This is a genomic window from Bradyrhizobium sp. Cp5.3 (assembly GCF_000426265.1).
Classification (GTDB): Bacteria; Pseudomonadota; Alphaproteobacteria; order Rhizobiales; family Xanthobacteraceae; genus Bradyrhizobium; species Bradyrhizobium neotropicale.
Map to the genome: position 1 here is coordinate 169,260 of NZ_AUFA01000003.1, position 56,636 is coordinate 225,895.

At 64.6% G+C, this 56,636-nt stretch carries 53 protein-coding genes and 1 pseudogene (2 of these 54 cut by a window edge); 29 read left to right on the forward strand and 25 right to left on the reverse strand.

The window, feature by feature from the left end; genetic code table 11:
* The 16 genes from K289_RS0106085 to K289_RS0106160 all read left to right on the forward strand — a co-directional run.
* Positions 1–833: the 3' end of a caspase domain-containing protein gene (locus K289_RS0106085; RefSeq protein ID WP_027550677.1), read on the forward strand. Its footprint begins 1,837 nt before the window's first position; 833 of the gene's 2,670 nt are visible here — the last part of the coding sequence; its start codon lies off the left edge, out of view; the stop codon is at positions 831–833.
* Between the two features lie 209 nt (positions 834–1,042).
* On the forward strand, positions 1,043–2,032 hold the full coding sequence (locus tag K289_RS0106090) for a 30S ribosomal protein S2 (RefSeq protein ID WP_027550678.1): 990 nt from the start codon (positions 1,043–1,045) through the stop codon (positions 2,030–2,032).
* Between the two features lie 134 nt (positions 2,033–2,166).
* Positions 2,167–3,090 (forward strand): translation elongation factor Ts, encoded by a 924-nt coding sequence (gene tsf, locus K289_RS0106095; RefSeq protein WP_027550679.1) that lies wholly within the window; start codon positions 2,167–2,169, stop codon positions 3,088–3,090.
* Positions 3,091–3,150: 60 nt separating this feature from the next.
* Positions 3,151–3,867, forward strand: coding sequence for a UMP kinase (pyrH, locus tag K289_RS0106100; protein WP_027550680.1), 717 nt, complete (start codon positions 3,151–3,153; stop codon positions 3,865–3,867).
* Positions 3,868–3,932: 65 nt separating this feature from the next.
* Complete coding sequence (gene frr, locus K289_RS0106105) at positions 3,933–4,496, forward strand: ribosome recycling factor (RefSeq protein ID WP_027550681.1); 564 nt, start codon at positions 3,933–3,935, stop codon at positions 4,494–4,496.
* A 10-nt stretch (positions 4,497–4,506) separates the two neighbouring features.
* Positions 4,507–5,265 (forward strand): isoprenyl transferase, encoded by a 759-nt coding sequence (locus tag K289_RS0106110; protein ID WP_027550682.1) that lies wholly within the window; start codon positions 4,507–4,509, stop codon positions 5,263–5,265.
* Positions 5,262–6,104 carry a phosphatidate cytidylyltransferase gene (locus K289_RS0106115; RefSeq protein ID WP_027550683.1) on the forward strand — a complete coding sequence of 281 codons (843 nt, stop codon included), beginning with the start codon at positions 5,262–5,264 and terminating at the stop codon, positions 6,102–6,104. The genes K289_RS0106110 and K289_RS0106115 overlap by 4 nt, the downstream gene beginning before the upstream one ends.
* A 4-nt stretch (positions 6,105–6,108) precedes the next feature.
* A complete protein-coding gene (gene dxr, locus K289_RS0106120) occupies positions 6,109–7,332 on the forward strand; it encodes a 1-deoxy-D-xylulose-5-phosphate reductoisomerase (RefSeq protein ID WP_027550684.1) in 1,224 nt (407 codons plus the stop codon).
* 43 nt (positions 7,333–7,375) lie between these two features.
* Positions 7,376–8,527 carry an RIP metalloprotease RseP gene (gene rseP, locus K289_RS0106125; protein ID WP_027550685.1) on the forward strand — a complete coding sequence of 384 codons (1,152 nt, stop codon included), beginning with the start codon at positions 7,376–7,378 and terminating at the stop codon, positions 8,525–8,527.
* Positions 8,528–8,703: 176 nt separating this feature from the next.
* A complete protein-coding gene (gene bamA / locus K289_RS0106130; protein WP_027550686.1) occupies positions 8,704–11,244 on the forward strand; it encodes an outer membrane protein assembly factor BamA in 2,541 nt (846 codons plus the stop codon).
* A 126-nt stretch (positions 11,245–11,370) separates the two neighbouring features.
* Positions 11,371–12,438 carry a UDP-3-O-(3-hydroxymyristoyl)glucosamine N-acyltransferase gene (gene lpxD, locus K289_RS0106135; protein ID WP_027550687.1) on the forward strand — a complete coding sequence of 356 codons (1,068 nt, stop codon included), beginning with the start codon at positions 11,371–11,373 and terminating at the stop codon, positions 12,436–12,438.
* A complete protein-coding gene (gene fabZ, locus K289_RS0106140; RefSeq protein ID WP_027550688.1) occupies positions 12,435–12,896 on the forward strand; it encodes a 3-hydroxyacyl-ACP dehydratase FabZ in 462 nt (153 codons plus the stop codon). Before lpxD ends, fabZ begins: the two co-directional genes overlap by 4 nt.
* Positions 12,897–13,081: 185 nt before the next feature.
* Entirely contained in the window at positions 13,082–13,873 is a 792-nt protein-coding gene (lpxA, locus tag K289_RS0106145) for an acyl-ACP--UDP-N-acetylglucosamine O-acyltransferase (protein WP_027550689.1), read from the forward strand.
* 19 nt (positions 13,874–13,892) lie between these two features.
* Positions 13,893–14,750 carry an LpxI family protein gene (locus K289_RS0106150; RefSeq protein ID WP_035684124.1) on the forward strand — a complete coding sequence of 286 codons (858 nt, stop codon included), beginning with the start codon at positions 13,893–13,895 and terminating at the stop codon, positions 14,748–14,750.
* Positions 14,747–15,931 (forward strand): lipid-A-disaccharide synthase, encoded by a 1,185-nt coding sequence (gene lpxB, locus K289_RS0106155; protein ID WP_156917819.1) that lies wholly within the window; start codon positions 14,747–14,749, stop codon positions 15,929–15,931. Before K289_RS0106150 ends, lpxB begins: the two co-directional genes overlap by 4 nt.
* Before the next feature lie 179 nt (positions 15,932–16,110).
* Complete coding sequence (locus K289_RS0106160; protein ID WP_027550692.1) at positions 16,111–16,785, forward strand: glutathione S-transferase family protein; 675 nt, start codon at positions 16,111–16,113, stop codon at positions 16,783–16,785.
* Positions 16,786–16,881: 96 nt separating this feature from the next.
* Here the strand turns inward: K289_RS0106160 and gltA are convergent, their stop codons facing one another.
* Positions 16,882–18,186 carry a citrate synthase gene (gene gltA / locus K289_RS0106165; RefSeq protein ID WP_027550693.1) on the reverse strand — a complete coding sequence of 435 codons (1,305 nt, stop codon included), beginning with the start codon at positions 18,184–18,186 and terminating at the stop codon, positions 16,882–16,884.
* 142 nt (positions 18,187–18,328) lie between these two features.
* Positions 18,329–19,756, reverse strand: a complete 1,428-nt coding sequence (gene gltX, locus K289_RS0106170; RefSeq protein WP_027550694.1) for a glutamate--tRNA ligase — start codon at positions 19,754–19,756, stop codon at positions 18,329–18,331.
* Between the two features lie 67 nt (positions 19,757–19,823).
* On the opposite strand from gltX, the gene K289_RS0106175 reads away from it, so the two are divergent.
* The 3 genes from K289_RS0106175 to K289_RS0106185 all read left to right on the forward strand — a co-directional run bounded on the left by K289_RS0106175 (position 19,824) and on the right by K289_RS0106185 (position 22,565).
* Entirely contained in the window at positions 19,824–20,411 is a 588-nt protein-coding gene (locus tag K289_RS0106175) for an NAD(P)H-dependent oxidoreductase (RefSeq protein WP_027550695.1), read from the forward strand.
* A 78-nt stretch (positions 20,412–20,489) separates the two neighbouring features.
* The gene (locus K289_RS0106180) at positions 20,490–22,169 is read left to right on the forward strand and encodes a glutamine--tRNA ligase/YqeY domain fusion protein (RefSeq protein WP_027550696.1); all 1,680 of its coding nucleotides are present in this window, start codon (positions 20,490–20,492) and stop codon (positions 22,167–22,169) included.
* A gap of 9 nt (positions 22,170–22,178) precedes the next feature.
* Positions 22,179–22,565 (forward strand): nuclear transport factor 2 family protein, encoded by a 387-nt coding sequence (locus K289_RS0106185; protein ID WP_027550697.1) that lies wholly within the window; start codon positions 22,179–22,181, stop codon positions 22,563–22,565.
* A gap of 253 nt (positions 22,566–22,818) precedes the next feature.
* On the opposite strand, the pseudogene K289_RS48470 reads toward K289_RS0106185, so the two are convergent.
* The 5 genes and pseudogenes from K289_RS48470 to K289_RS0106215 form a co-directional block, all read right to left on the reverse strand.
* Positions 22,819–22,950: pseudogene (locus K289_RS48470) on the reverse strand (adenosine-specific kinase); the annotation flags it as partial.
* 209 nt (positions 22,951–23,159) lie between these two features.
* The gene (locus K289_RS0106200) at positions 23,160–23,885 is read right to left on the reverse strand and encodes an S-adenosyl-l-methionine hydroxide adenosyltransferase family protein (RefSeq protein ID WP_027550698.1); all 726 of its coding nucleotides are present in this window, start codon (positions 23,883–23,885) and stop codon (positions 23,160–23,162) included.
* A gap of 46 nt (positions 23,886–23,931) precedes the next feature.
* Complete coding sequence (locus K289_RS47680; RefSeq protein ID WP_051310503.1) at positions 23,932–24,597, reverse strand: phosphoribosylanthranilate isomerase; 666 nt, start codon at positions 24,595–24,597, stop codon at positions 23,932–23,934.
* Positions 24,598–24,751: 154 nt separating this feature from the next.
* On the reverse strand, positions 24,752–25,105 hold the full coding sequence (locus K289_RS0106210; protein ID WP_198024665.1) for a hypothetical protein: 354 nt from the start codon (positions 25,103–25,105) through the stop codon (positions 24,752–24,754).
* Positions 25,106–25,264: 159 nt separating this feature from the next.
* Positions 25,265–26,413 carry a CapA family protein gene (locus K289_RS0106215; RefSeq protein ID WP_027550700.1) on the reverse strand — a complete coding sequence of 383 codons (1,149 nt, stop codon included), beginning with the start codon at positions 26,411–26,413 and terminating at the stop codon, positions 25,265–25,267.
* A gap of 398 nt (positions 26,414–26,811) precedes the next feature.
* Here K289_RS0106215 and K289_RS0106225 point away from each other — a divergent pair, with 398 nt between their 5' ends.
* Positions 26,812–27,261 (forward strand): YbhB/YbcL family Raf kinase inhibitor-like protein, encoded by a 450-nt coding sequence (locus K289_RS0106225; RefSeq protein ID WP_027550702.1) that lies wholly within the window; start codon positions 26,812–26,814, stop codon positions 27,259–27,261.
* 44 nt (positions 27,262–27,305) lie between these two features.
* Here the strand turns inward: K289_RS0106225 and glnA are convergent, their stop codons facing one another.
* Both glnA and K289_RS0106235 read right to left on the reverse strand, forming a co-directional pair.
* Complete coding sequence (gene glnA / locus K289_RS0106230; RefSeq protein ID WP_027550703.1) at positions 27,306–28,736, reverse strand: type I glutamate--ammonia ligase; 1,431 nt, start codon at positions 28,734–28,736, stop codon at positions 27,306–27,308.
* A 163-nt stretch (positions 28,737–28,899) separates the two neighbouring features.
* Positions 28,900–29,082: a hypothetical protein gene (locus K289_RS0106235; RefSeq protein ID WP_027550704.1), complete on the reverse strand. Its 183-nt coding sequence runs from the start codon at positions 29,080–29,082 to the stop codon at positions 28,900–28,902.
* A gap of 240 nt (positions 29,083–29,322) precedes the next feature.
* On the opposite strand from K289_RS0106235, the gene K289_RS0106240 reads away from it, so the two are divergent.
* Positions 29,323–29,685: an SPW repeat protein gene (locus K289_RS0106240; protein WP_027550705.1), complete on the forward strand. Its 363-nt coding sequence runs from the start codon at positions 29,323–29,325 to the stop codon at positions 29,683–29,685.
* Positions 29,686–29,842: 157 nt separating this feature from the next.
* Here K289_RS0106240 and K289_RS0106245 read toward each other — a convergent pair whose 3' ends face one another.
* Positions 29,843–31,165 carry an MFS transporter gene (locus tag K289_RS0106245; RefSeq protein ID WP_051310505.1) on the reverse strand — a complete coding sequence of 441 codons (1,323 nt, stop codon included), beginning with the start codon at positions 31,163–31,165 and terminating at the stop codon, positions 29,843–29,845.
* 384 nt (positions 31,166–31,549) lie between these two features.
* Here K289_RS0106245 and K289_RS0106250 point away from each other — a divergent pair, with 384 nt between their 5' ends.
* A complete protein-coding gene (locus tag K289_RS0106250; RefSeq protein ID WP_027550707.1) occupies positions 31,550–31,783 on the forward strand; it encodes a DUF2171 domain-containing protein in 234 nt (77 codons plus the stop codon).
* 93 nt (positions 31,784–31,876) lie between these two features.
* A complete protein-coding gene (locus tag K289_RS0106255) occupies positions 31,877–34,156 on the forward strand; it encodes a ComEC/Rec2 family competence protein (protein ID WP_027550708.1) in 2,280 nt (759 codons plus the stop codon).
* Positions 34,157–34,167: 11 nt separating this feature from the next.
* On the opposite strand, the gene K289_RS51420 is transcribed toward K289_RS0106255, so the two are convergent.
* The 4 genes from K289_RS51420 to K289_RS0106275 form a co-directional block, all read right to left on the reverse strand.
* Positions 34,168–34,599 (reverse strand): hypothetical protein, encoded by a 432-nt coding sequence (locus K289_RS51420; protein WP_027550709.1) that lies wholly within the window; start codon positions 34,597–34,599, stop codon positions 34,168–34,170.
* A gap of 295 nt (positions 34,600–34,894) precedes the next feature.
* Complete coding sequence (gene lexA / locus K289_RS0106265) at positions 34,895–35,593, reverse strand: transcriptional repressor LexA (protein WP_027550710.1); 699 nt, start codon at positions 35,591–35,593, stop codon at positions 34,895–34,897.
* Between the two features lie 175 nt (positions 35,594–35,768).
* On the reverse strand, positions 35,769–36,980 hold the full coding sequence (gene glp, locus K289_RS0106270) for a gephyrin-like molybdotransferase Glp (protein WP_027550711.1): 1,212 nt from the start codon (positions 36,978–36,980) through the stop codon (positions 35,769–35,771).
* 127 nt (positions 36,981–37,107) lie between these two features.
* Entirely contained in the window at positions 37,108–38,235 is a 1,128-nt protein-coding gene (locus tag K289_RS0106275) for a helix-turn-helix transcriptional regulator (protein ID WP_027550712.1), read from the reverse strand.
* A 220-nt stretch (positions 38,236–38,455) separates the two neighbouring features.
* Here K289_RS0106275 and K289_RS48475 point away from each other — a divergent pair, with 220 nt between their 5' ends.
* Both K289_RS48475 and K289_RS52185 read left to right on the forward strand, forming a co-directional pair.
* On the forward strand, positions 38,456–39,658 hold the full coding sequence (locus K289_RS48475; RefSeq protein WP_156917822.1) for a hypothetical protein: 1,203 nt from the start codon (positions 38,456–38,458) through the stop codon (positions 39,656–39,658).
* Between the two features lie 2 nt (positions 39,659–39,660).
* Positions 39,661–40,266, forward strand: a complete 606-nt coding sequence (locus K289_RS52185; protein WP_035684139.1) for a hypothetical protein — start codon at positions 39,661–39,663, stop codon at positions 40,264–40,266.
* A 118-nt stretch (positions 40,267–40,384) separates the two neighbouring features.
* Here K289_RS52185 and K289_RS0106295 read toward each other — a convergent pair whose 3' ends face one another.
* From K289_RS0106295 to K289_RS0106305, 3 genes are all read right to left on the reverse strand, one after another.
* Complete coding sequence (locus tag K289_RS0106295) at positions 40,385–40,594, reverse strand: hypothetical protein (protein ID WP_035683996.1); 210 nt, start codon at positions 40,592–40,594, stop codon at positions 40,385–40,387.
* Positions 40,595–40,762: 168 nt separating this feature from the next.
* Complete coding sequence (locus K289_RS0106300; protein ID WP_027550714.1) at positions 40,763–41,386, reverse strand: HAD-IA family hydrolase; 624 nt, start codon at positions 41,384–41,386, stop codon at positions 40,763–40,765.
* Positions 41,387–41,400: 14 nt separating this feature from the next.
* Entirely contained in the window at positions 41,401–42,534 is a 1,134-nt protein-coding gene (locus K289_RS0106305; RefSeq protein ID WP_027550715.1) for an alpha-hydroxy acid oxidase, read from the reverse strand.
* A 294-nt stretch (positions 42,535–42,828) separates the two neighbouring features.
* On the opposite strand from K289_RS0106305, the gene K289_RS0106310 reads away from it, so the two are divergent.
* The gene (locus K289_RS0106310; RefSeq protein WP_027550716.1) at positions 42,829–44,166 is read left to right on the forward strand and encodes a S41 family peptidase; all 1,338 of its coding nucleotides are present in this window, start codon (positions 42,829–42,831) and stop codon (positions 44,164–44,166) included.
* 78 nt (positions 44,167–44,244) lie between these two features.
* Here the strand turns inward: K289_RS0106310 and K289_RS0106315 are convergent, their stop codons facing one another.
* Both K289_RS0106315 and K289_RS0106320 read right to left on the reverse strand, forming a co-directional pair.
* The gene (locus tag K289_RS0106315; protein WP_027550717.1) at positions 44,245–45,000 is read right to left on the reverse strand and encodes an SDR family oxidoreductase; all 756 of its coding nucleotides are present in this window, start codon (positions 44,998–45,000) and stop codon (positions 44,245–44,247) included.
* A gap of 315 nt (positions 45,001–45,315) precedes the next feature.
* Positions 45,316–48,033 carry an EAL domain-containing protein gene (locus K289_RS0106320; protein ID WP_035684000.1) on the reverse strand — a complete coding sequence of 906 codons (2,718 nt, stop codon included), beginning with the start codon at positions 48,031–48,033 and terminating at the stop codon, positions 45,316–45,318.
* 315 nt (positions 48,034–48,348) lie between these two features.
* Here K289_RS0106320 and K289_RS0106325 point away from each other — a divergent pair, with 315 nt between their 5' ends.
* On the forward strand, positions 48,349–48,513 hold the full coding sequence (locus K289_RS0106325; RefSeq protein WP_027550719.1) for a Flp family type IVb pilin: 165 nt from the start codon (positions 48,349–48,351) through the stop codon (positions 48,511–48,513).
* Here the strand turns inward: K289_RS0106325 and K289_RS0106330 are convergent.
* Both K289_RS0106330 and K289_RS0106335 read right to left on the reverse strand, forming a co-directional pair.
* Positions 48,494–49,750 carry an MFS transporter gene (locus K289_RS0106330; RefSeq protein ID WP_027550720.1) on the reverse strand — a complete coding sequence of 419 codons (1,257 nt, stop codon included), beginning with the start codon at positions 49,748–49,750 and terminating at the stop codon, positions 48,494–48,496. The genes K289_RS0106325 and K289_RS0106330 overlap by 20 nt on opposite strands.
* A complete protein-coding gene (locus K289_RS0106335) occupies positions 49,747–51,162 on the reverse strand; it encodes an amidase (RefSeq protein ID WP_027550721.1) in 1,416 nt (471 codons plus the stop codon). Before K289_RS0106335 ends, K289_RS0106330 begins: the two co-directional genes overlap by 4 nt.
* Positions 51,163–51,295: 133 nt before the next feature.
* Between K289_RS0106335 and K289_RS0106340 the strand changes: the two genes are divergently transcribed.
* Positions 51,296–51,889, forward strand: coding sequence for a CGNR zinc finger domain-containing protein (locus K289_RS0106340; RefSeq protein ID WP_027550722.1), 594 nt, complete (start codon positions 51,296–51,298; stop codon positions 51,887–51,889).
* Between the two features lies 1 nt (position 51,890).
* Here the strand turns inward: K289_RS0106340 and moaC are convergent, their stop codons facing one another.
* From moaC to K289_RS0106360, 4 genes are read right to left on the reverse strand one after another with little or no spacing between them, the layout of a single operon-like run.
* Positions 51,891–52,430: a cyclic pyranopterin monophosphate synthase MoaC gene (gene moaC / locus K289_RS0106345; RefSeq protein WP_027550723.1), complete on the reverse strand. Its 540-nt coding sequence runs from the start codon at positions 52,428–52,430 to the stop codon at positions 51,891–51,893.
* 1 nt (position 52,431) lies between these two features.
* Positions 52,432–53,253 (reverse strand): indole-3-glycerol phosphate synthase TrpC, encoded by an 822-nt coding sequence (gene trpC / locus K289_RS0106350; protein WP_027550724.1) that lies wholly within the window; start codon positions 53,251–53,253, stop codon positions 52,432–52,434.
* 7 nt (positions 53,254–53,260) lie between these two features.
* Positions 53,261–54,274 carry an anthranilate phosphoribosyltransferase gene (gene trpD, locus K289_RS0106355; RefSeq protein ID WP_027550725.1) on the reverse strand — a complete coding sequence of 338 codons (1,014 nt, stop codon included), beginning with the start codon at positions 54,272–54,274 and terminating at the stop codon, positions 53,261–53,263.
* 16 nt (positions 54,275–54,290) lie between these two features.
* Positions 54,291–56,189 (reverse strand): SurA N-terminal domain-containing protein, encoded by a 1,899-nt coding sequence (locus K289_RS0106360; RefSeq protein ID WP_027550726.1) that lies wholly within the window; start codon positions 56,187–56,189, stop codon positions 54,291–54,293.
* Between the two features lie 212 nt (positions 56,190–56,401).
* Here K289_RS0106360 and tpiA point away from each other — a divergent pair, with 212 nt between their 5' ends.
* Positions 56,402–56,636, forward strand: partial view of a triose-phosphate isomerase gene (tpiA, locus tag K289_RS0106365; protein ID WP_027550727.1) — the beginning only. The gene runs 521 nt beyond the window's last position; 235 of the gene's 756 nt are visible here — the first part of the coding sequence; its start codon is at positions 56,402–56,404; its stop codon lies off the right edge, out of view.

The following is a 56,636-nucleotide window of genomic DNA, read 5'->3' on the forward strand; positions in this document are numbered from 1 at the left end:
CCGGTGCGCCGGTCACTGGCAACGCCACCGCGCCCACGGCCGGAGCCAAGGCCAATCCGGCGAATACTGCCACCGCGCCCAGCACGGCGGATGCGAAGGCCAGTCCGTCGTCCAGCCACACCTTGCCCGTGCCCGGCCAGACCGCGCCCGCGATCAAGGGCGCGCCGCAGACAGGAACGGCGGCCACGGGGACGTCTTCGTCGACATCCTCGACGAATCCCGCTGGTAGCTCTGGCGCCACCGCCAAACCCGGGAGTAGCTCGGAGCCTGCCAACGCCAAGCTCACGCCGCAGACGACGCCGTCAAACGCGGCCTCTACGGGAGGAGCGCATCCGAACGTCCAAGAGCGCGCCAATACGGTCAGTCCGGCGAATACGGCCAATACGCCGGCAAAGCCCGGAGAGACCAAGCTGACCCCGCCATCGCCGCCTGCGCACGCCAATGTGCAGCCGTTCGAGAAGCCGGCTCTGCGCGAGAAGCTGGTGCCGCCGCCGACGCAGGCCAAGCCGACCTCGCCGCCGCCCCCGGTGACCCATGTTGCGCCGCCGTCGCGGCCGGCCCCGCCGCCCCCCGTCGTGCGAACCCCGCCGCCGCAGGCCGTGGCGAGGCCAGCGCCCCCGCCGCCGCGCGTGGCATCGCCTCCGCCGCCACGGCCGGCGCCGCCACCGGTCGCAGCCGCTCGGCCCGCGCCGCCGCCCGTCGCCCGGCCGGCACCGCCTCCGCCGCCGCCAAGGGTCGCCGTGGCGCCGCCGCGTCCGGCGGCACCTCCGCCGCGCCCGGCAGCGCCGCCTCCGGCGGCCAAGAAATGCCCGCCCGACAAGCCGAAATGCTAGGGATCAGGGTGGTATTTGGGGAAGGGGCCTTTCGCGGACCGTAAACGTCCCGAAAGGCCCTTATTTCCTTGCTTCTGGCCGAAATGGCGCTATATAGCGCGCCATCTCACACGGAAACATGGCTCACAAGGCCGTCCGGTGGCAGCCGGGGCGAGAACGCTCCGTTTTGCTCACACGTTTCCGGAGGAACCAACCGGAGAATTAGAACTATGGCGCTACCCGATTTCACCATGCGTCAGCTGCTCGAAGCTGGCGTGCACTTTGGTCACCAGTCTCACCGCTGGAATCCGAAAATGGCACCGTTCATTTTCGGCACCCGCAACAACATCCACATCGTCGATCTCGCCCAGACCGTGCCGATGCTGCACCAGGCCCTCCAGGCCGTCAGCGACACGGTTGCCAAGGGCGGCCGCATCCTGTTCGTCGGCACTAAGCGCCAGGCGCAGGACGGCGTTGCCGATGCTGCCAAGCGCTGCGCGCAGTACTTCGTCAATTCGCGCTGGCTCGGCGGCACGCTGACCAACTGGAAGACGATCTCGGCCTCGATCAAGCGTCTGCGTCACCTCGACGAGGTGCTGGCCGGCGGCGAAGCCAACTCCTACACCAAGAAGGAGCGCCTGACGCTGCAGCGCGAGCGCGACAAGCTCGACCGTTCGCTCGGCGGCATCAAGGACATGGGCGGCCTGCCCGACATGATCTTCGTGATCGACACCAACAAGGAAGACATCGCGATCCAGGAAGCCCAGCGGCTCAACATCCCGGTCGCGGCGATCGTCGACACCAATTCGGATCCGAAGGGCATCACCTATGTGGTGCCGGGCAATGACGACGCGGGCCGTGCGATCTCGCTCTATTGCGATCTCATCGCGCGTGCGGCGATCGACGGCATCTCGCGGGCCCAGGGCGATTCCGGCATCGACATCGGTGCATCGGCCCAGCCGCTCGCCGAGGACCTGCCGTCCACCGGCGGCTTCCAGGGCCTTGCCGGTCCGCGCGGCACGGCCGACGACCTCAAGAAGCTCCCGGGCGTGTCGGGCGCGATCGAGAAGAAGTTCAACGACCTCGGCATCTTCCACTACTGGCAGCTCGCCGAGCTCGACCACGACACCGCGCACAAGATCGGCGAAGAAGTCGGTCTGCCCAGCCGTGCGGACGCCTGGGTGGCCAAGGCCAAGGCGCTGACCGCGGAAGCGGAATAATCAAAAAGAGCGATGGGTTGGCCGGTTATGTTCCGGCCACCATTTCAGTTGACGCGAATTCCTGAGATGGACCGCGGCGGGGCAATTTGAGTGCCACGCCGCGGCAAACCGGCAGGCAAGAAGGATTTTCAACGATGGCAACGATCACTGCTGCGATGGTCAAGGACCTGCGCGAGTCCACCGGCGCAGGCATGATGGACTGCAAGGCTGCGCTCACCGAGACCAGCGGCGACATGGAAGCGGCGCAGGACTGGCTGCGCAAGAAGGGCCTGTCCAAGGCCGCCAAGAAGTCCGGCCGCGTCGCGGCCGAGGGCCTGATCGGTGCGCTCACCAAGGGCCCCAAGGGCGTCGTGGTCGAGGTCAACTCCGAGACCGACTTCGTCGCGCGCAACGGCCAGTTCCAGGGCCTCGTCAAGATGATCGCCCAGGTCGCATTCGACGCGGGTGCGGACGTCGAGAAGATCAAGGCCGCCAAGGTCGGTGACGTCACGATCGAGGCTGCAATCAATGATGCGATCGCCACCATCGGCGAGAACATGACGCTGCGCCGCGCCGCCTCGCTCGAAGTGAGCCAGGGCGTGGTGTCGAGCTACGTCCATGGCGCGGTGATCGACGGCGCCGGCAAGATGGGCGTGATCGTGGCGCTGGAATCGCCTGGCAAGGCCGACGAGCTCGCCGCGCTCGGCCGCCAGATCGCGATGCATGTCGCGGCCGCCAATCCGCTCGCGCTCGAGCCGTCCGGCCTCGATCCGGCGGTTGTGAAGCGCGAGAAGGACGTCCTTGCCGACAAATATCGTCAGCAGGGCAAGCCCGAGAACGTGATCGAGAAGATCGTCGAGTCCGGCCTGAAGACCTACTACAAGGAAGTCTGCCTGCTCGAGCAGGCCTTCATCCACGACACCGGCAAGTCGGTGGCGCAGGCGGTGAAGGAAGCCGAGGGCAAGGTCGGCGGCCCCGTGAAAATCGCGGGCTTTGTGCGCTATGCTCTCGGCGAGGGAATCGAGAAGCAGGAAAGCGACTTCGCGGCTGAAGTCGCGGCGGCCAGCGGCAAGAAGTAAGCGCCGGAACGTTCCTTCCGGCGTGCCGCCGGAAGCGGCGGCCGGACGAGGAAAGTGCTCATGACTGATCCGGTCTACCGTCGCGTGGTGATCAAGCTGTCCGGCGAATACCTCGCTGGGCAGCAGGGGTTTGGCATCGATCAGCCGACCGTCGACCGGGTTGCCGATGACCTGATCGCTGCACGCCATCTTGGCACCGAGGTTGCGGTCGTGATCGGCGGCGGCAACATCGTGCGCGGCGTCGAGGTGTCCTCCCGTGGCGTGTCGCGGCCGACCGGCGACACCATGGGCATGCTTGCCACCATGATGAACTGCCTCGCGCTGGAGGCGGCAATCGAGCGCAAGGGCACGCCGGCGCGCACACTGTCGGCGTTCGTCATGCCCGAGATTTCCGAGCTGTTCACCCGCACTGCGGCGCACAAATATCTCGCCGAGGGTCGAATCGTGCTGCTCGGCGGCGGAACCGGCAATCCGTTCTTCACGACCGACACCACGGCAGTGCTGCGTGCCGCCGAGATCGGCGCGGAAGCGGTCCTGAAGGCGACCAATGTCGACGGCGTCTACTCGGCCGACCCGAAGAAGGATCCGACTGCCAAGCGATTCGACCGCCTGACGCATTCGCAGGCGATCGAGGGCGGCTACAAGGTGATGGATGCGACCGCCTTCGCCCTTGCCCGCGAGACGTCGCTGCCTATCATCGTGTTCTCGATCGCGGAGCCCGGTTCGATCGGCGCGATTCTGCGCGGCGTCGGCCACGGGACGATCGTCGCTGGCTGACGGCCCATCGGGCGTCCTCGGTGAGGGCGCGGGGCGCGGCGCCAGGTTTTTGAAGGAGAAGCGTGATGGCCACGGGTAATTTCGACCTCAACGAAGTGAAGCGCCGCATGCAGGGCGCCGTCCAGTCTCTCAAGCACGAGCTCGGTGGCTTGCGCACGGGGCGCGCCTCCGCCTCGATGCTCGATCCGGTCCAGGTCGAAGCCTATGGCAGCCACATGCCGCTCAACCAGCTTGCCACCGTCAGCGTGCCGGAGCCGCGGCTGATCTCGGTGCAGGTCTGGGACAAGTCCATGGTCAAGCCGGTCGAGAAGGCGATCGTCGATTCCAATCTCGGCCTGTCGCCCGCGACCGAAGGCCAGGTGCTGCGCCTGCGCATCCCCGAGTTGAACGAAGAGCGGCGCAAGGAATTGGTGAAGGTCGCGCATAAATATGCGGAAGCTGCCAAGGTCGCCGCACGCCACGTCCGTCGCGACGGCCTCGACGTCCTGAAGAAGCTCGAGAAGAATCACGAAATGTCGGAGGACGACCAGAAGCGTCACGCCGACGAGGTGCAGAAGGCGACCGACGGCACGATCACCGAGATCGACCAGTTGCTGGCGTCCAAGGAAAAAGAAATTCTCACCGTCTAGAGCAGCCTCTATGCCCAACGCCGCCGCGCCCGTCACGGAAGGACCCGACCGGTCCGAGGCGCCCGCGCATGTCGCCATCATCATGGATGGCAACGGGCGCTGGGCGGCTGCGCGCGGACTGCCGCGGGCCGAAGGCCATCGCCGTGGCGTGGAGGCGTTGCGCCGCGTCGTGCGTGCGTCGCACGAGCTTGGCATCCGCTATCTCACTATCTTCTCCTTCAGTTCGGAGAACTGGTCGCGCCCGGCGAGCGAGATCGGTGATCTCTTCGGCCTGTTGCGGCGCTTCATCCGCAATGATCTTGCGACCCTGCATCGCGATGGCGTCAAGGTGCGCATCATCGGCGAGCGGGAAGGGCTGGAAGGCGATATTTGCGCGCTGCTGAACGAGGCAGAGGAGCTAACGCGCGACAACACGCGGCTTACGCTCGTCGTCGCCTTCAACTACGGCTCGCGGCAGGAGATCGCGAAAGCTGCGCAGAAGCTCGCGCGCGAGGTTGCGGACGGCCGGCGCGATCCGGCCTCGATCGATGCCGAGGCGCTGGGCGCCCATCTGGATGCGCCTGACATTCCCGATCCCGACCTCATCATCCGCACCAGCGGCGAGCAGCGCCTGTCCAATTTCCTGATGTGGCAGGCCGCCTATAGCGAGCTCGTATTCGTGCCGATCCACTGGCCCGATTTCGACAAGGCCGCGCTCGAAAGCGCGATCGCCGAGTTTGCCAGGCGCGAGCGCCGTTTCGGCGGCCTGGTCGCGAAAACCGCCTCGTGAGCGAACCCGACGCCGCACCGGCCGGCTCGGCGCCGGCCTCCAGCAATCTCGTGATGCGGGTGGCCGCAGCCATCGTGCTGGCGCCGCTCGCCATTGCGCTGGCCTATGCCGGCGGCTGGCTGTGGGCGTTTCTTGTCACCCTGGTGTCGATCGGACTGTTCGCGGAATGGCTGATGGTGGTGGGAGCGACGGCGGTCGCTTTGACCGGGACTGGGACGATCGTCCTCGCCATCATGGGCTTCTGTGTCGCCTTCGGCGCGCTCAAGCTTGCCGTCATCATCGGCTGCATCGGGGGCGCTGTGATCGTGTTGCTCGCCGGGGGCAAGCGGGTCTGGGCCGCTTCCGGTTTTGCCTACGCAGCGGCGGCGCTGCTCGCCTCGATCCTGGTGCGGCAGGATCCGGTCAATGGCTTCGCCGCGTTGATGTTCGTGCTGCTCGTGGTCTGGGCGACCGACATCGGAGGCTATTTCGCCGGCCGCGGCATCGGCGGGCCGAAGCTGTGGCCGCGCGTGAGCCCCAAGAAGACATGGGCCGGGGCGCTCGGCGGCTTCGCGGCCAGCCTCGTGGTTGCGGCGGGCTTTGCGGCTGGCGGGCTCGGAAAGGCGGTTCCGCTACTGCTTGTCAGCGCCATCCTGTCGGTGGTCTCGCAGCTCGGCGATCTGTTCGAATCCGCGGTGAAACGGCGCTTCGGTGTCAAGGATTCCAGTCACTTAATTCCCGGCCATGGCGGACTTATGGACCGTCTGGACGGCTTTGTCGCTGCCATCCTGATGGCATGGATTATCGGCTTCCTACGCCATGGTGTGCATAGCGCTGGAAGCGGTCTTATGGTTTGGTGATCAGATGAGCGCAGTTCCTTTGCGTAACAACAAGGCTGCGGCGGCTGCCGCGCGCAGCGTGACCGTCCTTGGCGCCACCGGCTCGATCGGTGACAGCACGATGGACCTCATTCGCGCAGCGCCCGAGCGCTATCGCGTCGAGGCGCTGACGGCGAACGGCAACGTCGCGGCGCTGGCAAAGCTCGCCAAGGAGTTTTCCGCGCGCTTCGTCGCCATTGCCGACACCTCCAAGCTTGCCGAGCTCAAGGCCGCGCTGGCCGGGACCGGCACCGAATGCGGCGCAGGCGAAAGCGCGGTGATCGAGGCTGCCGCCCGTCCGGCCGATTGGGTGATGGCCGCGGTGAGCGGTGCGGCCGGACTGAAGCCGGCACTGGCTGCGGTCGATCGCGGCGCGCATGTCGCTCTCGCCAACAAGGAATGTCTGGTCTGCGCCGGCGATTTCTTCATGCAGCGCGCCGCCAAGGCAGGGGCCTGCATCCTGCCGGCCGATTCCGAGCACAACGCGCTGTTCCAGGCGCTGGGCTCGGGCAATCGCGACGAGCTCGTGCGCGTCATCATCACGGCCTCGGGCGGCCCGTTCCGGACCTGGAAGCCTGCCGATATCGAGCAGGCGACGCTCGAGCAGGCCTTGAAGCACCCGAACTGGAGCATGGGCCAGAAGATCACGATCGATTCCGCCTCGATGATGAACAAGGGGCTCGAGGTGATCGAGGCGTCCTATCTGTTCGCGCTGACGCCGGACGAGATCGATGTCCTCGTTCATCCGCAGTCGATCATCCACGGCATGGTTGAGTTTTCCGATCGCTCGGTCGTGGCCCAGCTCGGCGCGCCCGACATGCGCACCCCGATCGCCCACTGCCTCGGCTGGCCCGACCGGATCAAGGGACCGGCGGCCAAGCTCGATCTGGCCAAGATCGGCCAGCTCACCTTCGAGGCTCCGGATTTCGATCGCTTCCCCGGGCTTCGCCTGGCCTACGATTCGCTTCGGACAGGGAAGGGGGCGACCACGGTCTACAACGCCGCCAATGAGGTCGCGGTGGCGGCGTTCATCGCCGGAAAGATCAGGTTCGGCGCCATTGCGCGGCTGGTCGAAGCCACGCTGGACGACTGGATTCGGGGCGGCAACCAAGCCCCTCTGACGTCCGCCGACGATGCCATCTCCGTTGACCATGTTGCGCGAAATAGAGCCGCCGCCCTATTGCCTCAAATTGCCTTAAAGGCATCCTAGATGGCTTGGGGCCAGGGCCTTACGGCGCTGGGTGAGAGAATCGATGTCTGATTTTTTTCTGCATAGTTTCAATACGTTGAGCCATGGGCTCCTTGGCTACGCGGTCCCCTTCCTGTTCGTCCTGACGATCGTCGTGTTCTTCCATGAGCTCGGCCATTTCCTGGTCGCGCGCTGGGCCGGCGTTCGCGTGCTGACCTTCTCGCTTGGCTTCGGTCCCGAGCTGGTCGGCTTCAACGACCGCCACGGCACCCGTTGGAAGATTTCGGCGATCCCGCTCGGCGGCTATGTCAAATTCTTCGGCGATGAGAGCGAGGCCTCGACGCCGTCAGCCGCGACGCTCGAGGCCATGACCCCCGAAGAGCGCGCCGGTAGCTTCCATCACAAGAAGGTTGGTCCCCGCGCGGCCATCGTTGCGGCTGGACCGATCGCCAATTTCATCCTCGGCGCCCTGATTTTCGCGGGCATGGCCCTGTACTACGGCAAACCGAGCACGATCGCGCGTGTGGACGGTGTCGTGGCCGATGGCGTCGCCGCGGTAGCCGGTTTCAAAGTCGGCGACGTCGTCGTCCAGATCGATGGCAAGCCGATCGAGAGCTTTTCCGACATGCAGCGGATCGTTGCGATGAACGCGGGTTCCGCGCTGGCTTTCCAGGTCAAGCGGGACGGCGCCGTCGTGACGCTCAACGCGACGCCGGCGCTGCAGGAGCGCAAGGATCCCTTCGGCAACAAGCATCGCATCGGCGTGCTCGGCGTCGAGCACAAGTCGCAGGCCGGTGAAGTCTCGACCACGCCCGTCGGCTATGTCGAGGCCCTCAAGATCGGCGTCGAGCAGGTCTGGTTCATCATCTCCAGCACGTTCAAGTTCCTGGGCTCGCTGTTCGTGGGGACCGGCAATCCGGGCGAGGTGAGCGGTGTCATCGGCATCGCGAAGATGTCGGGGCAGGCGGCCAGCGCCGGGTTCCAGTTCGTCATCAACCTCTGTGCCGTGCTGTCGGTCTCGATCGGCCTTTTGAACCTGTTCCCGATTCCGCTGCTCGATGGCGGTCACCTTTTGTTCTATGTGGCGGAGGTGGTGCGTGGGCGGCCGCTTTCGGAGCGGACTCAGGAGATGGGGTTCCGAATCGGGCTGGGACTTGTGCTGATGTTGATGGTGTTTGCGACCTACAACGACATCCTTCGGATGGCGGCATCGTGATACGGGCTTTTTTGTGACGTTGTTTTTAAGCAACGTCTTGGAACGAAATTGAAATTGCGGCGCGCGCGGCCGTTTGCGACGTCGGGGAAATTAGCTACAAGCGGCGTGAACTTGGGGAATCTCCCAGACCGGCTTTGGGGTTGGGTCTGGTACGGAATGATAAGGCGGCGTTGCGCATGAAGTTTGGACTGCGACTCCGGGGGGGCTTGCTCGCAACCCTGATCATGTTCGGCGCGCCGGTGGTTGCCCCGGTTGGGGCTGTTTTCGTGTCTTCGTCTGCGCTTGCCCAGACCGTCCAGTCGATTTCCGTCGAAGGAAATCGCCGTGTCGAGGTGGAGACGATCCGTTCCTATTTCAAGCCGGGCCCTGGCGGCCGCCTGGATCAGGCCTCAATCGATGACGGCCTCAAGGCGCTGATCGAGACCGGCCTGTTCCAGGACGTGAAGATCAACCGCGGCCCCGGTGGCAACATCATCGTTTCCGTGGTCGAAAATCCCGTGATCGGCCGCATTGCCTTCGAGGGCAACAAGAAGATCAAGGACGAGCAGCTCACCGCCGAGGTCCAGTCCAAGGCGCGCGGCACGTTCTCCCGCGCCATGGTGCAGTCCGATACGCTGCGAATCGCCGAGATCTATCGCCGCTCGGGCCGTTATGACGTGCGCGTCACGCCCGAGATCATCGAGCAGCCCAACAATCGCGTCGACCTCATCTTCACGATCGATGAGGGCGCCAAGACCTCGGTCAAGTCGATTGAATTCATCGGCAACAACGCCTTTTCGTCCTATCGCTTGCGGGACGTCATCAAGACTCACGAATCGAATTTGCTGAGCTGGCTGAGCAGCGGTGACATCTACGATCCCGACCGCGTCGAGGCCGACCGCGACCTGATTCGCCGCTTTTATCTCAAGCACGGCTTCGCCGACGTGCAGGTCGTCGCCGCGCTCACCGAATACGATCCGGAGAAGAAGGGTTTCCTCGTCACCTTCAAGATCGACGAAGGCCAGCAGTACCGCGTCGGCTCGGTCGAGTTCCGCACCAGCATTGCCAATTTCGACGCGAATGTGATGCGTAGCTACTCGCGCGTGAGCGTCGGTTCGCTCTACAACGTCGAATCGGTCGAGAAATCGGTCGAGGAGATGCAGATCGAGGCGTCCCGTCGCGGCTACGCCTTCGCCGTGGTGCGTCCCGGCGGCGATCGCAATTTTGAAGCGCACTCCGTGTCCGTCGTCTTCAACATCGACGAGGGCCCGCGCACCTATATCGAGCGCATCAACATCCGCGGCAATACGCGTACGCGTGACTACGTGATCCGGCGCGAGTTCGACATCTCCGAGGGTGACGCCTACAACCGCGCGTTGGTCGACCGCGCCGAGCGCCGCCTAAAGAACCTCGACTACTTCAAGACCGTCAAGATCACCACGGAGCCCGGCTCCTCCAGCGATCGCGTGGTCCTGATCGTCGATCTCGAGGAGAAGTCGACCGGCGACTTCTCGGTGTCGGGTGGTTACTCGACCACCGACGGCGCGCTGGCCGAAGTCTCGATCTCCGAGCGCAACCTGCTGGGCCGCGGCCTGTACGCCAAGGCGGCGGTGACCTACGGCCAGTATGCGCGCGGCTACTCGCTGTCCTTCGTCGAGCCCTATCTGCTCGACTACCGCGTTGCGCTGGGTCTCGACCTCTATCAGCGCACCCAGCTGTCCAACAGCTTCATCTCCTACGGCACCAAGACGCTCGGCTTCAGCCCGCGCCTCGGCTTCAGCCTGCGGGAAGATCTGGCGCTGCAGGTGCGCTACTCGGTCTACCAGCAGGAGATCACGCTGCCGTCCTATCTGGCGGACTGTAACAACAACTTGGGATCATCGGCGTTCAACCCAAGCCCAGCGTTTGCCGCCTCCCAGACGCCGCCAATCGACCTGAGCTCGACCAACGGCCTCGGCTGCTACGCCAACGGCGAAGCCTCGCTGCCGGTTCGCAAGGAACTCGCGGGTGGCAAGACGCTGACCTCGGCGATCGGCTACTCGCTGAACTACAACACGCTGGACAACAACAAGAACCCGACCGACGGTCTGCTCGTCGACTTCCGGCAGGACTTCGCCGGCGTCGGCGGCGACGTCACCTACCTCAAGACCGCCGTCGATGCGAAGTACTACCAGTCGCTGGTGTCGGATCTCGTCGGTCTCGTCCATCTCCAGGGCGGCGTACTGACCAAGATCGGCAACAACGAGCTTCGCATGCTCGATCAATTCCAGATGGGCCCGAATCTGGTCCGCGGCTTTGCCCCGAACGGCATCGGTCCGCGCGATCTGAACCCCTTTGGTACGCAGGACGCGCTTGGCGGCACCAAATATTGGGGCGCTTCGCTCGAATTGCAGATGCCGTTCTGGTTCCTGCCCAAGGAAGTGGGTCTGAAGGGCGCGGTTTACGCCGATGCCGGCGGCCTCTACGACTACCAGGGCCCGACGACGTGGGCGCTGACGAACGAACTGACCACGACGAAGAACTCGAACTGCATCCCGTCGACCATCAATCCGTCCTCGGCCGGGACCTGTACCGGTCTGGTATTTGACAACGGCAACGTGGTGCGCTCGTCGGTCGGTGTCGGTCTGATCTGGGCCTCGCCGTTCGGACCGCTGCGCTTCGACTACGCGGTGCCGATCACCAAGGGCAAGTATGACCGTGTGCAGGAGTTCAGGTTCGGCGGCGGCACCTCGTTCTAATTCGAGCAGCAGGGCATGATCCGGATGAATTGATCCGGTTTGCGTGAGGATCGTGCCTGATCCATAAAATGAAGCATGATGCGGTGTTGACCGCATCATGCCCAAGCCGGACCGCGACGGAGTGGAATGGCGCAGCCGACCTTCTTCAGGAAGCCGCCTGCCTCAGCGCTGGCTGAAATTGCCACGCTGACGAAGGCGCAGCTGGTCGACCCCTCCCGGGGCGGCCACGTCATCACGGGTCTCGCTTCGCTCGACGAAGCCGGCCCGATGCATCTGACGTTCTTCGACAATCTGAAATATGCCGATCAGCTCAAGGCGACCAAGGCCGGCGCGTGCCTGGTGAGCCCGCGCTTCGAGGCGCAGGTGCCCGCGCATGTGGCCGTGCTGCGGGTGGCGCAGCCGTTCCGCGCCTTCGTCGGGATCGCGCGGGAATGGCACGGCGATGCGCTCAGGCCGCAATCCTGGGTCGGCAATGACGGCATCGCGCCGTCGGCCATCATCGATCCCACGGCGCGGCTCGAGGACGGCGTTATCGTCGATCCCCTGGCCGTCATCGGTCCGGACGTCGAGATCGGCAGCGGCACCGTGGTCGGCGTAGGGGCAGTGATCGGCCCCGGCGTCAAGATTGGCCGTGATTGCAATGTCGGCGCCCGCACCGCCATCCAGTGCGCCCTGATCGGCAACAACGTGCTGATCCATCCGGGCTGCTCGATTGGCCAGGACGGCTACGGCTTCATCTTCTTCGGTCCCGAGGGCCACCTGAAGGTGCCCCAGACCGGACGGGTGCTGATCCAGAACGATGTCGAGATCGGCGCTGGTACCACCATCGACCGCGGTAGCTTGCGCGACACCGTGATCGGCGAGGGCACCAAAATCGACAATCAGGTCCAGATCGGCCACAATGTCACCATCGGCCGACACTCCCTGCTGGCGGCCCAGATCGGGCTCGCCGGTAGCCTGACGATCGGAGACAACGTGGCGCTGGGAGCAAAGGTTGGCATCAACAATCACCTCAAAATCGGTGATGGGGCTCAGGTCACCGCGATGAGCGGCGTCAAGGACGATATCCCGGCAGGCGGACGTTGGGGCGGTTTCTTTGCCAAGCCGACCAAGCAGTGGTTCAAGGAGATCATCGCGGTGGAGCGTCTGGTGCGCGACAGCAAGGCCGATCCGAAGGACGAGGGGCGGGAATGACTGAGGAAGCACCGATCAGGTTCGAGCTGGTGGACATCAATGCGATTCTGCGCACGCTCCCACATCGCTTCCCGATGCTGCTGATCGACCGGGTGATCAACATCCGGACCGACTACAGCGGCATCGGCATCAAGAACGTCACCTTCAACGAGCCCGCCTTCCAGGGACACTTCCCGGAGCGGCCGGTTTACCCGGGCGTCATGATGATCGAAGCGATGGCGCAGACCGCGGGCGTGATCGGCATCACGTCGGTCGAGGGCACCGAGAAGCCGCGGGCGGTGTATTTCCTCACCATCGACAAGTGCAAATTCCGTAAGCCCGTGCTGCCGGGCGACACCATCGAGTATCACATGCGTTCGCTGGGGCGCCGCAAGACGATGTGGTGGTTTCACGGCGATGCCAAGGTCAACGGCCAGGTCGTCGCCGAGGCCGATGTCGGCGCCATGCTGACGGACTGAGCGCTGGGGCGCTATCACGCGCGTCACGCTTCTTAATGCACGAGATGAAGTCGTTCACGCGTCGGGGCGGCCGCTTCGGGCGACACTTGAAACACGCCGAGATGATACGTCACTGGACAGATCGGGCAAAGTCGCGCTAACCACCGGAAAACCCAGCGACTTCAACACATAATCAGACCTTCTTGATGAGTAAGATTGATCCCACCGCACGGGTGGAAGACGGCGCCGTGATCGGCGAAGGCACCGAGATCGGGCCCTATTGCATGATCGGCCCGAACGCCGTGATCGGGACGAACTGCAAGCTGATCGGGCAGGTCACTGTCATCGGCCACACCTCGATCGGGGACGGCTGCGTGATCTCGCCGTTCGCCGTGCTCGGCGGTGCACCACAGGATCTCAGCTACAAGGGCGAGCCGACGAAGCTCGAGATCGGTTCGGGCTGCACCATCCGCGAAGGCGCCACGATGAATGTCGGCACCATCAAGGGCGGCGGCCTGACGCGGGTCGGCAACGACGGCTACTTCATGAACAACAGCCATGTCGGCCATGACTGCATGGTCGGCAACAACGTGATCTTCGCGACCTCGGCGACGCTCGGCGGCCACTGCGAGATCGGCGACGCCGTCTATATCGGCGGCCTGTCCGCGGTGCATCAGTTCACGCGGATCGGTCCGCAGGTGATGGTCGGCGGCCTCTCGGGCGTGCGCGACGACGTCATTCCGTTCGGGCTGATCAACGGCCAGTACGCGGTGCTGGAAGGCCTCAACATCATCGGCATGAAACGGCGCAAGTTCACCAAGCAGCGCCTCGCGACCGTTCGCGCGTTCTATCAGCGGCTGTTCCATGGCCCCGGCATGTTCGCCGAGCGGCTCGAAGCGGTGCAGTCGCTCGCCGGCGCGGATCCCGCGATCGCCGAGATCCTCGGCTTCATCGGCAAGGGCAAACGCCCGCTCTGCCTTCCCGCCATCGCGAAATGACGCGAGGATGGCCGCCACCATGACGTCAGCGGCTCCCGAGATTGCCTCTCCCATCGGCGTCGTCGCAGGCGGCGGCGCCATGCCGTTCGCGGTCGCCGAGTCGCTCGCCGCGCGCGGCATCACGCCGGTATTGTTTCCGCTGCGCGGCGCTTGCGATCCGGCGCGGGTGGAGCAATTCCGCCATCGCTGGATCTCGGTCGGCCAGCTCGGCCGCGCGATGCGGTTGTTTCGCGAGGAGGGCTGCCGCGACCTCATCTTCATCGGCACATTGGTGCGGCCCTCGCTCTCCGAGATCCGGTTCGACATCAAGACGCTGCGGCTGCTCGGCAGCGTCATCCGGGCCTTTCGCGGTGGTGACGATCATCTGTTGTCCGGCGTCGGGCGCCTCCTCGAGCAGGACGGATTCCGCATGGTCGGCATCAAGGACGTCGCGCCCGACCTCCTGATGCCCGAGGGCTGCATTACGCGGGCGTGGCCGGCCGATAATGCCAAGGCCGACATCGAGCGCGGGCGCGCCGTGCTGGCCGCGCTCGGGCCGTTCGACATCGGTCAGGCCGCGGTGGTGATCGACGGCCATGTTGTTGCTGTCGAGGACATCGAGGGGACCGACGCGCTGCTCGCGCGTGTCGCGCGGTTGCGCGAGGAGGGGCGCATCCGTGCTGCCATCGGCCGCGGCGTGCTCGTGAAGGCGCCGAAGAGCGGGCAGGACCTGCGCTTCGACCTGCCGACGATCGGCCCGCGCACCATCGCGGGCATCGCCGCCGCAGGGCTCGCCGGCGTCGCCGTCATCGCCGGCAACACCATCGCCGCCGAGCCGCAGGCCATGATCGAGCTCGCCGACGCAAAATTTGTTTTCGTCATCGGCCTGTCCGCGTGATGCAGGGGCGGAATCCAGAACGAAAGATATTCCTGATCGCGACGGAGGAATCCGGCGACCGGCTCGGCAGCGCGCTGATGAAGGTGCTGCGCCAGCGGCTCGGCGATGGCGTGCAGTTCGAGGGCGTCGGCGGCCGCACCATGGCGCGCGAAGGCCTCAACTCGCTTTTTCCGATCGAGGAGCTGTCGATCGTCGGCTTCGCCGCCGTCGTGCAGCAATTGCCGAAGATTTTGCGGCTGATCCGCGAGACCGCAGATGCCGTGACGGAGGCCGCGCCCGACGCGCTCGTCATCATCGACAGCCCCGATTTCACGCATCGCGTCGCGCGCCGTGTCCGCGCGCGCAATCCCGCGATCCCGATCGTCAATTATGTGTCGCCATCGGTGTGGGCCTGGCGGCCGGGCAGGGCACGCGCCATGCTCCGCTATGTCGATCACGTGCTCGGCCTTCTGCCGTTCGAGCCGGAGGAGTACCGCAAGCTGCGCGGGCCGCCATGCAGCTATGTCGGCCATCCCCTGATCGAGCAGCTGCCGTCGCTGCGGCCGAATACGGAGGAGCAGAAGCGCCGCGATGGCGAGCCGCCGGTGCTCCTGGTGCTGCCCGGCAGCCGGCGCAGCGAGATCAGGCATCATCTCGAGGTGTTCGGCGCCGCGCTCGGCCGGTTGCAGGCCGAAGGGCGCGCGTTCGAATTGATGCTGCCGACCATGCCGCATCTGGAAGCGACGGTGCGCGAGGGCGTAGCGAACTGGCAAATCAAGCCGCAGATCGTGGTTGGTGAAGCCGAGAGGCGCGCCGCCTTCCGCATCGCCCGCGCGGCGTTGGCGAAATCCGGCACGGTGACGCTCGAGCTCGCGCTGTCGGGAATTCCGATGGTGACGGCCTATCGCGTCGGCGCGGTCGAGGCCTTCATCCTGCGCCGGGCGATCCAAGTCTCCTCGGTCATCCTCGCCAATCTCGTGATCGGCCGCGACGTGATCCCCGAATTCCTGCAGGAGAACTGCACGCCGGAAAAACTCGCGCAGGCGCTCGAAGAGGTTCTGACGGAGTCGCCGCTGCGGAGGCAGCAGGTCGAAGCCTTCGCGCAACTCGACACCATCATGTCGACCGGCAACAAATCGCCGAGTGTACTCGCCGCGGATATCGTGCTCGCGACGATGCGGAAGGGGCGGACGTCGCGCTAAGCGCCGGCTCTCAAATCGTAGGGTGGGCAAAGCGAAGCGTGCCCACCAATTTCGGATAGCTGTGTGGATCGATGGTGGGCACGGCGCTTCGCGCCTTTGCCCACCCTACTGACATGACGGTGTCAGCAGCCGGCGAGGATGATCACAACCGTAATCGAAACGCTGCGAGGGGCTTGCTGATGGCACGATACCGGCTGCATTGCGTGGGGGCGTCCGGCAATTCGTTCAAGGTCGCCCTGTTTCTCAACTGCGCCGGGATCGACTGGGAGCCGGTCGGCGTCGACTTTGCCGGCGGCGAGACCCGCGACGCGATTTGGCGTCATGAGACCAACCAGATGGGCGAGATCCCGGTGCTCGAGGTCGAGGGGCGGTATTTGAGCCAGTCGGGTGCGATCCTGCTGTGGCTCGCCGAGACCCATGGCGTGTTCGGTCCGTCGAGCGCGGAGGAGAGGTTCGAGACAGCGCGCTGGCTGCTGTTCGACAACCATAAGTTCACCGGCAATTTTGCTGCTCACCGGGTGCTGCAATCCATGACGCCGGCGCCGCTGCATCCGGACGTGCTGGCCTACATGAGAGCAAGGGTTCAGAGCGCCTTTTCGATCGTCGACGAGCATCTCGCCAACCGGCGTTTCATCCTGGGCGACCGGCCGACGATCGTCGATTTCTCGCTCGTTGGATATCTGTACTACCCGGTCGAGGAAACGGGCTTCGATCTTTGCACGGCTTTCCCGGCGATCGATGCGTGGCGCGCGCGCATCGCGGCCCTGCCGGGCTGGAGGCCGCCCTATGAGATGATGCCGGTGGGAAATTCATTGCCGGTGGTCCGGTCCGCGACCGCAACCTTACGCTCATAGGCGGGCGGACAGGCTCATCCGAACATACGCATGTGTGCAAAACGAAAACGGCGCCACCGCATGGTGACGCCGCTTCGTTTGGCCTTGAGGCTGATCTTACTTGCGATCGCCGATCGGCACGTAGTCGCGCTTGGGGACGCCAGTGTAGAGCTGGCGCGGACGGCCGATCTTCTGCTGCGGATCCTCGATCATCTCGCTCCACTGGCTGATCCAGCCGACGGTGCGGGCGACCGCGAACAGCACGGTGAACATCGAGACCGGGAAGCCCATCGCCTTCAGCGTGATGCCCGAATAGAAGTCGACGTTCGGGTAGAGCTTGCGGTCGATGAAGTACTGGTCGCTGAGCGCGATCTTTTCGAGCTCCAGCGCCACCTTCAGCATCGGATCGTCGCCATGGCCGGTCTCCTTGAGCACGGCGTGACACATCTTCTGCATGATCTTGGCGCGCGGATCGTAGTTCTTGTAGACGCGGTGGCCGAAGCCCATCAGGCGGACTTCGCTGTTCTTGTCCTTCACCTTGGCGATGAATTCCGGGATCTTGTCCACCGTGCCGATGCCGTAGAGCATGTTCAGCGCGGCCTCGTTGGCGCCGCCATGCGCCGGGCCCCAGAGGCAGGCGATGCCGGCCGCGATGCAGGCGAACGGGTTGGCGCCCGAGGAGCCGGCGATGCGCACCGTCGAGGTCGAGGCGTTCTGCTCGTGGTCGGCGTGCAGGATGAAGATCTTCTCCAGCGCGTCGGCGAGAACCGGGCTGACCTTGTAGTCCTCGCAGGGCACCGCGAAGCACATGTTGAGGAAGTTCTCGGCGAAGCCGAGCGAGTTCTTCGGATAGACGAAGGGCTGGCCGACGGTGTACTTGTAGGCCATTGCGGCCAGCGTCGGAATTTTCGCGATCATGCGCATCGAGGCGATCATGCGCTGCTTCGTATCGTTGATGTCGGTGGAGTCGTGGTAGAACGCGGCGAGCGCGCCGACGGCCGCCACCATGATCGCCATCGGATGGGCGTCGCGGCGGAAGCCCTGGAAGAAGCGGGCCATCTGCTCGTGCACCATCGTGTGATGGGTCACGCGGTAGTCGAAGTCCTTCTTCTGGGCCGCAGTCGGCAGGTTTCCGTAGAGCAGGAGATAGCAGGTCTCCAGGAAGTCGCCGTGCTCGGCGAGCTGCTCGATCGGATAGCCGCGGTATTCCAAGACGCCCGCGTCACCGTCGATATAGGTGATCTTGGACTGGCAGCTCGCGGTCGAGGTGAAGCCGGGGTCGTAGGTGAACAGGCCAGACTGGCCGTAGAGCTTGCCGATATCGACGACATCAGGCCCGACGCTGCCGCTAAGGATCGGGAGATCGTAATTCTTGTTTCCGACCGTCAGCGTAGCGGTCTTATTGCTTGGTTTTGCGTCCATCGTAGGTCCCCGATGTATGGTGAAACGGGCCGGACCCGGAGACCCCTGAGATGATGGGGCTGGCCGGATATTCCAGAAGGTACGGGTGAGATGGGTATATTATTGCTGTGTGCGCTGCAAGATCGCCGCGCACATGGTCGACTTACGTCGTAGCCTGATCCTTGAGCCGGCCGAGGCTCTCCTGGCATCCCAGGACGTCCAAAACCTCGAAAATTCCGGGCGAAGTCGTCCGTCCCGTCAGCGCCGCCCGGAGCGGCTGGGCGACTGCGCCGAGCTTGAGACTATTTTCCTCCGCGAAAATGCGCAGCGCAGCTTCAGTAGAGGCCGCGCTCCACGTCTCGACTTTTTCCAGCGCGGAATGAAGCAGGCCGATCAACTTGCGGTTTTCGCCCGTCAATAGCGCCGCCGCCTTGGCATCAAGCTCGAGCGGCCGGTCGGCGAAGATGAAATAGGCGCCATCGATCAGCTCGATCAGTGTCTTGGCGCGCTCCTTCAGCGCCGGCATGGCCTTGAGCAGCTGCGCGCGCGTGGTGTCGTTTAACTTGGCCTTAAGCTCGCCCCGACCGGGCACGTAATCCAGCACGTCCTCGAACATCTTCACGAGTGATTGATCGTCGGCGTTGCGGATGTAGTGGCCGTTGAGGTTCTCCAGCTTGGCGAAATCGAAGCGGGCGGCGGCGCGGCCGACGCCAGAGAGGTCGAACGCCGCGATCATCTCCTCGGTCGAGAAGATCTCCTGGTCGCCATGGCTCCAGCCAAGGCGGACGAGGTAATTGCGCAGCGCGGCGGGCAGATAGCCCATCGCACGGTAGGCGTCGACGCCGAGCGCGCCGTGGCGCTTGGACAGCTTTGAGCCGTCCGGGCCGTGGATGAGGGGGATGTGCGACATGCTCGGCAGCGCCCAGCGCATCGCATCGTAGATCTGCTTCTGGCGCGCGGCGTTGATCAGGTGATCGTCGCCGCGGATGACGTGGGTGACGCCCATGTCGTGGTCGTCGACCACCACCGCGAGCATGTAGGTCGGTGTGCCATCGCCGCGCAGCAGGACGAGGTCGTCGAGGTTCTCGTTCTGCCAGAGCACGCGGCCCTGGACCTGGTCCTCGATCACGGTCTCACCGGTCTGCGGCGCGCGCAGCCGGATCGTCGGCTTCACGTCGCTTGGCGCCGTCGCCGGATCACGGTCGCGCCACATGCCGTCATAGAGGCGGGTGCGGCCTTCCGCGCGCGCCTTCTCGCGCATCGCGGCGAGCTCCTCGGCCGTGGCGTAGCAGCGATAAGCCTTGCCGTCGGCGAGCAGCTGCTCGGCGACCTCGCGATGACGGGCGGCGCGGCTGAACTGGTAGATGACGTCGCCGTCCCAGCCAAGCTCCAGCCATTTAAGGCCGTCGAGGATGGCCTCGATCGCCTCCTTGGTGGAACGCTCCCTGTCGGTGTCCTCGATCCGGAGCAGCATCTTGCCGCCGTGCTTCTTCGCATAGAGCCAGTTGAATAGCGCCGTGCGGGCGCCTCCGATATGGAGGAAGCCGGTCGGCGAGGGGGCGAAGCGCGTGACGATTTGAGGTGTGGTCATTCGATAACGAGCTGGGACGGTAAAGTTGTGGGGCGACCGTGTATCATAGGGTTGGGAGATTTTGCCAATGCTAATCCAGGTCGTTCATAGCCATCCGCTCGCAGATAGCTACAATCATGCGTTGTTCCGGACCATCGTCGAGACGCTGAAGCGCCGGCACGAGGTGATCGCGACCGATCTTTACCGCGAGGGGTTTTCCCCGGCGATGACCGCGGCGGAGCGGCGCAGCTACTATGAGGGCTCCTATGCCGGCGACGCGGTCGCGCGCCTCATCGGGGACTTGCGGCGGGCCGATGGCATCATCTTCTGCTTTCCGCATTGGTGGTTCTCGATGCCTGCCATGCTCAAGGGCTATTTCGACCGGGTCTGGGCGCCCGGAACGGCTTTTGCCCACGATCTGAGCGGCGGTCGCATCAGGCCGCTGCTGACCAATATCCGCCTGTTCGGCGTCGTGACGAGCTACGGCTCGCCGTGGTGGCTGACCCGGATCGTCATGCAAGACCCCGGCCGCAAGGTGCTGTTTCGAGCGCTGAAGCCGATGTGCGGACCGGGTGTTCGCTCGTTCCATCTGGCGCACTACGATATGGATCGGTCCACGCCGGCATCCCGGGCTGCCTTTGTCGAGCGCGTCCGCGCCAGGATCGCCGAAGTTTGATCGGGAGGGAGGCATGGGGCTTGGCCTAGAGGCTCGAATTTGGCAGAAGGGCCGCTGATTTCCCTACAGGATTTTCGGATGAGCACAGAACCGGTGGCGACTGAGGTTGGGCGCGATTTCATTCGTGACATCATTCAGGCCGACCTCGATCAGGCCAAATACAAGGAGATCGTGACCCGGTTCCCGCCGGAGCCGAACGGCTACCTGCATATCGGCCACGCCAAGTCGATCGCGCTCAACTTCGGCATCGCCCAGGAGTTTCCGGGCCGCTGCCATCTGCGTTTCGACGACACCAATCCGGTCAAGGAAGAGCAGGAATATATCGATTCCATCCAGGCCGACGTGCACTGGCTCGGCTTCGACTGGGGCAAGAACCTGTTCTTCGCCTCGGACTATTTCGAACGCCTGTACGAATGGGCCGAGAAGCTGATCGGCGACGGGCTCGCTTATGTCGACGACCAGACCCAGGAGGAGATTCGTACCTCCCGCGGCACGCTGACCGAGCCCGGCAGGAACTCGCCATACCGCGACCGCACGGTCGAGGAAAATCTCGACCTGTTCCGCCGCATGAAGGCGGGCGAATTCCCGAACGGCACGCGCGTGCTGCGGGCGAAGATCGACATGGCCTCGCCCAACATCAACCTGCGCGATCCCGTGATGTACCGCATCCTGCATGCGCACCATCCGCGCACCGGCGACAAATGGTGCATCTATCCGAGCTACGACTACGCCCACGGCCAGTCGGACGCGATCGAGAGCATCACCCATTCGATCTGCACGCTGGAGTTCGAGGATCACCGGCCGCTCTATGACTGGTTCATCGAGAAGCTGCCGGTGCCGTCCGAGCCGCACCAGTACGAATTCGCACGGCTGAACCTGACCTACACGCTGCTGTCCAAGCGTGTGCTGACCCAGCTCGTCCGCGACGGCCATGTCGCGGGCTGGGACGATCCGCGCATGCCGACCATGGCGGGCATGCGCCGCCGCGGCGTGCCGCCGGCAGCGCTGCGCGAGTTCGTCAAGCGCATCGGTGTGGCGAAAGCCAACAGCGTGGTCGACGTTGGCATGCTCGAATTCTGCATCCGCGAGGAGCTGAACCGCACGTCGCAGCGGCGCATGGCCGTGCTGCGGCCGCTGAAGGTCGTGATCGAGAACTATCCGGAAGGGCAGGTCGAGGAGCTCGAGGCGATCAACCATCCCGACGATCCCTCCGCGGGCACGCGCAAGATCGCCTTCGGCCGCGAGCTCTACATCGAGCGCGACGACTTCATGGAGAACCCGCCGAAAAAATTCTTCCGCCTGTCGCCGGGCAACGAGGTGCGGCTGCGCTACGCCTATTTCATCAAGTGCACCGGCGTGATCAAGAACGATGCCGGCGAGGTGGTCGAGCTCCGCTGCATCTATGACCCCGCGACCAAGGGCGGCAACGCGCCCGACGGCCGCAAGGTCAAGGCGACCATGCACTGGCTGCCGGCGGCGACATCGAAGCCGGCGGAGATCCGCATCTACAACCAGCTCTTCTCCAACCCGAGCCCGGATGCGTCGAACTTCGCCGCCGACCTCAATCCGGACTCGCTGGAGATCCTGGCCGACGCGCGGATCGAGCCGTCGGTCGCGGAGAGCAATTCGACCGAGCCGATGCAGTTCGAGCGCCAGGGCTATTTCGTGCGCGACAAGGACTCGACGCCCGGCAAGCCGGTGTTTTCGCGCACGATCGGTCTGCGCGACACGTTCGCGAAGGAAGTCGCCAAAGGCTGAGGGGACGCGATGCAGGTTGAAGCCGACGTCGTCGTTTCTGCCATCATGACGAAGTGGTCCGCCGGCTTCGCTAGGCTCGATGCCGGCGCTCTCGCTTCGCTCTATTCGAGGAGCGCCTTCTTCTTCGGCTCCAACCCGACGCTATATCGAGGAAGGGACGGAGTAGCGGCCTATTTCAACGGCCTGCCGCGCTGGCGCTCTCCGAGCGTCCGCTTCTCCGAGGTGGCTGCGGCGCAGGTCGCGCCCGATGTGATCAACATGGCCGCGATCGCCTCGTTCGACCTCGGCGAGGAGGCCGCGCCGCTGTCGGTCAAGCTCACCTGGGTCATCCTGCGCGAAGACGGCGAGTGGAAGATCGCGAGCCACCACGTGTCGTCCAGGGCTGCGCTGATCTAGCAATAGGCGACTGAATGGCGTCCTATTCGGATTTGTCATTCCGGGATGGCCCGAAGGGCCAGACCCGGAATCCATAATCCCGAGTGGTGGTTATGGATGCCGGGCTCGCGACTTCGTCGCGCCCCGGAATGACGATAGAGACGAACAGGAAGCCGCCAAGAATTCCGCCATGCAAGAGAGAGCATGTGGCCACAGGTTCCTCGCGTTCGAGGCTTGGCGGCGTCAGCTTGTCGAGTTCAGCTTCATCCGGTCGCTACAGCTTGTAGCCGAACTTTCTCAGGAGGTCCTTCCGCCACGCAACGTCGGCGTCGGTCTCGATGCCCAGTGGTGAGGCGCCATCCACTACGCCGAGCACACCACGGCCAAGCTCCGTTTGCGCGACGATCGGGTGGCCGATTTCGCCTTACCGCGATTGCCCCACCCGATATTTGCTCGCGTAGTGCTTGCCGAGAATCTTGCGGGTCTGATCGGCCAGCCGCTTGTTTCCGGTCGCAGGCAGCCTGGCGTGGCGCGTTTTCGGCTTTGGCCAATCCGTTATCGAGTTCTGCTTTCTTGGCATGCGCTTAGCCGCAGACCACGTTGTGACAAAACCATTCAAAGGACGATCTCAACCGGGATGCCGGTTGTGAGGCCAAGATCACGGTCCGCACGGCCCTGGTTGACGGCGATTTCGGCGAGCCCGTTCGAGTTCTCGTACCAGAAGGCTGAGCCTGGCGGCCGATCACTGAAGGTTCTCTCGCGCTCCAATATTTGACCCGCCAAGGCAAGCCTGGCGTTGGGCGGCAGCACGGCGACTCGCAACCCAGTCATAGCATTGCCGAAGTGGTCGACGTAAACGATCTCGCAGAGGTCGTCGGGCCAGTCTGCGCGGCGATCCCTGTCATCCCGTCGCTGGCCGGGCGGCGGCTCGCCGCGAGCCAGCATGGCTGCTACCGGTGCGAAGAGGTCGCGCCCGTGAAAGCTGGCCGAGAGGCGCTCCGGCCTCCAGTCGATATCCCAACTGCGCGTCTTAGTGGCGCGGCGCTGGACCAGCTCAAACAAGCCGTTGCCGGGGCCTACATACCACCGGCCATCGGCCTCGAGCACGATGGCCGGGCGCGTTCCGCCGACGCCGGGATCAACGACGCAGAGAAAAACGGTTCCCGGCGGAAACCAGGCGGCATAAGCCGCCAGGAGGTACGCCGCTGCCTTGGGATTGCCCATGGGTGCATCGGCGAAGAGGTCGATAGCGGGTATGCCAGGCGCCATCTGGTGCAGCACGGTCTTCATCTGACCCGTATAGGGGCCGTGCAATCCGAAATCCGTGAACAGAACAATCATTGTCAGCTGCTCCGGCAGGTCCGACCTGCCACGTTTGCGGAGTCCGCTATGACGGCGCCGCCGCCTGAGCCGCTTCGTGGAACCGGCGGACTCGTTCGAGGTCCTTGGCATGCGATCCGTCCTGATCCGTTCTCGTCTTGGAATCAACACCGGCTGGACGGACGGTGCGGATCGCTTCCGCGACGTTGTCCGGTCCGAGGCCTCCGGCAAGGACAACAGGAACACGGACGAGGTCCACGATGCGGCGACTGATATCCCAGTCGTGCGTCACGCCGAGCGCGCCGATCTGCTTGTCCGTGGGCCGATAGCTGTCGAGAAGCAGAAAGTCTGCAATGCCAACGTAGCTCTGGGCTATCGCGACGCTTTCCTCGGAGAACACTGGTATGCTTCTCATCACGACGATCCCGGGCAACATGCGTTTGAGCGAAGCAACGTCTTGCGGTGAAAGCAATTCGGCGCTGGCTCCCAAATGGACGATCGCGGGGTTGAGTTCGCGCGCCCATGACGCAATCAAGGAGAGATCGCAGGTCAGAAACAGCGCCGAGAACCTCGATGGCGGTACAATCGCCGCGCCGATATCGGAAGCTGCTGAGATCGGCAGCTCGCGCGGAAATCGGCCGTCTCCGACAAGTGCGCCGATATGATTGACACCAATGGCTGAGACAGCGGACGCCTCTTCGATGGTGGAGATTTCATAAACCTGGGTCAACATCGGGCGTGATCTCCGCGGCGGAGATTGAGCATAAGACATCCGAAGGCGGCGTTTGGCAAAGCCTCGGCCTTCGTCGGTTAGCGGGAGAACTACGGACTAGGTGCCGTTGGCGGGCGCTTCCGAGTCCGGCCCCAGAGCGGACATTGCGTCGGTTTCAAGCCTCCAGCTTCTTGACGAAGCCAAAATACAAACAGAGCAAGAAGAGGGTGAAATGGACGATGGATCGGCCACCGCTGATCCGAGGTGTTTCGACGAAACTTGTCCCCAATAGAGGCACCGAAACATCGGCGAGATAGAGATAGAACAAAATGCCCGATGACACGAAGAACGCGCCCGCCAGAAATTTGCGAAAGTCCCTGTTCCGCCAGGCAAGGTAGAGGCTCCCGGCAGCCATGATGACAGCCGCAATTGTGTACAGCGCAATTATCAACCGTTCCTCCTCGTCGCCGTTCCAGCATATCTGGGTCGGATGCGGGCCTGCCGCTAGGCTCGGGAACGGCTTCAGCACACTGATCGCCCGGGTGACCGATCGCTTTGGCGTGACAACGCTTAGCGCGCGCTTCTGGCCCCTATCGTGACCTTCGAAGATTGGGGCAGCTGCCGGGCGGGAAGCAGTCCCGGGGCGCTGGCCCGCCAATTTTATCGGGGAGGGATTGTTACGAGAGAGTCAGGTCGTTGCCCTCTGCGCGACACATGCAAGCTGCTGTTCGGATTCAAAAATCACCCTTGTTTCGAACGGCTGACATTCCGTGTCCAGTGTTTGCCGGATCCATTCGACGTCCCGCTGTGATGGAATGGAGAGACGAAAGTTCTTGATCTGCATGGGAACCAGTTTGAGCGCATGGAGGATTCCACTGCCTGGATCCAGATCGGCGAAATACATCAACACCAGGTCGTCACGGTAGCACTCGTAACCACGGATCCCCTCATAGTCGTTCAGAAAATCACCGCAGCCATAGAGTATGAGGCGGTCTCGATAGATTTCGATCGCTCTCGGATGATGCGAAGAATGCCCGTGAACGATCGACACTCCTGCCTTGTCGACCAGAGTCCGGGCAAAAATCCTCTGCTCGTCGGGAATGTGATATCCCCAATTGGATCCCCAATGGATCGACGCCACCGTGAGATCGCCCGGCCTTCTGGCCGCCATGACCTGGTCAGCGACCTCGAACGCGCTCGCCTCGCTGAGGTCAGGCAGCAGGTTGACGCCCGGAGTGTCTGAGGTCGCAACCCAGTTGAACGGGATTCCGCTCGATGTCGATCCGAACGCAAAGATCAGCAGCCGGGCGTCGGCAAGGTTGAGCACTGCGGGGTTTCGCGCTTCCCGATCATTGCGGCCTGCGCCCGCCGACTCGATGTTGAGCTTCCGCAAAGTCGTCAGCGTCTCTACCAGGCCGGCGCGGCCCCAATCGAGCACATGGTTGTTGGCCAAAAGACAGCAGTCGATCCCCGCGGCGGCGAGACAGTCTGCGTTCTCGGGGCTCATCCGGTAGTTGATGCCCTTGTTCGCGCGGTCGTTGCTGCCCGTCACAGCCGTTTCGAGATTGACGATCCGCGCGTCCGGCTGCATGGACTCCAATTGGTCCAGTGCAGCGCCCCAGACGTAGGGCGATCCGTTGCGCCGCGGAATAGGCCCGTTCACCTGCTCGGCGAGCTGCACGTAATCTGCCGCCGATCGCACGTAATCTTCGTAAATCTCGGGGCTACAGGGGTGCGCCAGCACCTGGTCGATGCCGCGGCCGCACATGACATCTCCGCATAGGAAGAGCCGCACCGGTTTCCGATACGCAGCTGGCAGATGTCGTTCCTCGGACATGACTTTCCACTCAGGTCCTGCCGCTCAGGTCTTTGCGTCGGGCGCGAGATGCCCTGAAGGCCGCCATCACCTCTGCCAGCATCCGCTCCTGCTCTCCCGTATAGCGTGGATGGATTTCCCGTATTTGGCCAACGTCGATGGATTCCGCACCGGGCAAGATCGAGTTAGAATACACCAATCGGATCGCGCTCGAGCCGGGCATCATCAAGGGCATGCGGACGTATTGCGCAGCACCATTGGTTCCCCGCCAGAGCGCAATTGGCGTTGAGATCGGCGGTCCGGTCGCGCTCGCAGGCGCCGACCTTCGATCCGCGGCTCGGCCGCGTCAGCCGCAGGCCGGATCTTGAAGGATCTCGTCAAGCGCGAGCCCGATGTGTCCCGCAGCCGAGGAGAGAGCCATGAAGCTCGTTTCAAGCGCCTTCGCCGAAGGGGCCGCAATTCCGCGACGGTTCACCTGTGATGGCGAAAATCTTTCGCCCCCTCTGCAATGGTCCGACGCGCCAGAGGGAGCGCGGAGTTTTGTCCTGCTGTGCGACGATCCCGATGCTCCCGCCGGCACATGGCATCATTGGGCGGTTTACGATATTCCGCCAACCGTAACGGAATTTGCGGTCAACACCGCGCAGAACGCCAGACTGAATCAGGGGGTCAACGATTTTCGCAAAGTGGGCTATGGCGGCCCGTGTCCACCGCATGGCCACGGGCCGCATCACTATCACTTCCGGCTGCTTGCCATCTCGATGGAGGACCTTCCCGTAAAGGCCAATGCGTCCTGTCGTGACATTGAACGAGAGGCACGCAAGCACGTCATCGCGGAAGCGATCCTCGTCGGTTGGTATGAGAGGTAGGCCGGCGAAAGGTTAGGCAGACGATCCCACAGTGAGGACCGTTGCTAGATGTCGTAGTAGAGGTGGAACTCGTAGGGATGCGGTCGCAGCCGGATCGCATCGACTTCCTTCTTTCGCTTGTAGTCGAGCCAGGTTTCGATCACGTCGGCAGTGAAGACGCCGCCGCGCAGCAGGAATGCGTGATCGCGCTCGAGTGCGTCCAGCGCTTGGTCCAGCGATCCCGGTGTCGACTTCACCTCCTTTGCTTCGGCAGGCGGGAGATCATAGAGATTCTTGTCGATGGGGCTGCCGGGGTCGATCCGATTGTCGATACCGTCGAGACCGGCCATCAGCATCGCGGCAAAGGCCAGGTAGGGATTGCAGGATGGATCGGGCGTACGAAACTCGACGCGCTTGGCACGTGGGTTCGGCGAATACATCGGAATCCGGCAGCACGCCGAGCGATTGCGCTGGGAGTAGACGAGGTTGATCGGAGCCTCATAGCCGGGCACCAGACGTCGATAGGAGTTGGTCGTCGGGGCGCAAAGCCCGCACAACGCCCAGGCGTGGGTCAGGAGCCCGCCGATGTAGTAGCGGCCGAGCTGGCTCAATTCGGCGTAGTCGCCCTTGTCGTAGAACAGGTTGGTCTCGCCCTTCCACAGCGACTGGTGAACGTGCATGCCCGAGGCGTTGTCCTCGAACAGCGGTTTCGGCATGAAGGTCGCGGTCTTGCCGTGCTCATGCGCGGTGTTCTTCACCACGTATTTATAGATCATCAAATTGTCGGCCATGCGGGTCAGCGTGGTGAAGCGCATGTCGATTTCGTTTTGGCCGCCGGTTGCCACCTCATGGTGATGGGCTTCGATCTGGATGCCCAGCTGTTCCATGGTCAGCACCATGTCGGTGCGTAACGCCTGCATGCTGTCGGTCGGAGGAACGGGAAAGTATCCCTCCTTCGGGCGCGGCTTGTGCCCCAGATTCGGCGTTTCCTCCGCGGCGGTGTTCCAGCTGCCTTCGCTGGAATCGATCTCGTGCATGGCATAGTTGATACCCTGACCGTAGCGCACGTCGTCGAAGACGAAGAACTCCGCCTCTGGGCCGAAGTAACTCGTGTCGGCGCGCCCACTGCTCTTGAGATAGGCTTCAGCCTTCTGGGCGATGTAGCGGGCATCCCGGCTATAGGATTGGCCGGTCACGGGGTCGCGGATGTTGCAGATGAGGACCAGCGTCTTTGCCGGACTATAGGGGTCGACGAAGGCCGTCGTCGGATCGGCGACGACCAGCATGTCGCTCTCCTGAATCTCCTGGAATCCGCGAATCGATGAACCGTCGAACCCGATGCCCTCTTCGAGCGCATCGACGCTCACCGCGCTCGGCGGGACGGAAAAATGTTGCCATAGCCCCGGCAGGTCAGTGAACCGCAGATCGATCATCTGGACCTTCTCGTCCTCGATCGCCTCCACGAGATCTTTGGCTGTCGCACATTTCGGAAACATGGCTCGCTCCCAGCATCATTGAGATGCACGTCTGGTCGCGTTGCCGTTCAGCCGCAGCCGAACGGCTTGCGACGGATTGTGGTCCTTGCTCTGTGTTGCCGCCCTCCAGCTTCAATCCGGTTTGGCGGCATTTGCGGTCAGGCGGCTAGGCACGCCGGCTACTTCAGCTTTGGTGAGGCCCGCGCATCAGCTTCATGGCGTCTTCGATATGCCGCCAGGTCTTGGCGAGCTCGAGCTCGCCCTTTGACTCGAGATCGACAGCGTTCTGGGCTGCTTCCGCAATGGCTTTGGGGCCATGTGCTTCCAGCAGCTGCCGCGCATAGTCGTGGATTTCGATTTCTCGCATGGCGTCACCTCCTCTTGTCCCGGGCGCCACGCCAACCAGGCGGGGCCGGGAACGATAGACGTCGACACCTGTCAGGCGCAGCCAGTCTGCATCCTGGTGCAGCGCACTCGCAAGGGTCCTTTCCTGGGCATGGGCCGCGCCAATTGGATGCGGCTTCGGTCGCGGCAACACGGCGCAGGAAGGTGGGATGCATTTTCTCGGCTGCGCCCCCATTTAACTGGAAGAGGGGAGGTGAGCATCATGCGCATCCAACATTGGCAAGACGCTGCCAGCCTCCTGGTGGGCCTGTGGCTGGTCCTTTCGTCCTTTATCCTGGGCTTGTCCGGGGCGGCGGTCTGGATCTCCATCGCGCTCGGGCTCGGCGTCATGCTGTTTGCCATCGAGGCATTTGTCATCCCGTCCTATCTGGAAGAGTGGGGAGAAATGCTGCTGGGCCTGGCTCTGCTGCTGGCACCTTGGACCATCGGTTATGAGCAGGTATCGGCCACGGTGAGCAGCGTACTGTCGGGCATCCTGGTGATCCTGCTCGCTGTCTGGGAGTTGCTGACCGATCGCGACTTCAGCACCTGGTGGCACGATCGCTGGCATCGGCTGGCCGGCTGAGAAGACGCGTTAGCCGGGCGCTTTGCCGACCGCCATCGCGGGCGGTCGAGAGTTCGAGCTCGGCTCGCTCGGTGCGGTGCCGATGGGAACGATCGTCGCTGCGCCTCGAGACGAACTCCGGTGCAGGGCCTTGCGGTTCTGCACCAGGATCAATCCGTCACAATGCGGCTCTCGGCTCGATCGGTTGCCAGATGCTGATCTTGCGGGTCTCCGGCATCAGGAAGACCGCAAGCACGAAGCACACCGCGGGGACCACGATCGGGTAGATCAGTGCGTAGCCGATACTGCCGGTCGCAGCGAATGCCGCCGACGTGATGAACGGCACCAATCCGCCACCCCAGCCATTCCCGATGTGATACGGTACGGAGACCGACGTGTACCTGATCCTCGCGGGGAAGAATTCCGCCAGAAACGCGCCGACCGGCCCGTACACCATCCCGACATAGCAAACGAGGATGAAGATGATGAAGGTCGCTGCCGGATAGTTGATGTTTCCGGGCTGCGTGACCGTCCCCAGCCACAGATACAGCGGATAATACGTAATCGCGGCGAGCAGCATGCCGCCGAGGATCACCGGCTTGCGGCCGATCAGATCCGACAGCCAGCCAAAGAAGATCAGGCTCGGCGTTGCAATGAGCAGGGCGGCTCCCACGATGTAGGCGGAGGTCAGCGGGTCCACCTTGGAGACCTGCTGCAGGAAGTACAGCGCCCAGAACTGACCGCTGTACCAGACCACGCCCTGTCCAATCAGGACCACAATCGCGATCCCGATGTATTTGATGTTCGAGCTGAGGAAGGCCTCCTTCCAGGGGTTCCTCGTCATCTGGCCGCGGGACCTGATCTCCTGAAAGATCGGGGTCTCCTGGAGCTGGAGGCGGATGTAGATCGCAATCGCCACCAGCAGGAAGGACAGCAGGAACGGTACGCGCCACGCCCATTCGTCGAAGGCCTGGTTGCCGGCATATGTCCGCGTGAGGACGATGACGGCCAGCGACACCACGATTCCGAGAGTAGGCGAGGTCTGCAGCCAGCCGGTGTAGTAGCCGCGTCGATCGTCCGGCACATGCTCGGCAACGTAAGTGATGGCGCCACCATATTCGCCGCCCAGGCACAAGCCCTGGATCATGCGCAGGCCGAAGAGAACGAACGCGGCCGTGAGACCAATCGACTGGTAGGTCGGGATCAACCCGATCGCCCCGGTGCCCAATCCCATTCCGCTGAGCGTGATGAGAAAGGTGTATTTGCGGCCGACCCGGTCACCCATCCATCCGAACAGGAAGGCCCCCAGCGGACGGATGAGAAATCCTGCCGTGAAGAGCGCAATCGTGCTGAGGAGGGCTGCAACCGGGTGGGATTGCTCAAAGAACTTGACCGATAGAACCGCGGCCAGGCTGCCAAAGATATAGAAATCATACCATTCGATGATGTTTCCCACCGAAGCCGCGATGATCACGCGGCGAAAATCGCTCGGTACCTGCATGTGCGACTCCTATGGTTTCAAAACGTCTCCTCGCTTGTTTCAGCGGTCGATCTTCTCGCGGGAAGAGCGTGATGCGCGGCGTCGCAGGCGCCATTTCAAACAGTTGCGTCGGCAACGTCTGACCTCAGGCGCGCCTTGCGCCACCTGAGAAGCTCCGGCGGTCTCAGAACCGCGAGCTTTCCCTGCCTTGCCCATCTGTCGGGGAGGAGGGAACCGTATTGTAGTCCCACAACGGGCCGGTAACTCATGAGACTTTCGGCTCAATCGATGGGACACGAGCGTTCTGCGAGGAAGGTCGCTGGGTCCAATCCTCAGCGACTTCTGGTGAGCCGAGAACGGAAAGGCATCTCAGGCGTTGTGAGGGATCCGGAAAAGGATCCCGCCATGCAGAACATCGCAGAGCATATGGAAGTGATCGGCGCCGACGGCGTCCACATCGGCACGGTCGACCGTGTCGAGGGCAACCGCATCAAGCTGACCAGGAAGGACAGCGGTGAGGGCAGCCACAAGGGTCACCACCACTTCATCGACAAGGGCCTGGTCGCTGACGTCGAGGGCAACAAGGTCCGGCTCTCCGCCAAGGCGGCGGTCGCCGTGACGATGGAAGAGGAAAAGTAGCGCCCGTCTCGCTCGTTCCTGATCTGTACCCTATTCGCTCGCCTGCACGTTCCGGTAGCCTCCGCACCCGTCGCGTATCGTAAGGTGCAGGGAATGGCGGAGCCGGGCCGGCCAGTGCGCTCCCAAGGAGTAGCCGGGACTTGGCCAATTGGCCGCGCCGCACCCGCCGGCGGCCTGGTGCCGGCGGGCCTCGGCCTCTGGTCGTCACTTGCGGACACATTGCAGGCCTGGGTGCGTGCCGAAGCGGGCGCGGGGCGGCTGTTGCCGTGGGTGCCGGTGGCCTTCGGCACCGGCATCGCGCTCTATTTCGCCGCCGACCACGAGCCGGTGCTCTCGGTTGCCGCCACCGTGGCGCTGCTGCTGACAGTCGGCGCCGTTCTGTTGCGGCGGAGCCGGCTGTTTGTCGTGGCGATCATGGTCGCCGCCATAGCGGCCGGCTTTGCCATGGCGACCTGGAAGACCGCGCGCATTGCGCACACCGTGCTGGCAAAGCCCCTCTATTCGGTGTCGCTGACCGGCTTCGTCGAGACCCGTGACATCCGCGAGCGCACCGACCGTTTCGTGCTGCGCGTCACCAGCATGGAGGCGCAGCGCAGCGACGTCGCGCTCGAGCGCGTCCGCCTCTCGGTGCGCAAGGGCACGGCGCCTGAGGTCGGCAGCTTCGTGCAGTTGAAGGCGCGGCTGATGCCGCCGCTCTCGCCGCTGCGCCCCGGCAGCTACGATTTCTCCCGCGACATGTTCTTTCAGGGCATCGGCGCTTCCGGTTTCGTGATGGGCGCGATCGCGACCTCGACGCCGCCCGACAGTGGAGGTTTGCGGCTGCGCTACGCTGCGTTCATGCAAGGCCTGCGTGACGCCATCGATGCGCGCATCCGCGCCACGCTCGATGGCGACAAGCGCGCGATCGCCACGGCGCTGCTCACCGGCCGGCGCGATGCGATCACCTCGCCCGTGAATGACGCCATGTTCATCTCGGGGCTCGGCCATGTGCTCTCGATCTCGGGCTACCACATGGCGGTGGTCGCCGGCGTCGTCTTCTTTGCGGTTCGCGCGCTGCTCGCTTTGATCCCGGGCCTCGCCGTCAGCTTTCCGATCAAGAAATGGTCGGCCGCTGCCGCGCTCGTCGCCGCGGCGTTCTATCTCTTGCTGTCCGGCGCGGAGGTCGCCACGCAAAGATCGTTTTTCATGACCGCAGTGGTGCTGATCGCGGTGATGGTCGATCGCCGTGCCATTACCTTCCGGACGCTTGCAGTGGCTGCCCTGATCGTGCTCGCGGTCGCGCCGGAAGCGCTGGTTCACCCCAGTTTTCAAATGTCGTTCGCGGCAACGCTCGGGCTGGTAGCGCTGGTACAGATCGGCATGCCGAACCTGTTCGCCTCGCCCGATCATTCGACGACGGCGCGCATCGCGCTGTGGGGCGGCCGCGAGCTCGCGATGCTGTTCCTGGCCTCGCTCATCGCGGGGCTTGCGACCACGCCCTATGCCGCCTTCCACTTCCACCGTGTCACGCCGTTCGGCGTGCTCGCAAACCTTGCGGCGATGCCGGTGGTTTCGGCGCTGGTGATGCCGGCCGGGCTGTTGGGATTGGTCGCTGCGCCGTTCGGGCTCGACGGCGTGTTCTGGTGGCTGATGGGTGTCGGCATCGACTGGATGATCGCCGTCACGCAGTGGGTTGCGAACCTCCCGGGCGCGGTCGGCGGCATTGCCGCCTTCGGCAACGCGCCATTGGTCGCGGCGAGCATCGGTATCATCCTGATGGGGCTGCTGCGTACGCCCTTACGCTGGTCCGGTGCCCTCGTGCTGTTCATTGCGATCGTCTGGGCGGTGTCCGTGCGCCAGCCGGATATCCTGATCGCCGGCGACGGGCGTACCATTGCAGTGCGCGCCGGCGACGGTCGCCTGCATCTGATCGCGGCGAACAAGGATGCGTTTCTCGCGAAGGAGTGGCTTGCGGCCGATGCCGATCCACGCAGCGCCGGTGACGCCTCGCTCGGCAGCGGCGTGTCATGCGACGAGGCCGGATGCGTGACCCCGCTCGCCGACGGGCGCCTGATCGCCCTGGCGCTGCGCGCCGACGCGCTGTCCGATGATTGCAGCCGGGCCGCGCTGGTGGTGACGGCACGGCCCGCGCCGCCCGATTGCGCGGCGATGGTGGTCGACCGGGATCGTCTGGCAGGACAGGGCGGGCTGGCGCTCATGCGTCGCGGCGACGGCTTTGCGGTGCAGGCGGTGAGGGCGAGGGGCGCAAACCGCCCCTGGTCGCCGGCCGCCGCCGGCGATGGTTATTATGAATCAAATCTCGCGCCACGGCCGGCCACACCGCGCTCCAGGGACGCAACGCCGTCGGAGGCCGACCTTCAGGCCGAGGACTGAAATCGATCGTGTCAGCCGATCGGCAGGCGTGTCACGGTCGGCTGCGGCCTATCGGCGGCCACTTGCGGCTTGTGCTCACCGACCGGCTGGGTCACCGGCAATTGCAGCACGGTTGCGCGCTGGCATTCGACGAGCTGCGTCACCAGCACATACTTGCCGTCCGGGAATTCGATCGCATCATGATGGCGGTCCGGAATGTGCGGATCGACCTTGCCGAACTTGCCGACGCGGGAGTTGATGGTGCGCGTCCAGATCCAGCGATTGTCGTAGCGGACATTGTCGGCGAAGGCGAGCTCCGTCCCCGGCAGCAGGCAGACCGCGACCGAGAGATCGGCTTCCGAAGCGAAGCCGCGTGTCGAGGTGCCGCGGAAGGTTGTCGTGACGATCGTCTCACCGACCTGGGCGGGACGGGTCGCGACGGCATGCAGACTGTAGTCACACATCGCAAGTGCTCCTCATCAGAGATAGCGACCCGTGCCCCCGGAGGCCCAGGCCTCTATCAGGAAGGCTACGATGATATGCGATGTTGAGGGCAAATCTGCGACTTGTGTGCAGACCTGCCGATCACTTTATCTTTTCCACGTTCATCAAGAGCGTTTGGAACAAAGCGCGCTCCTGTGAATTCTTTTATGCTGCGCTTGTCGACATCATTCCTGGATTCATCGGCGCCGCACTACACGCGGCGGAGATCAGTTGCTCCGCACGACGAGCATCGGCTCACGGCTCCGCCGCATGCGCTCAGTACTTCCGGTACAGACCGATCAGCTTGCCCTGAATTTTCACGCGGTTCGGCGGCAGGATGCGCACCTCATAGGCGGCATTGGCGGGCTCGAGCGCGATCGAGGCGCCGCGGCGGCGAAAGCGCTTCAGCGTCGCTTCCTCGTCGTCGATCAGGGCAACCACGATGTCGCCGGTATCGGCGGTCTCGTTGCGCTGGATCAGCGCCATGTCGCCGTCGAGGATGCCGGCCTCAACCATCGAATCGCCGCGCACTTCGAGCGCGTAGTGCTCGCCCGAGCCGAGCATGTCCGGCGGTACGCTGATGGTGTGGCTGCGGGTCTGCAAGGCCTCGATCGGCGTACCGGCCGCGATGCGGCCCATCACCGGCACTGCGACCGGACGCTCGCCTTCGTCCACCGGTGCACTGGAGCCACGCACCTTGCCGAGATTGCCTTCGATGACGCTGGGCGTGAAGCCGCGCCGGCTTCCGGCGGCAGCCTGGAGCTCCGGTAGCTTGATCACTTCGATGGCGCGGGCGCGATTGGGCAGGCGCCGGATGAAGCCGCGCTCCTCGAGCGCGGTGATCAGGCGATGGATACCGGACTTCGAGCGCAGGTCGAGCGCGTCCTTCATCTCGTCGAAGGAGGGCGGCACGCCGCTTTCCTTCAGACGCTCGCTGATGAACCGCAGAAGCTCGTATTGTTTGCGCGTTAACATCTCGACCAAATCCCCCGGTTGATGTCGTTCGATTCCGAGACGCTGAATTCAGCGGCAAGCCGCTAGATGCTCGAAACAAATCATGAACGGACACTATATGTTCGATATGTGTTCCGCAACTGCTTAATTTACCGTGAACGCGACAAAGTTCGCGGAACACGTGTCGCCGTTGCGTTCAACCGGGCAGCCGCAACACCTCGCAAGGCGCGCCGGCGTCGGCCTTCGGCGCGAATGGCGGCCGCACGAGAAGTACCTGTGCCGCAGCGAGATTCGCAAGCAGCGAGGAGTCCTGATGGTTGACGGGCAGCGCAACCAGCGTGCCGTCGTCGCGCACTTCGAGGCGCGCGCGAAGATAGTCCTCGCGCATGTCGTTGGCACTGAGGTCGCGGCCGAGCACGGCGCGCTCGCGGCGGTGGTGAATCACTGCGCGGCCGGCAAGCGCGCGAATCAGCGGCACCGCGAACAGGAAGCCGCAAACGTAGGATGACACGGGATTGCCGGGCAGGCCGATCACGCGCATCGCGCCGAGATGACCGTGCATCATCGGCTTGCCCGGCCGCATCGCGATCTTCCAGAACGACATCGAGATGCCCTCGGCCTTGAGCGCCTGCTGGACCAGGTCGTGGTCGCCGACCGAGGCGCCGCCGGTCGTCAGCAGGATGTCGGCGCCACTCTCGCGCCCGCGGCGGATACCGGCAGTGGTGGCCTCCAGGGTATCGGCGACGACCCCAAGGTCGATCGTTTCGGCGCCTTCGCTGCGGGCGAGCGCGTGGAGGGCGTAGCCGTTGGAGTAGACGATCTGGCCGGGCCCGGGCGTCGAGCCCGGCATCACCAGCTCATCGCCGGTCGCGAGGATCGCGACCTTCGGACGGCGGCGGATGGGAAGGCGGGGATGGTTCATGCCGGCGGCGAGCGCGAGGTCGCGCTCGGTGAGGCGGGTTCCCTTCCGCAGCAGCACGTCGCCCTCGCGAAAATCGACGCCGGCGGGGCGGATGTGCCGGCCGGCAATGGCGGCCTCCTTGATCGTGACGCGCTTGCCCTCAGCGACCGTATCCTCCTGGATCACGACGGCGTCCGCGCCATCGGGAACGACGCCACCGGTGAAGATCCGCACCGCTTCGCCGGCGCCCACCGTCCCCGCGAACGGCCGGCCCGCGGCGACCTCGCCGATCACGGAGAGCTGCGTGTCGACATTGGCCACATCGCTCGCGCGCACGGCGTAGCCGTCCATCGCCGACATCGCCTGCGGCGGCTGCGTACGCCGGGCCGCAACATCGCGCGCGAGCACGCGATGGAAGGCATCGTCGAGCGCGATCGTTTCCTCGGCCAGAGGCTCTGCACCCGCGAGTACGGCGGCAAGCGCATCGGAAACCGGCATGAGGGCCACGGCGAACTCCCGCTACAAATCGAAGGACTGGTCGGCAAGGTTCTAGCCGAGTGGAGGGGCCGAAGCAAAAGGGCTCCGGAAGCGCAGGTCACGCGCACGTCCCTGCGATGTTGACCAGGCGGGAAATCTATTTCTGCAGCAAGAGCCGCACCAACTCGGCCTGCCGACTCACGCCGGTCTTATCAAAAATCCTCGACAGGTGGCTGCGTGCGGTTCCATCGGTGATGCCGAGCCGCTCGGCCGTGGTCTTGCGGCCGTCGCCCTTCACAATCTCGAGCGCGAACGCGGCTTCGGCGCGGGTGAGGCCGTAGCGCTCGCGCAACGCCTCGAGTCTTGCCCGCGCATTGGGCTCGGGGTCGGTGATGAGCAGCATCGCGCTCGAGCGCCAGCCGGAGGCGAGCGGCACGGCGCTCTCCGTCCAATCGCTGCCGACCGGCGTCACCTGCACGTGCAGCGGCATGCGGCCGGGCGGCCGGCGCAGGCTCATCTCGCCGCCGATGCGAACAGGATTGTCGAGGCTGCACGAACCGATCAGCGTCCGCAGACGGCGGCCGTCTTCGCTGTTGACGGCGCTCAGCGCGCCCGCCTCGAGCACGACGCTATCGGCGACGTCGAGCAGTTCACGCGCGCGGCGATTGACGAATACCGGACGTGCCTGAGCGTCCGCGAGCACGAACCCCTGATCGAGTTCGTCGAGGCCCGCCAGCGCCGCGCGGCCGGTGATGTCGAGCTGGTGCGTGTGCCGCTGGAAGGCAACCGCGCGCACGAGGTGCTGCGCCAGGGTCGCAAACAGCCGTCGTGCCTTGCCGTCATAGGATGGCAGGTTGGACGGCCGGTGACTGGTCAGAATGCCTGTGGCGTTATGATCGACCAGCAGATTGGTCGTCAGCGGCTCGGCGTCGAATCCGGCCGGCTGCCACCATTCATTGTAGAAGTCGCTGCGGGTGAATTCGTCGCGCGTAATGAAATCGCCGATGGTGAAGACCTCGCCGGGCGCCCTGCCGATGCCGAGCGGCAACAGGGGGTTGCGCGGCGCCCAGCCGAGCAGGTTCTGCACACGCTCGGGATCGATCCGGGGCGACAGCAGGCTGGAGAGGCCGCTTCCGGGATCATAGACGCCGAACAGGCTGCGGCCGCCGACGGCATCGTCGATGCGCGTCAGCACGCTTGCCCAGCGGTTTCCATCGAGCGCGGTGTCATAAATGGCGCCGACGAGATCCAATACGGCGTCGTCCGAAATATCGCCGGCCCGCATTCAAAAAACCTCAAATTGCAATGCGGCATTTGAGCGCGCGCCGGCGCCACGGGCAAGGGCAGAAAAGCGGCAGACGCGCCGATGTTGCCGCAAAGCCGCACCGCGTGGGCATTTCCGCCGCGGCCGTCGATGCATCCGACGAACGTCAGATGCCTCTGTGTCCGGCGTTTGCAAGGTTTCGAGGCAGAAACGATGTCATCGATTCAGAGCGGGGACGAAAATGCCGACGTCAGCAACCCAATCGGGCCGAAATCTCGTATTTGCGATTGTTGTCGCCGCGCTGTTGCGTCGATTGAACCAGCGGTTTGCTGCTGCCTTTGTTCTGGCAATTTGTCCAATTTTCTTCTCGGCAACGGCCATGGCGGGGTGCAATTCGGGAGCCGCGGGCAACACTGATTTATTGAACAGCGCGAACTGCCAGGCCATCGCGACCGGTACCGCTAATACCGCTGTCGGTTTTGGTGCCACAGCAGCAGGCTCCAATAGCGTGGCCGTTGGCGACGGAGCGTTCGTCAATCCAATTGCGAATGGCACGGCAATCGGTGCATCCAGCTTAGCGGGTTCCGCTGGGACCACGGCCGTTGGTGCATCTGCGACGGCTCAGGGGACCAATTCCACGGCCGTAGGATACCAGGCATTCAGTAACGCCAACACCAATGACACTATCATGGGCGCGCAGGCGAAGATTTTTGCTGGTGCGAACGGCACGGCTATTGGTGAGGGTGCGATAATTGGCCTGTCTTCTTCAGCCGCCAACAATACGGCCATCGGTCAAGGCTCTGTGGTTGATGGACTGAATTCAACTGGATTGGGGCAAGGATCGAGGGCTATCGGGGACGGCTCAACCGCATTGGGGCAGTCGGCTACTGCGACGGCGATTGGCGCGACGGCCCTGGGCCAGGGCACGTCGGCGACCTTCGTGAACTCGACGGCTGTCGGTGCCGGTGTGGCGACCACCCGTGCGAACCAGGTCGCGGTCGGCACCGCGGCTAACACCTACACGCTCGCGGGCGTCACCTCTGCGGCCAGCCTCGCGGCCCAGTCAGGCCCGGTCAGCCTGGTCACATCGGATGCGGCCGGCAATTTAGCTGTCGTCAACACGTCGAACATCGCGAGCGTCACCGCGCTGTCCGCGCTCGACGGGCGCGTCACCAACCTCGAGACCAATGTGCGCTCGCTCAATGCCGACATGCGCAAGGCCTTCGAGGGCTCGGCCGTTGCCATCGCCATGGGCGGCGCGGCGCTACCGGACAACAAGAGATTCGCGATTTCGGCCAACTGGGGCAATTTCAGCGGCGAGAACGCGTTCGGCGGCATGGCGCAGCTTCGCCTCAGCAACAATTTCGTCGCCAACGCCGCCGTCGGTGCCGGCTTCGCCCGCGGCGGTATCGGCGGCCGTGTCGGCGGAACGCTCGCCTGGTGAGCATGCGATCGAAAGCGGCACTGATTCTGTGCCTTGCGACGGCCGCGCTTCCGCTGCGCGAGGTGCGGAGCGAGGGCCCGAAGCCGTCGCCGCATGCGACGCCGACCCCGGCCAACATCGACCGCAACGGCGTATTGATCATGATCCGCTCGTCGCTGCTCGCGCTCGACCAGGCCAACAAGACCGGCAACTACACCGTCCTGCGCGATCTCGGCGCGCCCGGATTTCAGGTCAACACGGCAGCGAAGCTCGCCGAGATCTTTGCCAAGCAGCGCAACGACAATATCGACCTCTCCGGCGTTGCCGCGCTCGATCCGCAATTGACCGTGCTGCCGCAGATCGAGGGTAACGGCATGCTGCACATGGCCGGCTTCTTTCCCTCGGTGCCGCCGCAGGTCAATTTCGAATTGCTGTTTGCGCCCGTGGGCGGGCAGTGGCGGCTGTTCGGCCTGTCCGTCAATCTCGGGCAGGCCGCGCCGGTGCCGCCGGCTGCGCCGGCACCGGCGCCGGCATCCTCCGCGCCGCAGTCGTTGCCGGCCCAGAAGCAACCGGTCGCCCAGGCTCACAAATCCTTGCCCGCGCCGAAGCCGGAAGCCGTCAAGGAATAGGGGACCATCCAGCGGTCAGTCGAATGCGTGCCTCAGGCCCGGCGCGACTGGATGACGAGGCAGATTGGCACCAGCGTGGCGATCGCAAGGACGAGCGCGACGAGGGCCATGGCCAACATCAATCCGCTCCTGTTGGCTCGTTCGGGCTGGCGTCGGACGTCACATCGGGCGCCTTGGGACTCTGATCCTTGTCGGGCAGGGGGTCGGCCTGAGACTTCAGATCGGCGGCCTTGCTGACGAGCTTGGCCGAGAGATCCGAGTCCGAGGTGCTTCTGGCGAATTGGAGCAGAAGAGAGGCCTGCTTGGTGAGGTAGGTTTTGCCCAACACGACGATAAGTCCGGTGTAGAAATCCCAACGGACTCTTAGAGTCCGGAATCAGGGATTCCGTTCCAGGAACTTTGTACGAAATTGCACAAAGTGAGTTGGTTCCTCATCGCGGGGAGCCGGTTCCGGGGAACCATCGGCAGGATCGACCAAGCCCCAGGACGCCCGCGCTCAGATCCCGAGCGCCTTGAGCGCATTGCGGACGTCGACGGGTGAGGTGACGTGCACCGCCGTCAGTCCGCGGGCCCTCGCCCCCTCGACGTTCTCGGCGAGATCGTCGAAGAACACGATGCGCCCGGCCGGCACGCCGATCGCGGCCACCACGTGGTCGAAGGCTTCCGCATCGGGCTTGCGCAGGCCGATGCTGGAGGACAGGTACAGCTCGCGGAAATGGCCGAGCAGGTCGGCATATTCCTTCGAAAAATAGTCGACATGCGGCTGGTTGGTATTGGAGAAGGCGTAGAGCGGCATGTGCCGTGCAGCGCGTGGCAGCAGCTCAGCAATGTCGGGCATCTCGCCGGTAAAGACCGCGTTCCAGCCCTCCAGGAACTGCGCATCCGAAAGGCCGATCCCGAGCGATGAGCGCAGCGAGTCGAAGTACGCCTCGTCGCTGAGCTTGCCGGTCTCATGCAGCCGATAGGCCTCGTCACGCACGTAGCGCGCCACGATGGCCTCGGGCTTGCAGCCGGCATGTCCCGCCCAGCAGGCGATCGTCCTGGAGAAATCGATGTCGAGCACGACGCGCCCGAGATCGAACAGAAGGGCATCCGCGCTGCCGGGAGAGAGCGATGTCATTGCGTCCTTTCAGATCAATATCGATACGGCTCGATGTCGAGCAGAGGAAACGCGCTGAATACGCTCGGCGCGTTGGTAGCGGTTGCCGGATGCAGGCAGGACTTGTCGATTTCGGCGAACGAGGTGGCGCCCAGCAGGCCAAGGCAGCGCAGCACCTCATCCTCCAAGAGCTCCAGCATCCGCGTCACGCCGGCTTCGCCCGCAGCCGCCAGCGCCCAGCACTGCAGCCGGCCGATCCCGACCATGTCGGCGCCCGCCGCGATCGCCTTGACGATGTCGGTGCCGCGGCAGAAGCCGCCATCGACCATGATCTTGGCGCGTCCATTCACGGCCTCGACGATCTCGGGCAGCACATGCATGGCGCCGCGGCCGTGGTCGAGCTGGCGGCCGCCATGATTGGAGACGTAGATCCATTCGACGCCGTGATCGATAGCGATCAGCGCGTCCTCTGCGGTCGCGATTCCCTTCAGGATCAGCGGGATCTTGAACTTGTCCCTGATCATCTTCACGGTCCGCCACTCCAGCCCCTTCTGGAAGTCGCCGCCGGTGGCGCGCAGCCGGCTTTCGCGAACATAGCGTTTGGCGATGTCACGCTCACGACGGCTGTAATGAGCGGTATCGACGGTCAGGCAGAAGGCGGCATAGGTGTGCTTCACGGCCCGGCTGACGACATCCTCGACGAAGGCGTCGTCGCCGCGAACATAGAGCTGATAGAAGCGCAGCGCATCGGGCGCGGCCTCGGCGGTCTTTTCCAGGCCCGGGTCGGACACCGAGCTCAGCATGTGCGCCGCTCCGAATGCGCCGGCGCCGCGCGCCACGCTGGCCGCACCATCCGGATCGAATATCTCGAGCGCCCCGACCGGGGCCAGGACCACCGGCAGGCGCATCTTGCGGCCGAACAGCTCGACGGAACCATCGACCTTGCTGACGTCGCGCAGTACGCGCGGGCGGAATGCGATCTCGTCGAGCGCCATGCGGTTGCGGCGCATGGTGGTCTCGGTCTCGGCTGCGCCGACGATGTAGTCCCAGGCGTTCTGGTTGAGGTTGGAGCGCGCCTTCCGGATGAATTCGTGCAGGTTCTGGAACGGCTCGTTGCTGGCGCCGAGTTCGACGTTCCGTTCCGGCCGGATGCGGGGCGCTTCGTTCATTGTTATCCTCCCGAGAATTTGAAGCCTTAAGTCATCGCCTATCCCGTCCGGCACTCCAAAACCATCCTAAAATCGCATAGCTGCAAGGCGTGGGCGGGCCGACCGAGTCCCGCCGGGCGCGAAACGGTGTCGGAACGTTGCCAAAAATTTAGGCCACCACGAAGCGGATTTTACGGTGTACCGGCCGGCTTCGCAGGCCGGCCTTGAAGAAACCAGAATGGTATTGTGAGAAACGGGCTGGATCGCCATTTGCATGGCGCCTCCCAAGCCCCAAGCGAAAAGGCCACCCCATCCATGCGGAAATCCCTGCTGTTTCCCCTCGGCGCGCTCACCGGCGCGTGTCTGACCCTTCTGATGACCGGTCCGCAAGGCGGACACTGGGCGGCGCGGGCGGCGGTAACTGCAGATGATGCCTATTCCCAGCTCAACCTCTTCGGCGAGGTGTTCGAGCGCGTGAAGGCGAGCTATGTCGAGAAGCCCGACAACGCCAAGTTGATCGAAGGCGCGATCACGGGAATGGTGACCTCGCTCGATCCGCATTCGCGCTACATGAACGACAAGTCCTGGACCGAGATGCAGGAGACCACCTCCGGCGAGTTCGGAGGGCTCGGCATCGAGGTCACGATGGAGGACGGCCTCGTCAAGGTCGTCTCGCCGATCGACGACACGCCGGCGTCCAAGGCCGGCATTCTGTCCGGCGACCTCATCAGCAAGATCGACGGCGAGGCCGTGCAGGGCATGACGCTCGAGCAGGCCGTCAACAAGATGAAGGGGCCGGTCGACACCAAGACCAAGCTCACCATCGTGCGCAAGGGTGCGGATGTCCCGCTCGACATTGCGATCACGCGCGAGATCATCCATGTGCGCCCGGTGCGGTTCCACGTCGAGAACGGCGACATCGGCTATATCCGCGTCACCTCCTTCAACGAGCAGACCACCGACGGCCTGAAGAAAGCGATCGCGTCGATCTCCAAGGAAATCCCGCCGGAGAAGCTCGCGGGCTATGTGATGGACCTCCGCAACAATCCGGGCGGATTGCTCGACCAGGCCGTCTCGGTATCGAGCGCCTTCCTGCAGCGCGGCGAGGTCGTCTCGACCCGCGGCCGCAATCCGGAAGAGACCCAGCGCTTCACGGCGCATGGCGGCGACCTCACCAAGGGCAAGCCGCTGATCGTCCTGATCAACGGCGGCTCCGCCTCGGCCTCCGAGATCGTGGCCGGCGCGCTGCACGACCACAAGCGCGCAACGCTGATCGGCACGCGCTCGTTCGGCAAGGGTTCGGTGCAGACGATCATCCCGCTCGGCTCTGGCAATGGCGCGCTGGCGCTGACCACGGCGCGCTACTACACGCCGTCGGGGCGGTCGATCCAGGCCCAGGGCATCGCGCCCGACATCGAGATTCTCCAGGACGTGCCGGCCGAGCTGAAGGGCCGCGTCGACACCATGGGCGAGGCCTCGATGCGCGGCCATCTCTCCGCTGCCGACGGCACCGAGCAGACCGGCTCGCAGTCCTACGTCCCGCCGGAAGAGAAGGACGACAAGGCCCTGCACGCGGCCTTCGACTTCCTGCACGGCGTCACCGTGAACGCCGCGGCTGCGAAGCCGGCACCGAAGACCGCGGTGCCGAACTAAGCTCTATCCGTCCTTGTGACCTCCGACATCGCTCGGGAGTGGATAGCCACTCCCGGGCGAATTCGTTTTGGGAGGATCTCAGCTCGGATTCATCGCGGCAAAGGTTGCCTCGTAGCGGCCCTCGCGCTCGGCCCAGCGCCGGGTACGGTCGCGTTCGACCAGCACCTCGCCGCGGGGATGAACCGCGAACTCCAGGAGTTGCATCACCTCCGCGACATAGGCAGTAAGCGGCATGGCGCGCGCGTCGCTCGCCTGCTGTGCGCCGGTGAGCTCGGTTTGCACGTAAGGCGGCGCGAGCTCGAGCACCTCGATGGGGATGTTGCGCAGCTGATGCCGCAGCGACTGGAGCCATGAGTGCAGGAACGCCTTGCTGGCGCAGTAGGTCGGAAAGTCGGCGCGCGGCACGAAGGCGAGGTTCGAGCTCGTCACCATGATCGTCGCATTCTGCTGCGTCTTCAGGATGGGCAGGAATGCCCCGGCTACGCGGAGCACGCCCAAAATGTTGGTCTCCACCATGGCTTCCGCATCGGAGACGTTCCAGCCATCCGCGGTCAGGTCCTCCGCCTTGGAGATGCCGGCATTGGCGATGAGAAAATTGAGCTCGGGGAAGCGCGCACGAACTTCAGTCGCGAGGCGCGATGGCGCCGCGGGATCGTCGAGGTCGAGCGGCTGGCCGACCATTCCGGGGCGCTCGGCCGTGATCTGATCGAGCAGGGCCTGCCGTCGTCCCGCGATGATGACGCGATTACCGCGGTCGTGGAGGGCCTCAGCAAGCGCGCGGCCGATACCGCTGGTGCCGCCGGTGATGAGGATCGTGTTGCCAGTCATCTTCATGGTTGCCTCTCAATGGAGTTGGGAGCCACGGCAATCCAGCAAGCGCGAGCGCGGACAATCCTGGCACGACGGCATGCATTCCGGCGCGGGCAGGCGCCGGGGGAATGGACGTGATGGACCAGTGAATGACCGCGAGGACGGGAGAGTGATGGCATGACCGTGGCGTCTCGTGAATCGAGATCTCCCTGCTGGGATCCTCTCGACAAAGGACGCGTTGGATGACGGTAACGCCTACGGCAGCGACATAACGACAGCTGCAAGCGTGGAAATACGTCGGCAGGTCAGTATCGTCAAGTCCCGGTGGCGCGAGGGTCTCTAACCCGCCTCGCGGCGGCGGCCCTCGTGGCCGCGGCGCTGGGCGAGGCGGCTGCGATGGAGCGCGAACAGCTCCACGACCTTGTCGGCCGGCTTTGCCGCGCTGAATAGATAGCCCTGCATCTCGGAGCAGCCCAGCGTACGTAACAGGCGCTGCTGCTCCTCGGTCTCTACGCCCTCGGCCGTGGTGGTCATGCGGCGGGCGCTGGCGAGGTTGACGACGGCCTGCACGATGCTGGACGAGCCGTCGGGACCCGCGATGTCGCTGACGAAGCCGCGGTCGATCTTGATCTTGTCGAACGGGAATCGGTGCAGATAGCTCAGCGACGAGTAGCCGGTGCCGAAATCGTCGAGCGCGATGCGCACGCCGATGGCGCGGAGCTGGTGCAGGATCGCAAGCGCGGTTTCGTCGTCGCGGATCAGCACGGCCTCGGTGATCTCGAGCTCGAGCCGGCTCGCCGGCAGGTTGGACGCGGCGAGCGCCGCCATGATCTTCAGCACCAGCGTGCCGCTCTTGAACTGCACCGGCGAGACGTTGACGGCGAGGCGGATGTCGTCGGGCCAGCTCGCGGCCTCGCGGCAAGCGGTCGTCAGCACCCATTCGCCGATCTCGTTGATCAGGCCAGTGTCCTCGGCGATCGGGATGAACTCGGCCGGTGAGACCATCCCGCGCTCGGGATGGCGCCAGCGCACCAGGGCCTCGCAGCCGGTGATGCGGTCGTCCTTCAGGCTGAGGCAGGGCTGGTAATAGACTTCGAGGCCGCCGTGGGCGATGGCGTGGCGCAGATCGATCTCGAGCTGCCGCCGCTCGCGCACGCGCGCGTCCATCGCCTGCTCGAAGAAGCGATGGGTGCGTCGGCCCGCGGCTTTGGCGGCGTACATCGCCATATCAGCGTTCTTCAGGATCTGATCGAGAGCTGTCGCGTGCCGCGGCGCCAGCGCGATGCCGATGCTGGCGTCGGTGGTGAGATGGTGGCCCATGCAGTCGAAAGGCGTGCGGATCGCGGCGAAGACGCGCGCGACGAGCTCATTGACCTGGTCCACCGAGGTTACCCCGGTCTGCACGATCGCGAACTCGTCGCCACCGAGGCGCGCCACGAAATCGGTCGGCCCCGCACAGCGGTCGAGGCTTGCCGCGACTGCTTTCAGAAGCTCGTCGCCGACGAGATGGCCGAGCGCGTCGTTGACGCCCTTGAACTCGTCGATGTCGATGTAATGCACCGCAAGCTCTTCGCCGCCGATGATGCCGGACAGCGCCTCGCGCAGATGCTCGTGGAACATGGCGCGGTTGGGCAGGTCGGTCAGCGCGTCGTAATGGGCGAGGTGGGTGATGCGCTCCTCGATGCGCCGCCGCTCGGTGACGTCCTCATGCGTCGCCACCCAGCCGCCATCGGCGAGCGGTTCGTTGAGGATGTGGATCGAGCGGCCGTCGGAGGTGTCGACGACCATGGAATTGCGCACGTGGACGTCGCGCAGCACGCGGGCGACGTATTGATCCGCATTGCCGCTGAAAGACCCCGTCGCCTTGCGGTGCGCGATGATATCGTGGAAGCTGCATCCGGGCTTCACGACCTCCGGCGACAAGCCGTACATTTCGATGTAGCGTTGGTTGCAGACGACGAGCCGCTGCGACGCGTCGAACAAGAGCAGGCCCTGGGTCATGTTGTTGACGGCACGGTCCAGACGCAGCTTTTCCAGCGTCAGCCGTTCGCGCGAGAGGCGGTGCTGCTCCAGGAGCTTGCGCACGATCGCGATCAGGACGCCTGCGATGGCGAGCGCAGAGGCGCCCGCGACCGAGATCAGGATGAAGATCTGCTCGCGCCAGTCGGTCAATGCCGCTGCGCGCGTGGTGGTGGCCATCATCAGGATCGGGAAGTGGGGCAGGGCGCGTGCTGAGATCAGCCGGTCCTCGCCGTCGACCGGACTGGTGATGCGCCCGGCGAAATGATCGAGCCCGAAGATCCTCTGCTGCTCGAACGGGCCGGTCTTGAAATTCTTCCCCATCATTTCGCTCGAATGGGGATAGCGGGCCAGCAGCGTGCCGTCGCGGTGCAGCATCGAGATCGTGGCGCCTTCGCCGAGCAGCACGGACTCGAAGAACTTCTCGAAATTGGCAGGCTCGATGCCGCGTCCGATCATGCCCATGAACTCGCCGTTCGGGCCCACGATCCTGCGGACGATCAGGATGGTCCATGCGCCGGAGATCCGGCTGTGCAACGGCGCGATCAGCACGTCCGGCGAGTTGGGATCATACCTGAAGGTCCGGAAATAGGCGCGGTCGGCGACGTTGACTTTCGGGGCCGGCCACACCGTCGACGAATTGATCACATTGCCGTCGGCGTCGATGACGTTGACGCCGCCCATATAGGGCAACGCCTCGATCTTCGAGCGCAGCAGCCGGTGGGTGTCCTGGCCGGAGAGGCGCTTGCGATAATCCTCCGCGGTCGTGATCCCTGTCAGGCGCACGTGGTCGATGAAGTCTTTCTGGATGACCGCGAAATCCTGCAGCTGCTGATCGAAATGATGGGCGAGCAGCAGAACGGTGTTCTCCAGCTCGCGGCCGCTGTTGCGCAACGCGCGTTCGCGAAAGTTCTGTGCCATCAGTGTTGCGCCGACGGCGATGGCCGCAATCAGCAGTGCGCCGCCCACGACCAGCCAGCGGATCGGTCCGCTGCGGACGAATACCTGGTCGAGGAGGCGGCTGCCGTATCTCGTCATGATCTCGATCGCTGTCGTGCACACGCCAGGATCAGTTCTTGAGCCTGGAAACATCCGTTGGTTTACGGGAACGGTATGGAGGCGACGTTAGGAAGTGCGGTTAATGCAGGCTGAATCAGCCCGCGCAAATGCAAGCGAAGTGCGACGCGCAAGGCGAGCAGGAATTGCCGAAGAGGCCGCCCTGCCGGTCAATTCCTGCCGGTCCGCGCGGCGATCAACCGTTGCTTAACCATCTAAGCGTCTGGCGATGCTGGCCGGCTGCACTGGCACGTCATTTGCGAGCCTGCGTTCTTGTCATGCAAGTGAGGACAGACCATGAAAAGCACGCTCAAGAACTTCCTGGCCGATGAATCCGGCGCGACCGCGATCGAATACGGCCTGATCGCCGCCGGCATAGCGCTCGCCATCATCACCGTGGTCAATGGCCTCGGCTCCAAGCTCAATGCCAAATTCGGATCGATCAGCGCGTCGCTGCGCTGACCGCGTGCGTTCCGCCGCGCGCCACTATCGCCACCACGATCAGCGCCGCGACGATATTGGCGGCGGCGCTGAGCAGGATCGGCAGCGTGTAGCTGTGGTTGACGTCGTAGACGAAGCCGGCGGCGCTCGGGCCGATCAGCGTGCCGAACGCAACGCTGGTGTAGAGAATGCCGATGATGCCGCTGACGTTGCGCCCGCCAAAATAGTCCATCACCACGGAGGGCAGCACCGCGACCCAGCCGCCGTAGAACACGCCGTAGACGAAGGCGAAGGCGGCGAGGGCCCAGACCTCCTTCGCAACGCCCCAGATCGCCATGGCGAACGCCATTCCGATCAGCACCATGATCAGCGAGCGGTCGCGGCCCATGCGGTCGGCAAGCGCACCAAGAAAGAAGCGGCCTGCCGTGCTGCCGGCCCCGATCATCCCGAGCAGCAGCACGGCAGAGGATGCTGCGACCCCGTGATCGCGCGCGTAGGGCACGAGATGGACGAACGGGACGAAGGCGCCGAAGGAACAGACGAGACACGACACGTAGAGGCCGGCAAATCGTGTCGACCGCACGGCCTCACGCACCGAAGCGCCGTCGCTGCTGGTTGCGCCCGAGACGTCGCGGATCGAATCGCCGTCGGGGCCGAGGCCGCGATCCTTCGGATCGTTCTCGATCAGCAGCGAGAGCCCGCCGCCCAGTATCAGCGTGATGGCGCCCAGCGCCAGATAAGCGCCACGCCAGCCCACCGATGCGATCAGCAATGAGGCGAGCGGCGGCATCGCCAGCGTGCCGAGCCCGATGCCGCTGACCGCGAGCCCGGAGGCAAAGCCGCGGCGCCTCACGAACCAGCGCTGCACCGCGCCGATCGCGGGAACATAGGCGCAGCCGATTCCGACGCCGACACCCAGCCCATAGGCGAGATAGACCTCGACAAGGGAGTGCGCGGCGCTAGCGGCCGCGAGCCCGACCGCGATCAGGATCATGCCGGCGACGGCAAGCGGCCGCGAGCCGAGCCGATCAGCGAGGGGACCGCTGACGAGGCCGAGCGCGAAGTAGAGGAAGCCCGCGATCGAGAACACCAGCGAGATCGAGCCGCGCGAGGCGCCGAAATCGCGCTGCAGCGGCTCGAGAAAGGCGCTGAACGTGTAGGCGGAGCCGAAGCCGACAAACATGACGGCGAATGCCGCCGCGACAACGAACCAGCCATGGAAAATGCTCCGAGGAGCCAGCGCGGTTTGAACGGTCATTGTAGCCTCCGCGAGGTGAGGGAAGGATGGCGACGGTGCCAGGACGTGGCGCGCTGGAACGCAGCGCCGGCGCGCACGAGCACGGCCTCGTCGAGATGAGCGGCAACGAGTTGGAACGCGACCGGCAGTCCGTCCGCCGCAGCACCGCCCGGTAGCGTGATCGTGGGATGACCGGTCATGTCGAATGGGCAGGTGTAGCGCTGCAGTTTCGCGACAAGGTCCGGCTGCTCGCCAAGTGTCCGGATCATGGCGAGTGTCACAGGCGGGAACGGGTGCACCGGGATCAGCAGCAGGTCGATGGTCTCGAACAGTGCAGTCACCCGGCCGCGCAGCGCCAGCCGCCGCAGCAGGATCTTCTGATAATCGAGTGCCGGGAGCGCGCGACCGGCCTCGATCACCGGGGCGAGGATCGGACCATACTCGTCCTTGTGGGCAGGATAGGTCGCCTCATGCGCGACCGCGGCTTCCACCGCACAATTCGGCGCCCAGTCGGCGATCGCCTGCGTCACGTCGGGAAACCCGACGTCGACGATGTCAGCGCCAAGCGCGCGAAAGACGTCGATCGCGTCCGCCAACACGCGCTGCGTCGCGACGTCGATGTCGTCGCCGTTCCAGGCGGCGTCGACGCCGATCCGCAGGCCCCGCACGTCCCGTGCGGCCGCGGCCAGATAGTCGGGCACGGGGTCGAATAGCGACGTCGGATCGTTCGGGTCGTGTCCGGCGATGACGCCGAGCAGCACGCCGGCATCGGCCGCGCTGCGGCCGATCGGTCCGACATGGTCGAGCGTCGCGGCCAGTTCGAACGTGCCGTGACGGCTGACGCGGCCCCAGCTTGGCTTCAGCCCGGTCAGGCCGTTGGCGGCACACGGCCAGCGGATCGAGCCCCCGGTGTCGGAGCCGAGCGAGCCGAAGCAAAGTCCGGCGGCCGTCGCGACTGCCGAGCCGCTGGATGAAATGCCCGGCCAGTATGCGGCATTCCACGGATTCTTCGGTGGTGTCACCAGCGGATGGTGATCGGAATAGGCGCCCTCGGTGAGCTGCACCTTGCCGAGCACCACGGCGCCGGCGTCCTTGAGCCGGCGCACGACGGTTGCGTCTTCGCCGGGGCGAAAATCGCGATGAAGCGTGGTGCCGGCCGCCGTCGGTATGCCCTTGGTCCAGAACAGATCCTTCAGCGCAATCGGAACGCCATGCAGCGGGCCCCGATACCGGCCATGTGCGATTTCGGCGTCCGCGTTTTTCGCCTCGGCAATGGCGGTCTCCTCCATCACGTGAACATAGCTGCCGAGTTCTCGGTCCAGGGCGTCGATGCGATCGAGTTGCGCGCGCGTTACGTCGAGCGCGGAGATGTCGCGCGCCTCGAGGCGTGCGGCGAGCTCGGTGAGCTCGAGATAGTGCAGGGCGTCGGCCACGGCTCGCGTCTCCATTTTTGTTATCGCGATAGCGATCGATCCTAAGATCGACACCAGTATAAATAAGATACAGGTGTTTGGTTGCCGTCAACCAGTAAATATGTTTTACTGGTGTTCCATTTCTGGTGTTCCGATGTCGAAAGAGTCCCGCAAGTTCAAGGTTCCCGACGCGCTGGCGAACGTCTACGACTTCGCCAACACGCTGGATGTCCGCCATTTCACGCATTTCGGCGTGGAGCACCCGCAGAGCGACGAGCTCGGCGGGCCGAAGCAACTTGCGGACTGGATGCAGGAGCGCGGACTTGGCCGCGACGCCGGACGTGTCACGCCGGCGATGTTCGAGACCGCATTGCGTCTGCGCGAAGCGCTGCGCGCCTATCTGCAGTGCGAACCGGCCGAGCGACGCCGGAACAAGGACGTCCTCGGCGCGCTCGATGACGCGCTCGCGCCGTTTCCGTTGCGGGTGGAGGCGCGCGCCGGGCGGGGCGCAATACTATCGGCCGCGCGCGTGGATGCGCTCGCGGGCCTCTCGACGATTGCGATCGAGCTTCATGACGCAACGCTTCTGGGGACGCTGGACCGGTTGAAGATGTGCGCGTCGGGGGAATGCCGCCGGGTGTTCTTCGACCGATCGAAGCCATCGACGCGGCGCTGGTGCATGTCCACGCTGTGCGGCAATCGGATGAAGACGCGTGCCTATCGCGAGCGGCAGCGCGAGGCGAAATAGATCAGGCGCGGTAGTGGCCGGACTTGCCGCCCATCTTCTCGACGAGATGGATGCCCTCGATGCGGACGCCGCGCTCCACCGCCTTGATCATGTCGTAGATGGTGAGGCAGGCGACCGACGCCGCGGTGAGCGCCTCCATCTCGACGCCGGTCGGGCCCGTCACCTTCACGGTAGCGCGAACGATGCAGCCCGGCAGTTTCGCGTCGGGCTCGATGTCGACCGTGACCTTCGACAGCGCCAGCGGATGGCAGAGCGGGATCAGCTCCGAGGTGCGCTTGGCCGCCATGATGCCGGCGATGCGCGCGGTGCCGAGCACGTCGCCTTTCTTGGCATTGCCGGAGCGGATCAGATCCAGCGTCGCCTTGCTCATGACGACACAGCCCTCCGCGACTGCAACCCGCTCGGTCGCGGGCTTGTCCGAGACATCCACCATCCGCGCCTCGCCGGAGGCGCCGATATGGGTGAGAGCTGGCTTCGCCTTGGCATCAGGCTTGGCCTTGTCAGACTTGGCCTTGTCAGACTTGGCAGGCTTTTGCGCCATGTCAGCGTGTGCCAGTTGCGCGCGCCGAAGCTTCGCGCGCGAGCAGCGCGCGCGTGGCGGTTGTCACGTCCGCCTGCCGCATCAGGCTCTCGCCGACCAGGAAGGTCGACATGCCGACGCGCTCGAGCCGGGCAAGGTCGGCGGGCGTGAAGATGCCGCTCTCGCCGACCATCAGCCTGTCCCGCGGGATCAGCGGCGCCAGCGCCTCGCTGGTCGCGAGCGTCGTCTCGAAGGTGCGCAGATTGCGGTTGTTGACGCCGATCATCGGCGAGCGGAGCTTCAGCGCCCGGTCGAGCTCGGCGCGGTCGTGGATCTCGATCAGCACATCCATATCGTAGGAGAGAGCGGCGTCTTCGAGATCCTTCGCGGTGGCATCGTCGAGAGCGGCCATGATGATCAGGATGCAGTCGGCACCATGCGCGCGGGCCTCAGCCACCTGGTAGATGTCGAACATGAAATCCTTGCGCAGCACCGGCAGCGACGTTGCCGCGCGCGCGGCCACCATGAAGTCGAGATGACCCTGGAACGAGGGCGTGTCCGTCAGCACCGACAGACACGCGGCGCCGCCGGCCTCATAGGCCTTGGCGAGCAGCGGCGGATCGAAATCGGCGCGGATCAGTCCCTTGGAGGGCGATGCCTTCTTGACCTCGGCGATCAGCGCGTAATCGCCGCTGGCGTGCTTGGCCCTGATCGCGCCCACGAAGCCGCGTGGCGCGGCTTGCGCCTTGGCCTTCGCCTCGACCGCCGACAGCGGCTGCGTGCGCTTGGCTGCGGCGATCTCCTCGCGCTTGTAGGCCTCGATCTTGGTCAGGATGTCCGACATGGCGCCTTCAGTCGTTGGAGACGGCGATCAGATGTTTCAGCCGCGCGTTCGCCGCGCCGCTGTCGAGCGACTTCGCGCCGATCGCGACGCCTTCCTTGAGGTCCTTGGCGCGCCCGGCCACGACCAGCGCGGCCGCAGCGTTGATGAGTGCGACGTCGCGGAAGGGGCTCGGCTTGCCGTCGAGCACGCTTTGCAGCGCCGTCGCGTTGGCGTCGGCGTCGCCGCCCTTGAGTGCGCCGGCCGCACAGCGCGACAGGCCGGCGTCCTCCGGCGTCACCTCGAAATTCCTGATCTCGCCGTTCTCAAGCGCCGAGACGAAGGTCGGGCCGGTGAGGGTGATCTCGTCGAGGCCGTCGGAGCCGTGTACGACCCAGACGGACTCGGAGCCGAGGTTCCTCAGCACCTGCGCCAGCGGCTGCACCCATTGCCGCGAGAACACGCCGACCATCTGCCGCTTGACGCCGGCCGGGTTGGACAGCGGTCCGAGCAGGTTGAAGATCGTGCGCGTCGCCAGCTCGACGCGGGTCGGGCCGACGTTCTTCATGGCGGGATGATGGGCAGGGGCGAACATGAAGCCGATGCCGCATTCCTTCACGCAGCGCCCGACCTCGTCGGGCTTGAGGTCGATCTTCACCCCGAGCGAGGCCAGCACGTCGGCCGCGCCCGAGCGCGACGACAGCGCGCGATTGCCGTGCTTGGCCACCGGCACGCCGGCGCCCGAGACGATGAAGGAGGCGCAGGTCGACACGTTGACCGAGCCCGAGCCGTCCCCGCCGGTACCGACGATGTCGACGGCGTCGTCGGGCGCCGTGACCCTGAGCATCTTGGAACGCATCGCCGCGACCGCGCCGGTGATCTCGTCCACGGTCTCGCCGCGCACGCGCAGCGCCATCAGGAGGCCGCCCATCTGCGAGGGCGTCGCCTCGCCGGACATCACGGCGTCGAAGGCGGCTGCCGCCTCGTCACGCGACAGGCTGGCGCCGGTCGCCACTTTTCCAATGATCGATTTCAGGTCGTCCATCGCGTGCTTTCACTGATTACTGGTTCGCGCCCGTCACCTGCGCGAAGGCGGCCTGATTGATGCTGGTTCCGATGTTGGTTTCAAGCTTGTTGACGTAGGCGGCGACCTGCTCCTCGGTCACCGCGCGGTCGAGGCTGTCCTTCAGCTTCTTAACTGCGTCGGAGGCGAAGTCGACCGCGGGATCGACGATCTCGGTCACGCGGAAGACGATCACGTCGCTGCCGCCGCTTACAGGCGTCTGTGCGACGCCATCCTTGGCGGTGCGGAAGGCGGCGGCGACGACGGCCGAGGGCACGCCGGCCGGCGAGTCGTCGCGCTTGAAGCCCGTCGCAGTCTCGACCTTGGCGCCGATCGCGGCGGCCTCGTCTGCGAGCTTGCTGCCCTGTTCGAGCTTCTTCACCATCTCGGTCGCCTTGGCCTTCAGCTTGGTCGCGATCTGGTCCTGGCGCCAGCGCGCCTCGACCTGGTCACGGACCTCGTCGAGATTGCGATCGCGCGAAGGCGTGACAGCGAGCACATCGTACCAGACGTAGCCGCCCTGGAACGCGATCGGATCATTGTCGACGCCGACGTCGCTGTTGAAGGCCTGCGACACCACGTCGAGGCCCTGTGGAATGTTGGCAACGGCCTGGCCGTTTGGCGCGCGCCCCGAGCGGTCGACGGCGTCGATGGTCACGGCGGTGAGTCCAAGCTTCTGAGCTGCGTCGATGACGCTCGCACCACCGCCGCGCTCGTCCTCCATCTTGTCGCGGAGGTCCGCGACCTTGGCGCGCGCGCGCTCGCTCGCGATCTCGCGCTTCAAATCGGCTGCGACGCTGGCGTAGTTCGCCTCAACGCCCGGCTCGATCTTGTCGACCTTGACGATCGCGGTGCCGAGGGGGCCCTGGATCGGCTGGCTGATCTCGCCCACGGGGAGTGCGAAGGCGGCGTCCGCGACCGCGGGATTGAGCGCCGACTTGGTCACGAGCCCGAGATCGACGTCGGAGGCGCTCAGCCCGCGCTCCTTGGCGAGGTCCTCGAAGGACATCCCGCCGGTCAGGCGCTCACGCGCGGCCTGCGCCTCGGTGGCGTTCGGGAATACGATCTGGTGGATCTGGCGCTTCTCGGGCGTGCCGAGCCGGTCCTTGCGCTGGTCGAACAGCTTCTTCGCGTCCTCGTCGGAGACCTCGCTCCACTTGCCGATCTCCTCCGGCGAGATCACGACAAAAGCAATCTTGCGGTACTCGGGCGCACGGAACTGGACCTTGTGATCCTCGAAATAGGCGGCGAGCGCCTCGGGCGAGGGCGGATCGATGGTGCCGGCCTGCGCTGCGTCGAGCCTGACGAATTCGATCGCGCGCTGCTCGTTCTGGAAACGCGTGAGTGCGTCGATGAGCGCTTTCGACGGCTCGAGGCCGGCGCCGATGGTGCCGGTGATCTGCCGGCGCAGCGAGACCTTGCGCTGCTCGGCGACGTAGCGCTGCTCGGTGTAACCGAAATTGCGGATCACGGCCTGGAAGCGCTGGGGATCGAACTTGCCGTCGACGCCCTTGAAGTTCGGGTCGTTCATGATGAACTGGCGGATCTGGTCGTCGGACTGGCCGAGCCCGAGCCGGCGCGCCTCCTCGTCGAGGGCTGCTTCCGCGATCGTCTGCTGCAGCACCTGACGGTCGAGCCCGAAAGCGCGCGCCTGGTCAGGGGTCAGCGGACGACCGATCTGGCGACCGATCTGCTGCAGGCGATCGGTGTAGGTCTGGCGGAATTCGTTGAGCGAAATCTCAGTGCTGCCCACCTTGGCCACCGTGGACTGCCCGAAGCCGCGGAAGATGTCGGCGATGCCCCAAATGCCAAAACTGATGATCAACACGCCCATCACCACGGCCATAATGGTTTTGCCGAGCCAGTTTGATGAGGCCTTGCGCATTCCTCGAAGCATTGGGTCCAACTTGTTTGGCAGGAAGGGAACCGGAGCGCGCCTTAAAGCAGATTCCGCGAAAGGGCGTCACCGAATTGATATGGCATCATAAAGTGGCGGCTTTTCCCCCGCAACCTGCCGTGTCCTTAAGCTGTGTTAACGAGCTGTGGTCTCTGGAACTGAGGCGCTCGCTCTGCTAGCGCATGGCAAACCCAATTTCGCTGGAATCTGACATGACCGACGCCATCCGACCTCTGATCGCCGGCAACTGGAAAATGAATGGCCTCAAGGCCTCAAGTGCCGAATTCGACGCCATGCTCACCGGTGCGGCAGAAGTGACCGCGAAGGCCGATCTGCTGGTCTGTCCGCCTGCGACCCTGGTTGCGGCTTTTGCGGAGAAAGCGCGCGGAAAAGCGGTGGCCGTGGGGGCGCAGGATTGCCATCCCAAGGCGTCCGGCGCTCACACCG

Coding starts and splice junctions, on each gene's coding strand:
- K289_RS0106090 (WP_027550678.1), top strand. CDS start 1,043: ATGGCGCTACCCGATTTCACCATGCGTCAGCTGCTCGAAGCTGGCGTG.
- tsf (WP_027550679.1), top strand. CDS start 2,167: ATGGCAACGATCACTGCTGCGATGGTCAAGGACCTGCGCGAGTCCACC.
- pyrH (WP_027550680.1), top strand. CDS start 3,151: ATGACTGATCCGGTCTACCGTCGCGTGGTGATCAAGCTGTCCGGCGAA.
- frr (WP_027550681.1), top strand. CDS start 3,933: ATGGCCACGGGTAATTTCGACCTCAACGAAGTGAAGCGCCGCATGCAG.
- K289_RS0106110 (WP_027550682.1), top strand. CDS start 4,507: ATGCCCAACGCCGCCGCGCCCGTCACGGAAGGACCCGACCGGTCCGAG.
- dxr (WP_027550684.1), top strand. CDS start 6,109: ATGAGCGCAGTTCCTTTGCGTAACAACAAGGCTGCGGCGGCTGCCGCG.
- rseP (WP_027550685.1), top strand. CDS start 7,376: ATGTCTGATTTTTTTCTGCATAGTTTCAATACGTTGAGCCATGGGCTC.
- bamA (WP_027550686.1), top strand. CDS start 8,704: ATGAAGTTTGGACTGCGACTCCGGGGGGGCTTGCTCGCAACCCTGATC.
- lpxD (WP_027550687.1), top strand. CDS start 11,371: ATGGCGCAGCCGACCTTCTTCAGGAAGCCGCCTGCCTCAGCGCTGGCT.
- fabZ (WP_027550688.1), top strand. CDS start 12,435: ATGACTGAGGAAGCACCGATCAGGTTCGAGCTGGTGGACATCAATGCG.
- lpxA (WP_027550689.1), top strand. CDS start 13,082: ATGAGTAAGATTGATCCCACCGCACGGGTGGAAGACGGCGCCGTGATC.
- K289_RS0106150 (WP_035684124.1), top strand. CDS start 13,893: ATGACGTCAGCGGCTCCCGAGATTGCCTCTCCCATCGGCGTCGTCGCA.
- K289_RS0106160 (WP_027550692.1), top strand. CDS start 16,111: ATGGCACGATACCGGCTGCATTGCGTGGGGGCGTCCGGCAATTCGTTC.
- gltA (WP_027550693.1), bottom strand. CDS start 18,186: ATGGACGCAAAACCAAGCAATAAGACCGCTACGCTGACGGTCGGAAAC.
- gltX (WP_027550694.1), bottom strand. CDS start 19,756: ATGACCACACCTCAAATCGTCACGCGCTTCGCCCCCTCGCCGACCGGC.
- K289_RS0106175 (WP_027550695.1), top strand. CDS start 19,824: ATGCTAATCCAGGTCGTTCATAGCCATCCGCTCGCAGATAGCTACAAT.
- K289_RS0106180 (WP_027550696.1), top strand. CDS start 20,490: ATGAGCACAGAACCGGTGGCGACTGAGGTTGGGCGCGATTTCATTCGT.
- K289_RS0106185 (WP_027550697.1), top strand. CDS start 22,179: ATGCAGGTTGAAGCCGACGTCGTCGTTTCTGCCATCATGACGAAGTGG.
- K289_RS0106200 (WP_027550698.1), bottom strand. CDS start 23,885: ATGATTGTTCTGTTCACGGATTTCGGATTGCACGGCCCCTATACGGGT.
- K289_RS47680 (WP_051310503.1), bottom strand. CDS start 24,597: ATGTTGACCCAGGTTTATGAAATCTCCACCATCGAAGAGGCGTCCGCT.
- K289_RS0106215 (WP_027550700.1), bottom strand. CDS start 26,413: ATGTCCGAGGAACGACATCTGCCAGCTGCGTATCGGAAACCGGTGCGG.
- K289_RS0106225 (WP_027550702.1), top strand. CDS start 26,812: ATGAAGCTCGTTTCAAGCGCCTTCGCCGAAGGGGCCGCAATTCCGCGA.
- glnA (WP_027550703.1), bottom strand. CDS start 28,736: ATGTTTCCGAAATGTGCGACAGCCAAAGATCTCGTGGAGGCGATCGAG.
- K289_RS0106235 (WP_027550704.1), bottom strand. CDS start 29,082: ATGCGAGAAATCGAAATCCACGACTATGCGCGGCAGCTGCTGGAAGCA.
- K289_RS0106240 (WP_027550705.1), top strand. CDS start 29,323: ATGCGCATCCAACATTGGCAAGACGCTGCCAGCCTCCTGGTGGGCCTG.
- K289_RS0106245 (WP_051310505.1), bottom strand. CDS start 31,165: ATGCAGGTACCGAGCGATTTTCGCCGCGTGATCATCGCGGCTTCGGTG.
- K289_RS0106250 (WP_027550707.1), top strand. CDS start 31,550: ATGCAGAACATCGCAGAGCATATGGAAGTGATCGGCGCCGACGGCGTC.
- K289_RS0106255 (WP_027550708.1), top strand. CDS start 31,877: ATGGCGGAGCCGGGCCGGCCAGTGCGCTCCCAAGGAGTAGCCGGGACT.
- K289_RS51420 (WP_027550709.1), bottom strand. CDS start 34,599: ATGTGTGACTACAGTCTGCATGCCGTCGCGACCCGTCCCGCCCAGGTC.
- lexA (WP_027550710.1), bottom strand. CDS start 35,593: ATGTTAACGCGCAAACAATACGAGCTTCTGCGGTTCATCAGCGAGCGT.
- K289_RS0106275 (WP_027550712.1), bottom strand. CDS start 38,235: ATGCGGGCCGGCGATATTTCGGACGACGCCGTATTGGATCTCGTCGGC.
- K289_RS48475 (WP_156917822.1), top strand. CDS start 38,456: ATGCCGACGTCAGCAACCCAATCGGGCCGAAATCTCGTATTTGCGATT.
- K289_RS52185 (WP_035684139.1), top strand. CDS start 39,661: ATGCGATCGAAAGCGGCACTGATTCTGTGCCTTGCGACGGCCGCGCTT.
- K289_RS0106300 (WP_027550714.1), bottom strand. CDS start 41,386: ATGACATCGCTCTCTCCCGGCAGCGCGGATGCCCTTCTGTTCGATCTC.
- K289_RS0106305 (WP_027550715.1), bottom strand. CDS start 42,534: ATGAACGAAGCGCCCCGCATCCGGCCGGAACGGAACGTCGAACTCGGC.
- K289_RS0106310 (WP_027550716.1), top strand. CDS start 42,829: ATGCGGAAATCCCTGCTGTTTCCCCTCGGCGCGCTCACCGGCGCGTGT.
- K289_RS0106315 (WP_027550717.1), bottom strand. CDS start 45,000: ATGAAGATGACTGGCAACACGATCCTCATCACCGGCGGCACCAGCGGT.
- K289_RS0106320 (WP_035684000.1), bottom strand. CDS start 48,033: ATGACGAGATACGGCAGCCGCCTCCTCGACCAGGTATTCGTCCGCAGC.
- K289_RS0106325 (WP_027550719.1), top strand. CDS start 48,349: ATGAAAAGCACGCTCAAGAACTTCCTGGCCGATGAATCCGGCGCGACC.
- K289_RS0106330 (WP_027550720.1), bottom strand. CDS start 49,750: ATGACCGTTCAAACCGCGCTGGCTCCTCGGAGCATTTTCCATGGCTGG.
- K289_RS0106340 (WP_027550722.1), top strand. CDS start 51,296: ATGTCGAAAGAGTCCCGCAAGTTCAAGGTTCCCGACGCGCTGGCGAAC.
- moaC (WP_027550723.1), bottom strand. CDS start 52,430: ATGGCGCAAAAGCCTGCCAAGTCTGACAAGGCCAAGTCTGACAAGGCC.
- trpC (WP_027550724.1), bottom strand. CDS start 53,253: ATGTCGGACATCCTGACCAAGATCGAGGCCTACAAGCGCGAGGAGATC.
- trpD (WP_027550725.1), bottom strand. CDS start 54,274: ATGGACGACCTGAAATCGATCATTGGAAAAGTGGCGACCGGCGCCAGC.
- K289_RS0106360 (WP_027550726.1), bottom strand. CDS start 56,189: ATGCTTCGAGGAATGCGCAAGGCCTCATCAAACTGGCTCGGCAAAACC.